The sequence below is a fragment of the Blastococcus aurantiacus genome, assembly GCF_900102425.1.
GTDB lineage: Bacteria > Actinomycetota > Actinomycetes > Mycobacteriales > Geodermatophilaceae > Blastococcus > Blastococcus aurantiacus.
The window spans coordinates 168814-224354 of record NZ_FNBT01000005.1 but is presented as its reverse complement, the minus strand read 5'-3'; the positions used below and the strand labels follow the sequence as shown (position 1 = coordinate 224354).

Annotated in this window: 55 protein-coding genes, 4 tRNA genes and 1 other RNA gene (2 of these 60 only partly in view); 40 read left to right on the top strand and 20 right to left on the bottom strand. The window is 73.7% G+C overall.

Annotation, left to right across the window (positions count from 1 at the left end):
- The 5 genes in view from BLS70_RS12055 to BLS70_RS12035 are tightly spaced (at most 54 nt apart) and all read right to left on the bottom strand, a layout consistent with a single transcriptional unit that may run on beyond the window.
- On the bottom strand, nt 1-1134 hold the 5' portion of the coding sequence (locus tag BLS70_RS12055) for a hypothetical protein (RefSeq protein ID WP_091767901.1). The gene continues 138 nt to the left of window position 1, outside the view; the window shows 1134 of its 1272 coding nt (coding positions 1-1134); the start codon lies at nt 1132-1134; its stop codon lies beyond the left edge, outside the window.
- The gene (locus tag BLS70_RS12050; protein ID WP_091767898.1) at nt 1131-2225 is read right to left on the bottom strand and encodes a glycosyltransferase; all 1095 of its coding nucleotides are present in this window, start codon (nt 2223-2225) and stop codon (nt 1131-1133) included. The genes BLS70_RS12055 and BLS70_RS12050 overlap by 4 nt, the downstream gene beginning before the upstream one ends.
- Nucleotides 2222-2959: a polysaccharide deacetylase family protein gene (locus tag BLS70_RS12045; RefSeq protein WP_091767895.1), complete on the bottom strand. Its 738-nt coding sequence runs from the start codon at nt 2957-2959 to the stop codon at nt 2222-2224. The genes BLS70_RS12050 and BLS70_RS12045 overlap by 4 nt, the downstream gene beginning before the upstream one ends.
- Before the next feature lie 54 nt (nt 2960-3013).
- Nucleotides 3014-3418 carry a VanZ family protein gene (locus BLS70_RS12040; RefSeq protein ID WP_176946372.1) on the bottom strand — a complete coding sequence of 135 codons (405 nt, stop codon included), beginning with the start codon at nt 3416-3418 and terminating at the stop codon, nt 3014-3016.
- Nucleotides 3419-3428: 10 nt separating this feature from the next.
- Entirely contained in the window at nt 3429-4181 is a 753-nt protein-coding gene (locus BLS70_RS12035; protein WP_255362422.1) for a GAF and ANTAR domain-containing protein, read from the bottom strand.
- Between the two features lie 416 nt (nt 4182-4597).
- On the opposite strand from BLS70_RS12035, the gene BLS70_RS12030 reads away from it, so the two are divergent.
- Nucleotides 4598-5317 (top strand): GAF and ANTAR domain-containing protein, encoded by a 720-nt coding sequence (locus tag BLS70_RS12030; protein ID WP_091767892.1) that lies wholly within the window; start codon nt 4598-4600, stop codon nt 5315-5317.
- Nucleotides 5318-5325: 8 nt separating this feature from the next.
- On the opposite strand, the gene BLS70_RS21070 is transcribed toward BLS70_RS12030, so the two are convergent.
- The 7 genes from BLS70_RS21070 to BLS70_RS11990 all read right to left on the bottom strand — a co-directional run bounded on the left by BLS70_RS21070 (nt 5326) and on the right by BLS70_RS11990 (nt 12094).
- Complete coding sequence (locus BLS70_RS21070) at nt 5326-6525, bottom strand: L,D-transpeptidase family protein (protein WP_218122387.1); 1200 nt, start codon at nt 6523-6525, stop codon at nt 5326-5328.
- Nucleotides 6526-6715: 190 nt separating this feature from the next.
- Nucleotides 6716-7753: a PHP domain-containing protein gene (locus BLS70_RS12015; RefSeq protein WP_091767889.1), complete on the bottom strand. Its 1038-nt coding sequence runs from the start codon at nt 7751-7753 to the stop codon at nt 6716-6718.
- A 25-nt stretch (nt 7754-7778) separates the two neighbouring features.
- The gene (locus tag BLS70_RS12010; RefSeq protein WP_091767886.1) at nt 7779-8324 is read right to left on the bottom strand and encodes a DoxX family protein; all 546 of its coding nucleotides are present in this window, start codon (nt 8322-8324) and stop codon (nt 7779-7781) included.
- 135 nt (nt 8325-8459) lie between these two features.
- The gene (locus BLS70_RS12005; RefSeq protein ID WP_255362450.1) at nt 8460-9230 is read right to left on the bottom strand and encodes an endo alpha-1,4 polygalactosaminidase; all 771 of its coding nucleotides are present in this window, start codon (nt 9228-9230) and stop codon (nt 8460-8462) included.
- 59 nt (nt 9231-9289) lie between these two features.
- A complete protein-coding gene (locus BLS70_RS12000) occupies nt 9290-10723 on the bottom strand; it encodes a bifunctional phosphatase PAP2/diacylglycerol kinase family protein (RefSeq protein ID WP_091767880.1) in 1434 nt (477 codons plus the stop codon).
- A 68-nt stretch (nt 10724-10791) separates the two neighbouring features.
- On the bottom strand, nt 10792-11478 hold the full coding sequence (locus BLS70_RS11995; protein ID WP_091767878.1) for an SGNH/GDSL hydrolase family protein: 687 nt from the start codon (nt 11476-11478) through the stop codon (nt 10792-10794).
- Between the two features lie 79 nt (nt 11479-11557).
- Nucleotides 11558-12094 (bottom strand): CGNR zinc finger domain-containing protein, encoded by a 537-nt coding sequence (locus BLS70_RS11990; RefSeq protein ID WP_091767875.1) that lies wholly within the window; start codon nt 12092-12094, stop codon nt 11558-11560.
- A 101-nt stretch (nt 12095-12195) separates the two neighbouring features.
- Here BLS70_RS11990 and BLS70_RS11985 point away from each other — a divergent pair, with 101 nt between their 5' ends.
- The 4 genes from BLS70_RS11985 (at nt 12196) to BLS70_RS11970 (ending at nt 14424) form a co-directional block, all read left to right on the top strand.
- On the top strand, nt 12196-13407 hold the full coding sequence (locus tag BLS70_RS11985; protein WP_091767872.1) for an MFS transporter: 1212 nt from the start codon (nt 12196-12198) through the stop codon (nt 13405-13407).
- 154 nt (nt 13408-13561) lie between these two features.
- Nucleotides 13562-13650, top strand: a tRNA-Ser gene (locus tag BLS70_RS11980).
- 20 nt (nt 13651-13670) lie between these two features.
- Nucleotides 13671-13743: transfer RNA gene (locus BLS70_RS11975), tRNA-Arg, on the top strand.
- A gap of 93 nt (nt 13744-13836) precedes the next feature.
- Entirely contained in the window at nt 13837-14424 is a 588-nt protein-coding gene (locus tag BLS70_RS11970) for a hypothetical protein (protein WP_143030397.1), read from the top strand.
- Between the two features lie 66 nt (nt 14425-14490).
- Here the strand turns inward: BLS70_RS11970 and soxR are convergent, their stop codons facing one another.
- Entirely contained in the window at nt 14491-14937 is a 447-nt protein-coding gene (gene soxR / locus BLS70_RS11965) for a redox-sensitive transcriptional activator SoxR (RefSeq protein ID WP_091767866.1), read from the bottom strand.
- A 283-nt stretch (nt 14938-15220) separates the two neighbouring features.
- Between soxR and BLS70_RS11960 the strand changes: the two genes are divergently transcribed.
- From BLS70_RS11960 to urtE, 12 genes are all read left to right on the top strand, one after another.
- Nucleotides 15221-17467 (top strand): MMPL family transporter, encoded by a 2247-nt coding sequence (locus BLS70_RS11960; RefSeq protein ID WP_255362449.1) that lies wholly within the window; start codon nt 15221-15223, stop codon nt 17465-17467.
- 331 nt (nt 17468-17798) lie between these two features.
- Entirely contained in the window at nt 17799-18533 is a 735-nt protein-coding gene (locus BLS70_RS11955) for an urease subunit beta (RefSeq protein ID WP_091767858.1), read from the top strand.
- Nucleotides 18530-20245, top strand: a complete 1716-nt coding sequence (ureC, locus tag BLS70_RS11950) for an urease subunit alpha (protein WP_091767855.1) — start codon at nt 18530-18532, stop codon at nt 20243-20245. The genes BLS70_RS11955 and ureC overlap by 4 nt, the downstream gene beginning before the upstream one ends.
- Nucleotides 20246-20253: 8 nt before the next feature.
- Complete coding sequence (gene ureG / locus BLS70_RS11945) at nt 20254-20874, top strand: urease accessory protein UreG (protein WP_091767852.1); 621 nt, start codon at nt 20254-20256, stop codon at nt 20872-20874.
- The gene (locus BLS70_RS11940) at nt 20871-21734 is read left to right on the top strand and encodes an urease accessory protein UreD (RefSeq protein WP_091767849.1); all 864 of its coding nucleotides are present in this window, start codon (nt 20871-20873) and stop codon (nt 21732-21734) included. Before ureG ends, BLS70_RS11940 begins: the two co-directional genes overlap by 4 nt.
- 1 nt (nt 21735) lies before the next feature.
- Nucleotides 21736-22248 (top strand): urease accessory protein UreE, encoded by a 513-nt coding sequence (locus BLS70_RS11935; RefSeq protein ID WP_091767846.1) that lies wholly within the window; start codon nt 21736-21738, stop codon nt 22246-22248.
- Nucleotides 22238-22927 (top strand): urease accessory protein UreF, encoded by a 690-nt coding sequence (locus tag BLS70_RS11930; protein ID WP_091767843.1) that lies wholly within the window; start codon nt 22238-22240, stop codon nt 22925-22927. The genes BLS70_RS11935 and BLS70_RS11930 overlap by 11 nt, the downstream gene beginning before the upstream one ends.
- A 66-nt stretch (nt 22928-22993) precedes the next feature.
- A complete protein-coding gene (gene urtA, locus BLS70_RS11925) occupies nt 22994-24247 on the top strand; it encodes an urea ABC transporter substrate-binding protein (protein ID WP_091767839.1) in 1254 nt (417 codons plus the stop codon).
- A gap of 62 nt (nt 24248-24309) precedes the next feature.
- Nucleotides 24310-25194, top strand: coding sequence for an urea ABC transporter permease subunit UrtB (gene urtB, locus BLS70_RS11920; RefSeq protein ID WP_091767836.1), 885 nt, complete (start codon nt 24310-24312; stop codon nt 25192-25194).
- Nucleotides 25191-26348 carry an urea ABC transporter permease subunit UrtC gene (urtC, locus tag BLS70_RS11915; protein ID WP_091767833.1) on the top strand — a complete coding sequence of 386 codons (1158 nt, stop codon included), beginning with the start codon at nt 25191-25193 and terminating at the stop codon, nt 26346-26348. Before urtB ends, urtC begins: the two co-directional genes overlap by 4 nt.
- Entirely contained in the window at nt 26345-27175 is an 831-nt protein-coding gene (urtD, locus tag BLS70_RS11910; RefSeq protein WP_091767830.1) for an urea ABC transporter ATP-binding protein UrtD, read from the top strand. Before urtC ends, urtD begins: the two co-directional genes overlap by 4 nt.
- A gap of 1 nt (nt 27176) precedes the next feature.
- The gene (urtE, locus tag BLS70_RS11905; protein ID WP_091767828.1) at nt 27177-27869 is read left to right on the top strand and encodes an urea ABC transporter ATP-binding subunit UrtE; all 693 of its coding nucleotides are present in this window, start codon (nt 27177-27179) and stop codon (nt 27867-27869) included.
- On the opposite strand, the gene BLS70_RS11900 is transcribed toward urtE, so the two are convergent.
- Nucleotides 27782-29356: a dihydrolipoyl dehydrogenase family protein gene (locus BLS70_RS11900; protein ID WP_091767826.1), complete on the bottom strand. Its 1575-nt coding sequence runs from the start codon at nt 29354-29356 to the stop codon at nt 27782-27784. The genes urtE and BLS70_RS11900 overlap by 88 nt on opposite strands.
- 398 nt (nt 29357-29754) lie before the next feature.
- Between BLS70_RS11900 and BLS70_RS11895 the strand changes: the two genes are divergently transcribed.
- From BLS70_RS11895 to BLS70_RS11825, 15 genes are all read left to right on the top strand, one after another.
- Nucleotides 29755-30735, top strand: a complete 981-nt coding sequence (locus BLS70_RS11895) for a hypothetical protein (RefSeq protein WP_091767823.1) — start codon at nt 29755-29757, stop codon at nt 30733-30735.
- Nucleotides 30736-30791: 56 nt separating this feature from the next.
- The gene (locus BLS70_RS11890; protein WP_091767820.1) at nt 30792-31292 is read left to right on the top strand and encodes a MarR family winged helix-turn-helix transcriptional regulator; all 501 of its coding nucleotides are present in this window, start codon (nt 30792-30794) and stop codon (nt 31290-31292) included.
- A 165-nt stretch (nt 31293-31457) separates the two neighbouring features.
- Nucleotides 31458-32435, top strand: coding sequence for a tripartite tricarboxylate transporter substrate binding protein (locus tag BLS70_RS11885; RefSeq protein ID WP_091768477.1), 978 nt, complete (start codon nt 31458-31460; stop codon nt 32433-32435).
- 50 nt (nt 32436-32485) lie between these two features.
- Complete coding sequence (locus tag BLS70_RS11880) at nt 32486-33487, top strand: Bug family tripartite tricarboxylate transporter substrate binding protein (protein WP_091767817.1); 1002 nt, start codon at nt 32486-32488, stop codon at nt 33485-33487.
- A gap of 67 nt (nt 33488-33554) precedes the next feature.
- Nucleotides 33555-33998 carry a tripartite tricarboxylate transporter TctB family protein gene (locus tag BLS70_RS11875; protein WP_091767814.1) on the top strand — a complete coding sequence of 148 codons (444 nt, stop codon included), beginning with the start codon at nt 33555-33557 and terminating at the stop codon, nt 33996-33998.
- A 10-nt stretch (nt 33999-34008) separates the two neighbouring features.
- Entirely contained in the window at nt 34009-35658 is a 1650-nt protein-coding gene (locus tag BLS70_RS11870; protein WP_091768474.1) for a tripartite tricarboxylate transporter permease, read from the top strand.
- Nucleotides 35659-35737: 79 nt separating this feature from the next.
- Nucleotides 35738-36403 (top strand): 3-oxoacid CoA-transferase subunit A, encoded by a 666-nt coding sequence (locus BLS70_RS11865; protein WP_091767811.1) that lies wholly within the window; start codon nt 35738-35740, stop codon nt 36401-36403.
- On the top strand, nt 36403-37080 hold the full coding sequence (locus BLS70_RS11860) for a 3-oxoacid CoA-transferase subunit B (protein ID WP_091767808.1): 678 nt from the start codon (nt 36403-36405) through the stop codon (nt 37078-37080). Before BLS70_RS11865 ends, BLS70_RS11860 begins: the two co-directional genes overlap by 1 nt.
- An 81-nt stretch (nt 37081-37161) precedes the next feature.
- Complete coding sequence (locus BLS70_RS11855) at nt 37162-38652, top strand: HAD-IIIA family hydrolase (protein WP_091767806.1); 1491 nt, start codon at nt 37162-37164, stop codon at nt 38650-38652.
- Nucleotides 38649-39725: a glycosyltransferase family 9 protein gene (locus tag BLS70_RS11850; protein ID WP_218122385.1), complete on the top strand. Its 1077-nt coding sequence runs from the start codon at nt 38649-38651 to the stop codon at nt 39723-39725. The genes BLS70_RS11855 and BLS70_RS11850 overlap by 4 nt, the downstream gene beginning before the upstream one ends.
- Nucleotides 39722-40702, top strand: a complete 981-nt coding sequence (locus BLS70_RS11845) for a glycosyltransferase (protein WP_091767804.1) — start codon at nt 39722-39724, stop codon at nt 40700-40702. Before BLS70_RS11850 ends, BLS70_RS11845 begins: the two co-directional genes overlap by 4 nt.
- Entirely contained in the window at nt 40699-41901 is a 1203-nt protein-coding gene (locus BLS70_RS11840; protein WP_091767802.1) for a glycosyltransferase, read from the top strand. Before BLS70_RS11845 ends, BLS70_RS11840 begins: the two co-directional genes overlap by 4 nt.
- Nucleotides 41898-42581 (top strand): D-sedoheptulose-7-phosphate isomerase, encoded by a 684-nt coding sequence (locus BLS70_RS11835; protein WP_091767800.1) that lies wholly within the window; start codon nt 41898-41900, stop codon nt 42579-42581. The genes BLS70_RS11840 and BLS70_RS11835 overlap by 4 nt, the downstream gene beginning before the upstream one ends.
- The gene (gene rfaE2 / locus BLS70_RS11830; protein ID WP_091767798.1) at nt 42578-43954 is read left to right on the top strand and encodes a D-glycero-beta-D-manno-heptose 1-phosphate adenylyltransferase; all 1377 of its coding nucleotides are present in this window, start codon (nt 42578-42580) and stop codon (nt 43952-43954) included. The genes BLS70_RS11835 and rfaE2 overlap by 4 nt, the downstream gene beginning before the upstream one ends.
- A gap of 74 nt (nt 43955-44028) precedes the next feature.
- Entirely contained in the window at nt 44029-44964 is a 936-nt protein-coding gene (locus tag BLS70_RS11825; RefSeq protein ID WP_255362420.1) for a glycosyltransferase family 9 protein, read from the top strand.
- Nucleotides 44965-44999: 35 nt separating this feature from the next.
- Here BLS70_RS11825 and BLS70_RS11820 read toward each other — a convergent pair whose 3' ends face one another.
- Both BLS70_RS11820 and BLS70_RS11815 read right to left on the bottom strand, forming a co-directional pair.
- Complete coding sequence (locus BLS70_RS11820; RefSeq protein ID WP_091767794.1) at nt 45000-46646, bottom strand: substrate-binding domain-containing protein; 1647 nt, start codon at nt 46644-46646, stop codon at nt 45000-45002.
- 93 nt (nt 46647-46739) lie between these two features.
- Nucleotides 46740-47726: a UDP-glucuronic acid decarboxylase family protein gene (locus BLS70_RS11815; protein ID WP_091767792.1), complete on the bottom strand. Its 987-nt coding sequence runs from the start codon at nt 47724-47726 to the stop codon at nt 46740-46742.
- 247 nt (nt 47727-47973) lie between these two features.
- Here BLS70_RS11815 and BLS70_RS11810 point away from each other — a divergent pair, with 247 nt between their 5' ends.
- Nucleotides 47974-49191, top strand: coding sequence for a PucR family transcriptional regulator (locus BLS70_RS11810; protein WP_091767790.1), 1218 nt, complete (start codon nt 47974-47976; stop codon nt 49189-49191).
- A gap of 3 nt (nt 49192-49194) precedes the next feature.
- On the opposite strand, the gene BLS70_RS11805 is transcribed toward BLS70_RS11810, so the two are convergent.
- Together BLS70_RS11805 and BLS70_RS11800 are read right to left on the bottom strand one after the other, a co-directional pair.
- Complete coding sequence (locus tag BLS70_RS11805) at nt 49195-49428, bottom strand: DUF2630 family protein (RefSeq protein ID WP_091767788.1); 234 nt, start codon at nt 49426-49428, stop codon at nt 49195-49197.
- 37 nt (nt 49429-49465) lie between these two features.
- Entirely contained in the window at nt 49466-50428 is a 963-nt protein-coding gene (locus BLS70_RS11800; protein ID WP_091767785.1) for a prephenate dehydrogenase/arogenate dehydrogenase family protein, read from the bottom strand.
- A gap of 58 nt (nt 50429-50486) precedes the next feature.
- Between BLS70_RS11800 and BLS70_RS11795 the strand changes: the two genes are divergently transcribed.
- From BLS70_RS11795 to BLS70_RS11780, 4 genes are all read left to right on the top strand, one after another.
- The gene (locus BLS70_RS11795) at nt 50487-50990 is read left to right on the top strand and encodes a tRNA adenosine deaminase-associated protein (RefSeq protein ID WP_255362419.1); all 504 of its coding nucleotides are present in this window, start codon (nt 50487-50489) and stop codon (nt 50988-50990) included.
- Nucleotides 50987-51643: an HAD-IA family hydrolase gene (locus BLS70_RS11790; RefSeq protein WP_091767783.1), complete on the top strand. Its 657-nt coding sequence runs from the start codon at nt 50987-50989 to the stop codon at nt 51641-51643. Before BLS70_RS11795 ends, BLS70_RS11790 begins: the two co-directional genes overlap by 4 nt.
- 82 nt (nt 51644-51725) lie before the next feature.
- Nucleotides 51726-52190, top strand: coding sequence for a tRNA adenosine(34) deaminase TadA (gene tadA / locus BLS70_RS11785; RefSeq protein WP_091767780.1), 465 nt, complete (start codon nt 51726-51728; stop codon nt 52188-52190).
- A gap of 10 nt (nt 52191-52200) precedes the next feature.
- Nucleotides 52201-52289 (top strand) — tRNA-Ser (locus tag BLS70_RS11780).
- 65 nt (nt 52290-52354) lie between these two features.
- Here BLS70_RS11780 and BLS70_RS20775 read toward each other — a convergent pair.
- Both BLS70_RS20775 and BLS70_RS11770 read right to left on the bottom strand, forming a co-directional pair.
- A complete protein-coding gene (locus tag BLS70_RS20775; protein ID WP_091767778.1) occupies nt 52355-54145 on the bottom strand; it encodes a serine/threonine-protein kinase in 1791 nt (596 codons plus the stop codon).
- Nucleotides 54146-54168: 23 nt separating this feature from the next.
- On the bottom strand, nt 54169-54516 hold the full coding sequence (locus tag BLS70_RS11770) for a hypothetical protein (RefSeq protein WP_091767775.1): 348 nt from the start codon (nt 54514-54516) through the stop codon (nt 54169-54171).
- A 215-nt stretch (nt 54517-54731) separates the two neighbouring features.
- Here BLS70_RS11770 and BLS70_RS11765 point away from each other — a divergent pair.
- From BLS70_RS11765 to BLS70_RS11755, 3 genes are all read left to right on the top strand, one after another.
- Nucleotides 54732-54816 (top strand) — tRNA-Ser (locus tag BLS70_RS11765).
- A 92-nt stretch (nt 54817-54908) separates the two neighbouring features.
- Nucleotides 54909-55004: signal recognition particle sRNA small type (gene ffs / locus BLS70_RS11760), an RNA gene on the top strand.
- A gap of 102 nt (nt 55005-55106) precedes the next feature.
- On the top strand, nt 55107-55541 hold the 5' portion of the coding sequence (locus tag BLS70_RS11755) for a YceI family protein (protein ID WP_218122384.1). Its footprint extends 231 nt past the window's final position; the window shows 435 of its 666 coding nt (coding positions 1-435); its start codon is at nt 55107-55109; its stop codon lies off the right edge, out of view.

Sequence of the window (55541 nt, the reverse complement as noted above, 5' to 3'; positions counted from 1 at the left end):
GCCGGCGTCCCAGTAGAGCCGCGACCGGTCGCGCCCGAGGAAGTTCGGCAGCCGGTTGATCGTGGCCCCGGCGAGGAGCGGGCCCCAGAACAGCAGGGTGGCCACGGCCAGCGGCAGGAACCACCCGGCGACCTCGTCCCGCTCGGTCGCGTACGCCGCGAGCGCCAGGCCGGTGACGACGGCCAGCACCGCCACCGCCGTGCTCAGCAGGAGGGCCCGGCGGCGGGCGGCAGCGAACTCCGCAGGCCTCCGCTCGCGCACCGCCTGGCTGAGCCGGGCCTCGAACGGCGGGGCCACGATCGTGTACAGCACCGTGGCGAAGCCGCCGCAGATGCGGCTGACGATGGCCCACGGCTCGGCGGCCGCCCCCAGCCCGGGGATGGCCAGGCCGGGGAGGAAGACCGTCCAGCCCCCGGCCAGGCTGGCGACGGCGGGGCTCGCGCTGCGGGCCAGGTAGGCCCGCCGCAGCCGACGGCGGGTCGACCGCGAGGCCCGGGGGAGCGGCGGCCCCCAGTGCTGACGGCGCACCGCCAGGCCGGCGGCGGCGACGACGTAGGCGAGGCTCGTGCCGAAGGTCAGGGCCAGCGGGCCGAAGGGGCCGATGCTGGTGACGAGCGTGAAGGCCAGCACGGCCACGCCGTAGTACAGGCGGGCCAGCCCGATGCCGGTGGTGTCGTCGGCCCGCACGACCCGCGTCACGCTCATGTCGTAGAGGCCCAGGGTCCCGGTGAGGACGGCGGCGGCCAGGAAGGTGCCCGACGGCAGGTCGAGGACCGGTTCCAGGGGCGTGGCCAGCACGACCGCCGCGGAGACCACGGCCAGCGAGACCAGCGACCAGACGGTGGCCACCCGGGCCATGCGGGGTCCCCGGACCACCGGGTAGAGGAACGGGTAGGCCAGCATCGCCGCGTTGGTCAGCAGCACCGTGATCGCCGAGGCGAACACCAGGATCAGGACCTGGTCCGACCGCCTCAGCAGGATCGGGACGACCATGGCGGCGAAGGTCAGGACCTGTCCCGCGAGGGCCAGCCGGACGAAGGCCAGGCGCCGCGGGAGAGACGGCAGCCGGGCAGCGTCGGCGGCCCCGCTAGCGGTTCCCCCCGCGCTCGTGGCCCGGTCCTCCTCGAGGGTCATCGCCCGCGCCGTCGGCCTCGGGACGGGCTCTCGTAGACGTCGTCGACCCGTGCCGCCACGGTCCGCACGTCCAGCCGGCGCAGCTCCGCCGGCAGCAGGCGCGGTTGCGCCGGCCGGCCGAGGACCTCGTCGACCAGGGGTCGCAGGTCGTCGTCCGTGGCCTGGTGGGCGCCGGGCACCCGCTCGCCGAGCTCGTCGAGTGCGGGGCAGCGGCGGTAGACCACCGGTAGGCCGTTCGCGAGCGCTTCCAGCACGGCCAGTCCGAACGTCTCGTACCGCGACGGCGAGGCGAGGACGTCCATCGCCGAGAGATGGTCCGCGACCGGGCGCTCCCCGGGCAGGTGCACCCACGGGGCGACGCCGCGGTCGCGGGCGAGGGCGGTCAGCGCCTCCCGCTGCTCGCCCTCGCCGACGACCAGCAGGTGCCGGTGCGGCCCGAGCGTGGGGGCGAGCGCGTCCAGCAGGAGGTCGAACCGCTTGCCGGGGTGCAGCCGCCCCACCCCGCCGACCACCTGCGCGTCCGCAGGGATCCCGAGGTCGGCCCGCACCGCGGTGCGGGCCGCGGGGTCGAACGCCAGCGCGTCGACGTCCAGGCCGTTGGGCACGGTGACGACGCGGTCGGCGGCGACGCCCCAGCGGAGCAGGTTGTCCCGGACCGCCGCCGAGACCGCCACCGTCCGCTGCCCCAGCCGCTCGGCCGCCAGGTAGAGCGTCCGCACGGCGCGGGTGGCCGGCCGCCCCTCCAACTGGTCGTCCAGCAGCGAGTGCTCGGTGGCCACGACCACCGGCACCCGGGCCAGCCGTGCGGCGAGCCGGCCGTACAGGCCGGCGCGGAACAGGTGGGTGTGCACGACGTCGTAGCGGCCGCGGCGGACGAGGCGGGCCAGCCGAAGCACCGCGCCGACCTGGGTGTTGCTGCGCATGCCGAGATCGGTGACCCGCACGCCGTCCGCACGCAACTGCTCGGCCACCGAGCCGGCGTTGTACAGCGCCACGACGTCGGCGTCGTGCCGGGTGTGCTGCAGCAGCAGGCGCAGCTGGACCTCCGCGCCGCCGGCCGCCAGCCCGGTGATGACGTGCAGCACCTTCATCGCACGCGGGTGCGGGCAAGCAGGTGACGGCCCAGCTTCGCCGCCAGGCGGGGGCCGTTGTCGCGCTGGCCGACGTAGAAGCGCGGGATGGTGAACCGGTCGGCGACCGAGTAGTCCCGGGTCACGCAGGCGTGGTCGTAGCCGGCGTCCCGGGCGGCCTGCGCCGCCGCCGCGTCGAAGTCGCCGTACGGGTAGCAGAACCCCGGCACCGGCCGGCCCAGCACCTCTTCCAGCGCGAGGCGGCTGCCGGCCACCTCCTCGCGGAGCGCGGCCGGGTCCAGACCGGCGAGATGGGCGTGGCTGGAGGAGTGGCTGCCCACCTCGTGACCGGCGGCCGCCACGGCCCGCACCTCGTCGGCGTCCATCAGGGGCAGGCGCGGCCCTTCGTCCCAGTCGTTCTCGCCGCCCAGCCGGCCGGCGACGACGTAGACGGTGCCGGTCATGCCGTGCCGGTCGAGGACGGGCACGGCGTGCTCGAGGAAGTCGCGGTACCCGTCGTCGAAGGTGAGGGCGACCATCCGGGCGCCCTCACCGCCGTCACGCGCCTCGACCAGCTCGCGCAGGGAGACCCCGCGCAGCCCCATCCTGGCCAGCGCGCGCAGCTGGGCGTCCAGCCGGTCGGGGTGCACCCGCAGCAGGTTCGGGTCGGGGGTCGTCGCCGGGCTGACCGAGTGGTACATCAGCACCGGGGGGACGACGCGCGGCGGTCGGTCCAGCTGCACGTCGTCCCGCATGTCTGCCCTCCGGTCGGTCGGTCAGCCACGGTAGTGGCTGCGGGCCGAGGTGGATCAACGGCGGGCTCGACCGGGTGAACGCGACCGCCGGCGGCCGACCAGGGCGTGCAGCAGCACGCCGATCGCGGCGCCCGCGGAATTGAGGACGACGTCCCGGACGCTGGTCTGCCGACCGGGCAGGACCAGCTGCGCCGCCTCCACCCCTGCCGAGGCCGCGGTGCAGAGCAGCCAGACGAGCACCCCGGACAGCCGCGGGGCCGCGGCGGCGAGGAGCAGCGCGACGGGCACGAACAGCAGCACGTTGGCGGCCATCTCGACGGTCGTGGACGAGAGCTCGTCGAGCCCGGGCACGGACTGGGTGAGGGTGAACAGCAGGTCCGCGGGGGAAGGGCCGAACGTCAACGCGACCACACCGAGGGCGGCGGCCACGAATCCCGCGGTCAGCCAGGGCCGGTGCACCGCAGCAACGCTAGCGGCCCCACGACCCGGGCCGTGCCCCCGGCTCAGGACCCGCCGTCGCCCCCGGCGGGGCGGGCGCACCGCTGACGCCGGCGACGAGCGACGCGGCGATGTCGCGCAGCTTGCGGTTCGACCGCTGTGAGGCCTCCGCCAGGAGGCTGAACGCCTCCGCCGCGTCGCAGCGCCGCTGGCTCATCAGGATGCCCTTGGCCTGCTCGATGACCGCCCGGCTCCGCATCGCCGCGTCCAGGTTGGTCGCCCACTCGCGCGTGGTCTCGTACAGGTGCATGTTCCGGACCGCGACGGCCACGTAGGCGGCGAACTCCCGGCCGGTCGCCTGCGAAGTGGCGTCGAACGCGTGGGCCTGCCGCCCGTACAGGTTCAGCGCTGCCTGGATGTTCTCCCGTACCGGCACCGGTACCGACAGCGAGCTCAGCGAGCCACGCTCGACGCAGACCGGCGTGTACTCGGGCCAGCGCGTCTCCGTGCGCGCGTCGGTGATCTCCCGGATCTCCTGCCCGACCGCGGCCTCCAGGCAGGGGCCGTAGCCGCGGGCGTACTGCGACTCGTCCAGGTCGATCGCGAGCTGCCCGGTGAAGGCCGGCGTGGTCGGCTTGTCGTCGGCGATGAGGCTCACCGAGGCCTCGGCGACCCCCGGGATCACCTGCTTGGACAGCTCGGCCACCCGCTGCAGCAGCTCGTGCATCGAGGTGTCCTCGAAGGAGATCCGCCCGAGCTGGGCGAAGGCATCGCGCGGGTCCACGGAGGGTCGCTGGACGGAGGGGTCGTCGATACTCACTGCGGGCCCTGCCAGTCGGGTCCGGCTACCCAGGGCTCCGCCCTGGTCCGGAGTGCGCCGGATGAAGACGGCGCAGAACTCCCTAGGCCGCTGTATGACCCACAGAAACCGCCGAAGCGGTACAGCCGTCACCGTACCCGCACGTGCAGGCGGGGACGACACCCCCGCGCCGCTCCTGGCTGCGGGTCGTGGCGGCCCCGCCAGCCCGGACTTGGACTGGCGGGACGTGGCCGCTGCGGCTCCCCGGGACCGGCTCACAGGGGGTGCCCGGCAGAGTGCCCCGTGGTCGCCCGGCCAACCGCGACGGGACGGGCTCGCGCCGCCGGTGATCAGCCGCAACGCGCGGCTCTCGAGCAGCCGGTCGGCACTAGGGTCCATCCATGACCGACAACGAGCTGGTCGCGGACCCGAGGCGTCACCTCGGAGATGCCATGAGCCGGGTCGCCCGTCAGCTCCAGGAGGAACACGGCGATGTCGAGGCCACGCTGCAGGCGATCACCGCGGCGGCGGTGGCTACGGTGCCCAACGCCGAAGAGTGCAGCATCAGCTACGTGATCGGCCGCAGGAAGGTCGAGCCGCGGGCAGCGACCAGTGAGCTGCCACGGCAGCTGGACGCGCTGCAGCAGCGGCTCGGGCAGGGCCCCTGCATGGACGCCATCTGGGAGAACGAGGTCGTCCGGGTCGACGACATGCGTACCGAGGACCGCTGGCGTGAATTCGCGGCGGAGGCCGCCGACCAGGGCATCCGCAGCATGATCTGCTTCCAGCTCTTCGTGGTGGGCGATCAGCTCGGTGCCATGAACCTGTTCTCACGGATCCCGGGAGCCTTCGGCGACGAGTGCCAGGAGATCGGGCAGATGTTCGCCGGCCACGCCGCTGTCGCGCTGGCCGGCGCCGAGCACGAGGAGCACCTGCGCGTCGGGATGAGCAACCGCGACCTCATCGGGCAGGCAAAGGGCATCCTCATGGAGCGCTACCGGCTCACAGCCGACCAGGCGTTCGAGGTGCTGTCCCAGGTGTCGCAGGAGAAGAACCGCAAGCTCGTCGACGTCGCCCGCGAGCTCTCCGACACCGGAGCGATGCCCGGCAGCGGTGGATAGGCCGGCCGTCAGCCGACTCCCATGGCGATGACCGGCTTCGCGCCCGGCTTCAGCCAGCGCATCAGCTTCTCGAGCGCCCGGCGCTCGATCGCCACGCAGCCCGCCGTCGCCTTCCCGTTGGCGATGTGCAGGAAGAACGCCGAGCCCGCGCCGCGCCGTCCCTCGCGGTTGTAGTCGATGACCACGGCCTGGTCGTAGACCGCGCCCTGCGCGTAGAGGTTCTCGCCGGCCCGCTCGTCGAACGGGCAGGTGCCCGGCGCGCACTGGGCGTACTGGTTGTAGCGGGGGCTGGTGACGTCGGAGACCCACCAGTCGTCGCCGTCGACGCGGCGGTAGGGGAGCACGGTGCCGGGGTTGCCGGCCCGGCCGAAGGCCTCGGTCAGCCGGAACGTGCCGGCCGGGGTGCGGGTCGACCCCTCGCTGGCCGCACCCACACCGGCCGAGCCGATCCGGGCCGTCACCGGGCCCACCGCGATCCGCCAGGTGCTGCCCACGCGCTCCCAGGCGGTGAGCGTGGCGGTCGTCGACGTGGCCGAGGGCGCGGCGACGGTGACCACCTGGGTGCCGGGCGGCGCGAAGCCGAGGGCCGGCGCTCCGACCACGGTCGTGCCCGTCTTCGGGAACCACCGGATCGAGCCGTACTGGAAGTCCTGCGCCCTGCCGCCCGGGATGGCGAACTCGCCGGTGACGGGGTAGCCCAGTGCACCGGTCTCCCAGCCGAGCGAGGCCCAGCGCTGCTGGATGGCGCCGTAGACCGGGTGCGCCCCGGTGGCGGGCGTCCAGTAGATGGCGCCCTTCTGGAAGAGGGTGAACCGGCCGACGCGGTCAGGGGTGGTCAGCTCGTCGGTGGTGGGGAAGCCGAGCGGGCCGCCCTCCCAGCCCAGTCCGCCCCAGCGCTGCAGGATCTTGCCCCACACCGCGTGCGCCCCGGTGCTCGGCGTCCAGTAGATGGAGCCGCCCTGGAAGGCGTTGAACCGGCCGTGGACCCGCGGCGTGGCCAGCTCGTCGGTCACCGGGTAGCCGAGGCGGCCGGCCGGGCCGCCGTGCGCGCGGTACTTCGTCAGGATCGCGCCGCCCACGTCGTGGCTGCCGGTGGCCGCCGAGGTGAAGGTCTGCGCGTGCGCGGCCGGCGCGCTGAACGCCATGACGGCCGCGACGACGGCGAGGACGGCGGCCGCGCTGCGGCGTGGACGGGCGGTGCGGAACATGCACAGCTCCTGGACGGTCGGCCGTCGGCAGGAGCGATCGGCGCGCGAGCGGCTCGGGTTCGGCCGCGGTCGGCGACACCGTATGCGGAACTCCGCCGGTCTGGTGGAGATCCGGTCACCGTTCGTCCCGGACGGCGCTCGCGCACCACCGGTCCCACCGTTCGACCTCGGCCGGCGGGGAACCTGCCCGTCAGCCCGCGGTCCAGGCCAGCAGGTCGTCCGCGGCCTTGGTGTTGATGACCCGCTCGGGGTCGACGCCGCACTCGATCGCCCGCTCCACACCGTTGTACTGCCAGTCGAGCTGGCCGGGGGCGTGCGCGTCGGTGTCGATGGAGAACTCGCAGCCCAGCTCGTTGGCCAGGGTGAGCAGCCGCCGCGGCGGATCGAGCCGCTCGGGCCGGGAGTTGATCTCGACGGCGGTGCCGAACTCGACGCACGCGCTGAACACCGCCTCGGCGTCGAACGTGCTCTCCGGCCGGGGCTTCTGCTCGCCGTTGCGCTGCCGGCGGCCGATGACCAGCCGGCCGGTGCAGTGCCCGAGGACGTCGGTGTGCGGGTTGGCGACGGCGGTGAGCATGCGCGCGGTCATCGCCGTGGAGTCCGCGCGCAGGTCGGAGTGCACGCTGGCGACGACGACGTCCAGGCGGCCGAGCAGCTCGTCGGTCTGGTCGAGGGAGCCGTCGACGTTGATGTCGCACTCGATGCCGGTGAGGATCCGGAACGGGGCGAGCTCCTCGTTGAGCGCGGCGACCACGTCCAGCTGCTCCTCCAACCGCTGGGGCGACAGGCCGTTGGCCACGGTCAGCCGCGGGGAGTGGTCGGTCAGCGCCATGTACTCGTGGCCCAGCGCGATGGCGGCCTCGGCCATCTCCCGGATCGGGGAACCGCCGTCGGACCAGTCGGAGTGCAGGTGCAGGTCGCCCTTGAGGGCGGCACGGAACTCGGCGACGTCGTCGGCCATCGGGACGAGCTCGGCGAGGTCCTGCTCGAGCTTCGTGAGGTACTCGGGGACCTGCCCCTTGTGCGCCTGCACGATGACGGCGGCGGTCTTGGGGCCCACGCCCTTGAGGTCCTTGAGCGTGTTGGTGCGGATCTTGAGGTCGAGCTGGTCCTCGCCCAGGCCGTCGACCACGGCCGCGGCGGTGCGGAACGCCGACACCCGGTAGCTGGGCTCGCGGGCGCGCTCCAGGAGGAAGGCGATCCTCCGGAGCGCGGCCGCGGGCGCCAGCGGGGTGCTCAGTGCTCGACCCTGCTCAGCGCTGCTTCTTGAGCTGCTTCTCGGCCTTCTTCTGCGCCTTGGCGGCGCGCTTGGAGGCCTGCTCGAAGCTCTTCTCCGTCGAGGCGGCGGCCTTCTTCGCCGCGCGCCGGGTGCGGTAGCCGACCGACGGCTTGCCCTCGGTGTCGACGGCGGCCAGCAGCAGGCCGCCGAGGAGCCCGGTGTTCTTCAGGAAGTTCGAGATCTGGCCGAACTGCTCGGTCGGGTCCTCGTGCTCCCAGAACCGGTGCCCGGCCAGCGTCGTCGGCACGATGGAGGCCGACAGGACCAGCGCGGTCAGCCGCGGGAACTTGCCCAGCGCGAACAGCGAGCCGGCGGCGACCTTGACGGCGGCGTCGGCCTGCACCCACTGCTGGACGTCGCGGGGCACCTGCACCGGGAGCTGGGCGTCGGCTGCCTCTGCGATCTTCTCCACGACCGGGGCGGCCCCGGGGACGCGGTCCTGCGGCTTGCGCAGGGTGCTGATGCCGCCGTAGATGAACGGGGCGGCGAGCAAGGGCCGGGCGATCCGGCGGACCAGCATGGTGACCTCTTTCCCTCTGTACCTCGGTGGACGTCGGGGCGTGCAGTGCCCGGCGCGGAGCGCGGGCAATCCCTGCGACCGACCGTAGTGATCACCGGCGGGGTCCGCCCCTCGACGAGTCGACGGGCGGCTCGATCAGCAGCGGCGCAGGGGCGCGGCCAGGTCCAGCTCCTTGACGATGGTGGAGAGCCCGAGGGAGCCGGCCCGGGCGCACGCGTCCTCGGAGGGCGCGGAGTACTCCACGTTGAGCACCGCCTTGCCGGCGCGGACGAACGGCGCGTAGGCGTCGCACTCGTCGAACGCGAGGCACTCCTCGTTGATCGCGAAGTCGAACGACGGCTCCAGCTCCGCGGCCTGCTCGACGTCGTTCTTCAGCCCGATCGCGAGACCGCGCTCGTGTGCCAGGTCCGCGAGGACGCGGTTGAACACCACCTGGTCCCCGGCCCCGAGCGGGAATCCGGACTCGTTGGCGTACCCGTCGACGTTGTCTCCCTCGACGGCGTCGAAGCCCTTGGCGCGGCAGACGTCGAGGCGCGCGGCGAGCAGGGGCAGCAGGACGTCGGTGCGCCGGATGTCCAGCCACCGCTCCCCGGGCCAGCCGTCCAGGGGAGCCCCCAGGACGTCGGCGGGGTAGCGAGAAGCGTCGCTCCGCCAGTCCTCGTAGGCGCCGGCGTTGACGTAGCAGACCGCGCGGCGCCCCCGGTCGTGCAGCTCCCGCACCGTGTCGGCCGTGGTGTCCGCCCCGTCGACGACGAAGACGGCGGCGTCCGCGGACACGTCCACCCGTCCGCTCAGCTGGTACTGCCACGTGGTGCCCGCGGACGGACGCCACGGTTCCGCCGAACCGTCCCCGGTGGAGGGCGTGGCGGTGTCCGGTGAGGAGCAGCCCGCAGCGACGACGACCACCGCGACCAGGAGTCGAGCTGCTGCCGGTGCGCCGCAGCGCCGACCGGGACCGGAGCCGGTCACCTGTCGCGGCAGCAGTAGACGGTCAGCGGGGCGCGCTTGCCGAAGCGGAACTCCGTGGCCGGCTGGCCCATCTCGCCGTCGTAGGCCACCCGCTGCGGACCGGACCGCGAGACCACGGTCAGCTCCTCCGCCTGGAACTTGCCGTAGCTGCGGCTGTGCTCGCTCACGCCCAGCAGCGTGGCCAGCACCGCGCGGGTGCGGCCGAAGCGCAGGTCGGCCCGCAGGTACTGCACGTCGAGCAGCCCGTCCTCCAGCCGCGGACGCCAGGCCGGCGAGAGCCCGCGCGGGGTGTAGAGGCAGTTGCCGACGAAGAGGATCCAGACCCGCAGCCGCTGCCCGTCGACGTCGAGCTGCACCGGCGTGCCCGTGCGCAGCACCTGGGCTGCCGCGACGGTGAGCGCCAGCCACTTGCCCAGCCTTCCTGCGAGCCGGTCGCGGCGGCGCACCATCTCCGGGTAGGCGCCGATGCTCGAGGTGTTGAGGAACGGCGTCCCGTTGACGTCGGCGACGTCCACGGTCACCGCCTCGCCGGCCAGCACCGCGTCGACGGCGTCCTGCGGGGCGAGCAGGCCGACGTCGCGGGCGAAGTGGTTGAGGGTGCCTGCCGGGATGACCGCCAGTGGCAGCCCGTGCTCGAGCGCCACCGCGGCGGCCGCGGCCACGCTGCCGTCCCCGCCGGCCACCCCGAGCGCCAGGGCGCCGTCGCGCGCCGCCGTCCCCAGGAGCTCTGCAACACCGGCGTCCTCGGACAGCTCGAGCACCTGCGCGCGGGGGAGCAGGCGGCGGATGTCGTCGGCGGGGTCGTAGTCGTCGGGGCCCGAGCGCGGGTTCACCGCCACGGCCAGGCCCTCGCCCTCCGGCAGGGCGGGCGCCTCCGACGACGGCCGCACCCGGGCCGGCTCCTTCGGGCGCACCCGCCACCAGTGCTGGGTCGCGGCGGCCACGCCGGCCCCCACGGCGAACCCGGCGGCGACGTCCCCGGGGTAGTGCACGCCCACGTGCACCCGGGAGTAGCCGACGGCGAGTCCGACCGGAGCCATCGCGGCACCGGCGGGCAGCGACTCCATCGCCAGCCCGGTGACGAACGCCGCGGCGGAGGCGGCGTGCCCGCTCGGGAACGACGACGAGGTGGGCGTGCGGCGCAGCGTCCGCTCGCTGGGCTGCGTGGGCTGCTCGGGCCGGCCACGCCGGAACAGCGTCTTGAGGACGGCGTTGGTGAGCGCGCTGGTGATCGCCATCGAGCCGATCCCGCGCAGCGCGCCGCGGCGCAGCGCACCCCGGCGGAGGGCCAGCAGCCCACCGAGGACGAGCCAGAGCCGGCCGTGGTTGGCCGAGCGGGTCAGCCGGAGCAGCCACCGGTCGGCCGGCGAGCTGGGCAGCCCCCGGACGAACGCGTGCAGGCGGGCGTCCAGGTTCCGGTCGAGGGCCACGGGCGGACGCTAGTTCAGCGCGCGTCGCGCCGCGTCCCCCGTCGGGGGCGGGAGGTCCCGCCGTCGTGTCAGGCGAGGGCCTCGCGGGCGACCTGGGCCATCAGCCGGGCGCCGGTGACCGACGGGTGCACCATGTCGGAGAAGAGCCCGTCGTGGTGCCTGCCGTCGGTGTCGAAGAACGCGGCATGGAAGTCGAGCACCGGCACGTCCACCCGCTCGGCCATCGCGACGATGGCCTCGTTGAGATCCACGGTCGTCTCGATGGCGAGGGGGACCGCCTGCGGCGGGATGGTTCCCAGGTACACGTCGGCGCCTGCCTGCCGGCTGCGTTCGACGATCTCGCGCAGGTGGCCGATCGTCTCGGCCTGCGGGATGCCGCTCAGGACGTCGTTCGTCCCGCCGAGGACGAAGACCGTGTCGGGGTCCCGCGCCAGCACGTCACCGTCCAGGCGCGCGAGCATCTGCTCCGTCGTGTTCCCGTAGATGCCGGCGTTGTGGGCGTACCGGATCGGGGGGTCCTCGGCGCAGGCCAGTTGCTCGAACCACGAGTCCTCGGCGTGCGGCAGGGTGGAGCCGAAGGTGATCGAGTCGCCGAGGGCCACCGCGCCACCGGCGGACAGCGGCTCCTCGCACGGAGCGGCGCTCGTCTCGTTCATCTCCGGGGCGGGAGGCCGCCGGTCGACCAGCAGCAGCGCCACCGCGGCGACCATGAGACAGGCCAGTGCGAGCACGATCCACCGCCCGCGTCCGCGCATGCCGTCACTCTAGGGCGTTTCCCCCATCCGGAGGGTGCGCGCGAGTGCGCCGCGCTGGACGAGCCGCTGCAGGGGCCGGCTACTCCTCCGTCTTCTGGCGGGCGCGGTAGGCGGCGACGGTCGAGCGGCTGGCGCAGGTGTTGGAGCAGTACCGGCGGCTGGCGTTTCGCGAGGTGTCGACGTAGACGTCGTCGCAGTTCTCGGCCGCGCACACGCCGAGGCGCTGCCAGCCGTGCTGCACGACGACCTGCGACAGACCCATGGCCACCGTCGTCGTCAGCTGCTCGAGCGCGGGGGAGTCCTGACGCGCGAAGTGCAGGTGCAGCGAGCCGTCGTGATCGGTGGCGTAGGGCCGCGGCCGGGCCAGGGCCAGCAGTTCGTTGAGCCGGTCGAGGACGTCGGCCTGCGACTCGGCCAGCGCGACGGAGCGCACGAGCTCGGCCGTGGCGGCGGCGCGGTGGGTCTTGCCGGGGGAGAGGTCGAACGACGTGCCGGCGGTGAACCACTCCTCGTGGGAGCCCAGGAAGGCGCGCGCCCACTCCGGGTCGTCGCGCTCGGTGTTGGCCAGCGCGATCGCCAGTTCCACCGCCGTCGACCCGTAGGTGTCGTAATCCATGTGACTCCCTACCGGTTCGTGCTAACGTCGCTTGCGTAGGTGGTCAACGAGATTTGACCCCCTACCGATTCCTCACCTGCAAGTCTGAAACGAGCTCTGTCGTGCGCGCCTACCTCCCTGTCTGGCGGCTTCCCTCCGCCCCCGTCCTGCTCCTCGCCGGGTTCGCCGGCCGGCTGCCCTCGGCCATGGTGCCGCTGGCGCTGCTGCTCATGGTGCAGCAGCAGACGGGCTCCTATGCGGTGGCCGGGCTCGCGGCGGCGACGCTGGGGGTCGCCTCGGCGGTCATGGCCCCGATCCTCGGCCGCCTCGCCGACCGTCGCGGCCCCCGCTCGGTGCTGCTCGCGCAGGCCGGCGCCTATCCGCTGCTGCTCGCGCTGCTGATCGCCGTCGTCCTCGGTGGGGCGCCGAACGCCGCCGTCATCGCCGCGTCCGCCGGTGCCGGTGCGGCCACCCCGCTGGTCTCCGGCACCGTGCGCGCCCTGTGGTCGCGGGTCGACCCGCGCGTCCGGCCCACCGCCTATGCGCTGGACGCCACTGCCACCGAGCTGGTCTTCGTCGTCGGCCCCTCGCTGGTCGCCGCCCTCGCCGTCCTCGCCTCGCCGGCGCTGGCGGTCGGGGTCGCGGGCGTCCTCGCCGTCGGCGGTTCGCTGGGCATCGCGACGTCGGCGGCCACCCGGGCCTACGTGCCGGTGGCCGGCGCGCGCTCGGGCATGTTCTCCACCGTCCGGACGCCGGGCATGCCGCGGCTGCTGCTCAGCGGCGCGGCCCTCATGCTCGGGTTCGGCGCGCTCGAGGTCGCCGTCCCGGCCTTCGCCGACCAGATCGGCGCACCCGGTCTGTCCGGTGTGCTGCTCGCGCTGTGGGCGCTCGGCTCGACCATCGGCGGGCTGTGGTTCGGCGCCCGCGTGCTGAGCATGTCGCTGCCCCGGCAGTACCGGCTGCTGCTGCTCGGCGTGACGATCGGTCTGGCGCCGCTGGCCTGGATCTCCAGCCCGTGGGCGCTGGGTGTGCTGCTCTTCCTGGGTGGAACGGCGATCGCCCCCACCCTGACCGTGCAGAACACCCTCGTCGGCTCGATGGCTCCCGTGCACGCCACGACCGAGGCGTTCACCTGGCTGTCCACCATCACCGTCGGCGCCTCGGCCATCGGTGCGGCCCTGGGTGGTGCCCTCATCGAGGGTCCCTCCGGCGTCAGCGGCAGCCTCGTGCTGGCCACCGTGGGTGCCGCGGCCGCCGTCGCGATCACCCTCGTGCCGGGACGCCGCTCCGGCGTGGGCGCGCGCGACGGCCTCCGCGAGCCCGTCGCCGCCTGACCTCCTGCGGGAGCCGCCGTGCGGTCGCCGCAGCCGTCGTGCACCGCGGCTGCGGCACTGCGCGGCGGCTCCCGCGGGGGACCGGCCCCGTGGAGACCACGTCCGGGGCGCTGGTAGTCTGTCCGTCGGCGGTTACGAGGGAACTCGGACCCCGGGAGGCTTCGCCTAGTCCGGTCTATGGCGCCGCACTGCTAATGCGGTTTGGGTTAATCCCCATCCCGGGTTCAAATCCCGGAGCCTCCGCGCACGACAACTGAACACAGGCACCCGTAGCTCAACGGATAGAGCATCTGACTACGGATCAGAAGGTTAGGGGTTCGAATCCCTTCGGGTGCACGTCTGGTTGAGACACCGAGCGGCCCCGCACTTCGACGGAAGTGCGGGGCCGCTTCGTCGTCCATGCTCAAGAGGGCGCGCGACCGTGTCGACGTGGACCCCATGGGGAAGGTTCGACGCAGGTCAGTCATCGGCGATGCGCTCGCCGTAGCCCTGTTGCTGGTCCTCGCGATCGTCGGGCGTCGACCGGACGCCGTCGGGACCGTGTCCCGGCCCGAGGCCAAGGGTGGTTCCGGCGGTGCTGGGAGCTGGGCGGCTCACCCACTCGTGCATCTGCTGATCTTCGTAGTGCTGGTCCTGAGCAACGCGATCGTCTTGTGGGTCTTCCGCGACGACCCGGAGCTCGACAGCATCTTCATCACGACTTCCTTGGGGGCGGTGACGATCTGGAGTACGTGGGGCCTCTTCATCGGTGGAACACCGACGCCACCGGGGAAGGGCTGGCTGGTCGTCGTAATGCAAGCCGCCGTCCTGGCCACCTGTGCCGCCCTTTCGGCGTTCTACTGGGTCTCCCTGGGTGGCGGTGAGCGGTCGAACAGGACCTCGGTCGCCGTCTTTGCCGTGTGCACGGTCGTGGCCGTGATCCTCGACGTCGTTCAGAGGCGTCGGAACGGAGATTCGGTGGCGCTCCACCGGACCAGGGGACAGCAGGCAGGCCTAGCTGCAGTCCCGGATCGGTGAGCGGCTGCGAAATGCTGCGGCTTCCTCGTCCCAGCTGCTCGTCCCAGCTGCTCGTCCCGGGGCAGGTCAGGGACGACGGCGGGCGGCGCGCACCCACCGCGACCCGGCGCCCTCCGCAGCGGCCGCGTCCCCGGGGTTGACCAGCGCGCAGCGGTCGATCGACAGGCAGCCGCAGCCCACGCAGCCGTCGAGGTCCTCCCGCAGCGCCTGGAGCTCGGCGATCCGTCCGTCGACCACCTGCCGCCACTGCGAGGCGAACGCGCTCCAGTCGGCGCGGGTGGGCGTGCGGTCCCCCGGCAGCGAGGCCAGCGCGGCGCCGATCTCCTCCAGCGACAGCCCGATCCGCTGCGCGGCCGCGACGACGGCGAGGCGGCGCAGCATCGAGCGCTCGAAACGGCGCTGGTTGCCCGCCGTCCGCACCGAGGTGATGAGCCCGCGCGACTCGTAGTAGCGCAGCGTCGGCACCGACACCCCGGCGCGGGCCGCGAGCTCGCCGATCGACAGGTCCGTCACGCGCCCAGCATCGCCGACACCCGCCGGCGACCTCAAGGGCGCTTCAGCTGTTCACCCGGGTGTTGTCCCCGATGCGCCGACCTGCAGGAACGGGGGGCGGCTGGGTGGTTTCCCCGATGTCTCCGCCGGCCGCCCGCCGACAGGCTGCTCGCCGGGTGATCGACCCCCGGTGGTCGGGCTGGCCCGATCCGTACCGGCCAGCCCGCCGGATGGGCCGGGCCGCTCCGGGCCGGGAGGGTCGAACCGCACCTACCAGGGACGACGACAGGAGACGACTGTGGACATGTCCGGCAACATCGCCGGCCGGATCGGGCGCTGGAGCGCCCGGCACCGCAAGACAGCGGTGTTCGGGTGGCTGGCCTTCGTGGTGCTGGCTGTCGTGGTGGGCAGCTTGCTGCCGCGCGGCGACCTGAGCGGCGCCGACACGGAGGTCGGGGCCCCCGCCCAGGCCGAGGAGATCCTCGAGCGCACCGGCTGGGAGGAGCCGGCGTCGGAGATGGTGCTCGTCCAGCGCGACGAGGGCACGCCGCAGGCGGCCGCCGACGCGGCGCTCACCGACCTCGTGGCGACCCTCGAGGACGCCCCCGAGGTCGAGAACGTGGCGAGCCCGCTCGCCGGCGCCCCGCTGGTCTCCGCCGACGGACGCTCGGCGCTGGTGACGTTCGACATCCGTGGGTCGCCGGACACGGCCGAGGACCGCATCGAGCCGATCATGGACGCCGTCGCCGCGGTCGCGGCGCAGCACGGCGACGTGCGGGTCGAGCAGTTCGGTGGCACGAGCGCCGACCTGGCCCTCGGCGAGACGCTCGAGGACGACTTCCAGCGCGCCGAGCTGCTCTCCATCCCCATCACGCTCGCGGTCCTGCTGCTCACCTTCGGCGCGCTCGTCGCCGCACTGCTGCCGCTGGTCTTCGCCATCAGCGCCTTCATCGGTGCGCTCGGCCTGCTCGGGTTCACCAGCCAGATCTGGGGCGTGGACGACAGCGCGCAGATCGTCATGCTGCTCATCGGCCTGGCCGTCGGCGTCGACTACTCGCTCTTCTACCTCAAGCGCGAGCGCGAGGAGCGGGCCCGCGGGGCCGGCCCGGTCGACGCCCTCGACATCGCCGCTGCCACCTCCGGCCGGTCGGTGCTCATCTCCGGCATCACGGTCGTCGTGGCCATGTCCGGGATGTTCCTCACCGGCTTCGCGGTGTTCAGCGGCATCGGCTCGGCCACGATCCTCGTCGTCGCCACCTCGGTGCTCGGCTCGCTCACCGTGCTGCCGGCCCTCATGAGCTGGCTCGGCGACAAGGTCGAGAAGGGCCGGATCCCGATCGTCGGTCGCCGCACCGCGGGCCCGGGCCGCTTCTGGCCGGCCGTGCTCGGCGTCGTCCTCCGCCGGCCGCTGGTCGCCGCGGTCGTCGCCGGTGCCGCGCTGCTGGGCCTGGCCCTGCCCGCGCTGAGCATGGACCTGCGCAACGAGAGCGTCACCGACCTGCCGCAGGACCTGCCGGTCATCCAGACCTACGAGCGGATCTCCGAGGCATTCCCGGGCGGGCCGTCCCCGGCCGAGGTCGTCATCGAGGCCGACGACGTGACCGCTCCGCAGGTCACCGCCGCCATCGCGGACCTGCGCGAGCAGGCGCTCGCCACGGGGCGGATGTTCGAGCCCATCGAGGTCGTCACCGACGACGCCGGCACCGTCGCCGTCGTCTCCGTGCCCCTGGCGGGGGACGGCGAGGACCAGGTGTCCCGCGACGCGCTCGCCGCCCTGGAGGACGACGTGATCCCCGCGACCGTCGGCACGCTGGACGACACCACGGTGGTGGTCGCCGGCGGCACCGCGTCAGGGGTGGCGTTCGAGGAGCTCATGCGCGAGCGCACGCCGCTGGTGTTCGCCTTCGTGCTGGTGCTCGCGTTCGCGCTGCTGCTGGTCTCGTTCCGGTCGGTCGTCATCGCGGCCACGGCCGTCGTGCTGAACCTGCTCAGCGTGGCCGCCGCCTACGGCGTGCTCGTGCTGGTGTTCCAGGAGGGCTGGGGCGCCGACCTGATCGGGTTGAGCAGCACCGGCGGCATCGTGAACTGGATCCCGCTGTTCCTCTTCGTGATCCTGTTCGGGCTGTCGATGGACTACCACGTCTTCATCCTCAGCCGGATCCGCGAGGCCCGGGACCGCGGGCACAGCACCCGGGACGCCGTCAGCTCCGGCATCACGTCGTCGGCCGGGGTGGTCACCAGCGCCGCGGTGATCATGGTGTTCGTCTTCCTGACCTTCGTCACGCTCTCGCTGACCAGCCTCAAGCAGATGGGCGTCGGCCTGGCGCTGGCGGTGCTGCTGGACGCGACGGTGGTCCGCGCGGTGCTGCTGCCGTCGGTCATGCAGCTGCTGGGCGAGCGCAACTGGTACCTGCCGCGCTGGCTGGAGTGGCTGCCCACGCTGCGCCACGACACGGTGCCGACGCCGGTGCCCGCACCCGCGGTCAGGATCCCGGCGCAGGCTGGTGCGCGGCGGGACGACGAGGTGGTCCAGCTGGTCGCCACCGACTGAGCTGCCGAGCCGCCATCTGCGCACCCGCCCACGGGGCGGGTGCGCAGATCGCGTCGTGGAGGGGGCGGTAGCGGTGCCCCCGGTCCAGGGGCCGATCTGGGAGTCGCGGCATCGCCGGCCGCCTCCGAGGTGACCGGGCTCACCTCGATCGCCGCGCGGCGCGGACCATTTCGTGCTAGCAGAGGACCATTTCCAGAGGCTCTGTGTCGGCACCGTTACGAGCCCGTCAACCTTGATCGATCACCTTGCTCCGTCTCCTGCGGTGCAACCATGATTCCTCCTGTTCAACGGCATGCGGGCCTCCCGCAGACGGAACACGAGGAGGATCCGGATGCATCTCACCCCCAAGGAAGAGGATCGGCTCCTCTTGTTCTTGGCCGCGGAATTGGCGCGTCGGCGCCGGGACAAGGGGCTGAAGCTGAATTGTCCCGAGGCCCGCGCGCTCATCGCCGACGAGGTCGTCGAGGCCGCCCGCGCAGGGGTGACCGTCTCCGAGGCGACCCGCATCGGGGCGCACCTGCTGACCGAGGACGACCTGCTGCCGGGTGTGGCCTCCTTGGTCGGAACCGTGCAGGTGGAGGGCTTCTTCGACGACGGCCAGAAGCTCGTCACCATCCACGAACCCATCCGCCCGGGGGTCGCCGTCGGCGCCGAGGAGCTCGGCCCGACGCCGGGGGAGGTGCTCGTCGGCGACGGGGAGATCACCCTCAACGCCGGGCGCCCGTCGCTGACCCTGGTCGTGACCAACACCGGTGACCGGCCCATACAGGTGGGTTCGCACTTCCATTTCTTCGAGGCCAATCGGGCTTTGTCCTTCGATCGACGTTCGGCCTATGGAATGCACCTGGACATTCCTTCGGGAACGGCGGTCCGTTTTGAATCCGGTGAGGAACGCGAGATCCAGCTCACCTCGATAGGTGGCACTCGCGAGGTGTACGGAATGAACGAGATGACCAATTCGGCGCTGGCGACGGAAGCTCCTCCAGGACTTCTCGCGGCCCTCGCGGCCGACGGCTTCCTCGGTGCCGGACCGACCGGCGTCCCGACGACGGAGGGCGCGCTGTGAGCATCCGGATCTCCCGCCAGCACTACGCCGAGCTGTTCGGGCCGACGGTCGGCGACCGGGTCCGCCTGGGCGATACCGAACTGCTCGCCCGGGTCGAGGCCGACGACACCGTGTACGGCGACGAGGCGGTGTTCGGAGGCGGCAAGACCATGCGCGAGGGCATGGGGGTCCACAACTCCGCGACCACCGCCGACGGGGCGCTGGACTTCGTGATCACCAACGCCCTCCTCATCGATCCGGTGCTCGGTATCCGCAAGTGCGACATCGGCGTGAAGGACGGCCGGATCGCGGGCATCGGCAAGGCCGGCAACCCCAGGGTCATGGACGGCGTCCATCCCGACCTGGTCATCGGCGCCGGAACCGACGTGCGGGCCGGCGAGGGAATGATCGTCACGCCCGGCGCCATCGACGTGCACGTCCACTTCGACAGCGTGGGTCTGGTCGAGGAGGCCATGGCCAGCGGGATCACCACCATGATCGGCGGTGGCCTGGGCCCGGTCACCGTGGGCATCACGAGCTCCGGGCCGACCAACCTGGCGCGGATGCTGCGCGCGGTCGAGGCCTTCCCGATGAACTTCGGCTTCCTCGCCAACGGCAGTGCCGCGCACGTCGCGCCGCTGATCGAGCAGGGGATGGCCGGCGCCATCGGTTACAAGATCCACGAGGACTGGGGTGCCACGCCGGCCGCCATCCGTGCCTCGCTGGACGCTGGGGACGACCTGGGCCTGCAGGTGCAGATCCACAGCGACACCCTCAACGAAGCAGGCTTCTTCGAGGACACGATGCGCGCCATCGACGGCCGCACCATCCACGCGTACCACGCCGAGGGCGCCGGAGGCGGCCACGCGCCGGACATCCTCCGGGTGGTGGGTGAACGGCACTGCCTGCCCTCGTCGACGAACCCCACCAACCCGTACACCGTCAACACCTTCGACGAGCACCTCGACATGGTGATGGTCTGCCACCATTTGAATCCGCGGATCCCCGAGGACGTGGCCTTCGCGGAGTCCCGCATCCGCCGCGAGACCATCGCAGCCGAGGACGTGCTGCACGACCTCGGCGCGATCTCCGCCATGGGTTCGGACTCGCAGGGCATGGGCCGCATCGGTGAGACGGTTCCGCGGACGTGGCAGCTGGCCTCTCACATGCGGGCGACGAGGGGTGCTCTGCCCGATGACCTGGGGACCGGTGCGGACAACGCCCGCATCCTGCGCTACCTGGCCAAGATCACCATCAACCCTGCGCGCATGTTCGGCATCGACCACACCGTCGGGTCGCTGGAGCCGGGCAAGCTCGCCGACTTCGTGCTCTGGGAGCCGAAGTTCTTTGGGATCAAGCCAGAGGTGGTCTTCAAGGGCGGCTTCCCTGCCTTCGCGGTGATGGGGGAGGCGAACGCCTCGCTCATGACCTGCGAGCCGCTCCGCTACCGCGCCCAGTGGCCCGCGTACGGCAAGGCGCCCGCCGACGTCTCCGTCACCTTCGCCGCAGCCGCAGCCATCGAGGGCGGCCTCGCCGAGCGGCTGGGCCTCGACACCCCTCTGCTGCCGTGCGTGGGTGCCCGGGACCTCAGCAAGGACGACCTCCTGCACAACAACTACTGCCCCGACATCACCGTCGACCCCGACACCTACCGGGTCGAGGTGGACGGCGAGCTGTGCACCAGCACTCCCATGACCACCGTGCCGCTCGGGCGCAAGTACACGATCAAGTAGGGGTTCCCATGACTGGAGCGATCCGCATCGGCATCGGCGGCCCCGTGGGGTCGGGCAAGACCCGCCTCCTCGAGCGCCTGCTGCCCATGTTCGCCACCGCCGGCATCGACACCGCGGTGATCACCAACGACCTGATGACCGAGGAGGACGCCGAGCGCGTCCGCCGCAGCGGGCTCATCGACCCGGCGCGCGTCATGGCCGTGGAGACCGGGGCGTGCCCGCACACAGCCATCCGAGAGGACCCGTCGGCGAACCTGGCCGCGATCGACGTCCTGGAACGACGGTTCGCCGGGTTGGAGGTCGTCCTCATCGAGTCCGGCGGGGACAACCTGGCGGCCACCTTCACGTCCGATCTCGTCGACTACTGGGTCTTCGTCATCGACACCGCAGCCGGGGACGACATCCCGCGCAAGAAGGGCCTGGGGCTGCTCCAGGCCGACCTGCTGGTGGTCAACAAGATCGACCTGGCGCCGCTGGTGGGCGCCGACCTCGACCTCATGCGCCGCGACGTCGCCGTCGCCCGCCCGGGAAAGCCCACGATCTTCACCGACCTGCGCTCGGGTGTGGGGCTCGACGAGGCGTTCGACCGGATCGTGCGCGACGCCCTGACGCTCGGGGTGCTCACGTGAGCACCGCCACCGCCACCCCCACCGCCATCCCCACCGCCACCGCGAGCCGGCTCGAGCTCGATCTGGTCCGGGGGCGGAGCGGCAGGACGCAACTGGCCCGGGTACTGCAGGAGTTCCCGCAGCGCGTCACCGTCCCGATGTACCTCGACCTCGGTGACCCCGGCATGGCCTTCCTGTGCGTGCAGAACCCGACCGGAGGGCTCTTCCCCGGCGACCACCTCAGCACCGCGGTCGCCGCCGGACCGGGCACCAGCCTGCACCTGACCCACCAGTCGGCCACCCAGGTGTTCGCCGGTGACGGGAGCTCCCGGCAGTCGATGCGCTTCGACCTGACCGGCGACGCGTTCATCGAACATTTCCCGAAGAGCGTCATCCCGCACGCAGCGTCCCGGCACGCGCAGGACACCCACGTCGAGGTCTCCGACGGATCGGCCTACGTGGGTTGGGAAGCCCTCGCGGCCGGCCGCATCGGCCACGGCGAGCGCTTCGCCTACGGCTCGTACCGCGCCACCACGTCGATCCACCACGACGGCGCGCTGTGCGCCCGCGACGTCCTGGACGTCACGCCCGGCCGGGCCGATCCGCGCATCGCGGGTCTCCTCGGCGAGTACGACTACGTGGCGTCGATGGTGGTCGTGGCTCCGGCCGCAGCCGGGTCGGACCTCGCCGCGCACCTGACCGAGGCGCTCCTCGCGCTGCCGGACGTCACCGGCGCCGCCAGCGCCCTGCCCTACGACGTCGGCGCCTCCGTACGTCTGCTGGCTCGGCACGCCCCTGCGCTGCGGCGGGCGCAGCTGGCTCTCCGGGCTGCCGCCCGGAGACGGCTGCAGCGCTGCGACGAACTCAGCGGAAGGCTCTGACGTGGAGGTGACCGCGATCCTGGGCTTCGTCACCGACGACGCCTTCGCCGGGCGGGCAGTGGACCCGGTCGACGTCCCCTGGGGTGACGCCCGCAAGCACCGCCAGGCGCTGCGCACGGCCGGTGGCCGGGACGTCGTCGTCCGGCTGCCGCGCGGCAGTTTCCTGGCCGACGGCGCCGTGCTGGTCGAGGACGGCGCGACCGTCGTCGTGGTCCGGCGCCCGGCCGAGGACGCGATCGTGCTGCCCTTCGCCGACAACACCGGCGCGGACGCCGTGCGCCGTGCCCTGCTCCTGGGCTACCTGCTCGGCAACCAGCATGCGCCGCTCGAGGTGTCGGCCACAGAGCTGCGGACGCCGCTGCTCACGGGTCCCGGGACCGCGCGGAAGCTGCTCGAGGACCTGCACCTGCACGGCCGCGTCGACACGGTTGCGCTGGCCGCCCACGGGTGGACCAACACCTCGGCCGACCACCACGGGCAATCGGCGACGCACGGGCACCACCATGCCCCCTGACCGGTGGGACGCCGAGCTGGCGTGGCTCCAGCTGCACGACAGCGCGTTCCCGTCCGGGCGTTTCGTCCACTCGAACGGCCTGGAAGCCTGGCTGGCAGCGCACCCGGCGGCCGGCGCCGAGGTCATCGCGGCGGTGATCGAGGCCCACCTGCGCCACAACGTCGGCACGCTCGACGCGGTCTGCGTCGCGCACGCGTACCGGGCCGGGTCGACAGCGGACCTCGTGCGGCTGGATCGCCTGGTGCGGGCGCACAAGCTCAGTGCCGCCGCGCGGACCGCCTCGGAGTCCTGCGGCCGCCAGCTCGCCCTGGCCGCCCGGCGGACGCTCGCGCCGCTGGACCACGACGAGTTCCTCGGCCTCGTCGCCGCAGGCGAGACGCCCGGCAACCTGGCCGTGGTCGAGGGCGTCGTCCACCGGGGCCTGTCCATCGGCCTCGCCCGCGCCGTGCTGGGCCACCTGCGCTCGGCCTACTCGGGGATGCTCTCCGCCGGGGTGCGGCTCGGCCGGATCGGTCCGCTGGAGACCCAGCGCCGGCTCTTCGCCGGGGCGCCCCTGCTCGTCGAACTGGCCGGCGCGGCAGTGGAGACGCCGATCGACGGCATCTCGGCGGTGACGCCCGAACTCGACGTGTACGCCATGCGCCACGAGACCACCGCAGCCCGGCTGTTCAGCACCTGATCCTCCGCCGGCGCGCACCTGCGTCGGCGGCCTCCCGTCCCGTTCCCCCCGTAGAGAGGCTCCACCATGCCCAGAGTCCGCCGCCGTGCAGTGCTGCCGGCCACCGCCGCCGTCCTCGGTCTCGTCCTCACCGCCTGCGGCAGCCGCGTGGGTGAGGACGGCGCCGGCGCCGCGCCCGCGGAGTCCTGCGTGGACACGAGCGGCGACAGCATCAAGGTCGGCGCCATCAACTCCCTCTCGGGGGCCACCGCCATCAACGAGACCGTCATCCGTGACGCCATCGAGTTCGCCGTGGACGAGATCAACGCCGACGGAGGCGTGCTGGGCAAGCAGCTCGACCTGATCGCCGAGGACGGTGCCTCCGACCCGACGGTGTTCGCCGAGAAGGCCGAGAAGCTGGTGACGTCGGACTGCGTCGCGGCCGTCTTCGGCGGCTACACCTCGGCCAGCCGCAAGGCCATGCTGCCGGTCTTCGAGGACAACGGCGGCCTCCTCTACTACGGCCAGCAGTACGAGGGCCTGGAGGACTCCTCGAACATCTTCTACAGCGGGGCCACCACGAACCAGCAGATCATCCCGGCCCTGGACTACCTCAAGGAGCAGGGCGTCACGTCCCTGTACCTGGTCGGCAGCGACTACGTGTTCCCGCGCACCTCGAACGCCATCGTCAAGGCCTACGCCGATGCCAACGGCATCGAGATCAAGGGTGAGGACTACCTGCCGCTCGGGGCGACGGAGTTCTCCACGATCGTCAACAAGATCCGCACCGCGGACGCCGACGCGGTCTTCAACGTCGTCGTCGGCGACTCCCTCGTGGCGTTCTTCCGGGAGTTCACCGCCGCCGGCCTCACCGCCGCGGACATGCCGGTGATGTCGATGTGCCTGGGCGAGGAGGAGGTCGCCGCCGTCGGGGTGGAGAACGTGCGGGACCACCTGGCGTCGTGGAACTACTACCAGACCCTCGAGACGCCGGAGAACACCAGCTTCGTGGAGGCCTTCCGGGCGGAGTACGGGGCCGACCGCGTCACCTCCGACCCCATGGAGTCGGCCTACACCGGCGTCCACCTGTGGAAGGCGATGGTCGAGAAGGCCGACTCCTTCGACGTCGCGGACGTCCAGGAGGCAGCTGACGGCGTCTCCTACGACTCACCGGGCGGGACCGTCGTCGTCGACGGCGACAACCACCACATCTCGAAGACCGCGCGGATCGGCCAGATCCGGGCCGACGGCCAGATCGTCTCCGTCTGGGAGTCCGACGGGGCGATCGAGCCCGACCCGTACCTGACCACCTACGACTGGGCCGAGGGCCTGGCCGACTGATTCCGGGACCGTGCGGGGCGTCCCCGACGCCCCGCACGGTCCACCGGCAGAGAGGAGCCCCCATGGACGTGGTGGTCTCACAGATCTTCACCGGGCTCAGCACCGGCTCGATCATGCTGCTCGCAGCCACGGGCCTGGTCCTGACCTTCGGTCAGATGGGCGTCATCAACATGGCGCACGGCGAGTTCATCATGGCCGGCAGCTACACGGCCTACGTCGTCCAGCAGGCGACCGCCTCGGCCGGTGCCTCGCTCCTGATCTCCCTCGTCCTCGGCTTCCTCGTCGGCGGCGCGATGGGTGTGATCATCGAGATCACCCTGCTGCGCCACCTGTACCACCGGCCGCTGGACACCCTGCTGGTCACGTTCGGGGTGGGGCTGGTCCTGCAGCAGGTGGCGCGGGACGTCTTCGGGGCGCCGGCGGTGAACGTGCGGACGCCGTCCTGGCTCTCGGGCTCGGTGGAGGTCCTCGGCGCCGTCGTCCCCCGGACGCGGCTGTTCATCCTGGTGCTGGCGCTGGTCTGCCTGGCCGCGCTCGCCGCCGCCCTGCAGTACACGGCCCTCGGCCGCCGCACCCGCGCGGTCATGCAGAGCCGCGACCTGGCGGAGTCCAGCGGGATCTCCAGCCGCCGGGTCGACCTCACCACCTTCTTCATCGGCTCGGGCCTCGCCGGCGTGGCCGGTGTGGCGCTGACGCTCATCGGCTCCACGAGCTCCACCGTCGGCCAGTCGTACCTGATCAACGCCTTCCTCGTGGTGGTGGCCGGCGGTCTCGGCCAGCTACGTGGAGCGCTCATCGCCGCCTTCGTCCTCGGCCTCCTGCAGTCGTTCCTGGAGTACTCCACCACCGCGTCGGTCGCCCAGGTCCTCGTCTTCGTGGTGATCGTCGTGTTCCTCCAGTTCCGCCCGCAGGGACTGTTCAGCCTCAAGACCCGGAGCCTGGTATGAGCACGACCACCCCCGCCGCACCCGCCCGCCGCTGGCCGGCCGTCCCCGGCCCACTGCGCACGGGCGCCGGCTTCGCGCTCGCCGCCGTCGTGCTGTTCGCCGTCGCCCCGGCGGTGCTCAGCGACTTCCGCCTGGGCCTCCTCGGCAAGTTCCTGTGCTTCGCCATCGTGGCCGCCGGCATCGGCCTGGCGTGGGGCCGCGGCGGCATGCTGACCCTCGGTCAGGGGCTGTTCTTCGGCATGGGCGCCTACGTGATGGCGATGCACCTGAAGCTCGCCGACGCCCAGGTCCGCGGGGACGCCGTCCCGGACTTCATGTCCATCGCCGGGGTGCGGGACGTGCCCGGCTGGTGGCAGCCGTTCGCCTCGCCGGTGGTGACGCTGCTCGTCGTCCTCCTGGCGCCGGGGGCGGTCGCGGTGCTGCTCGGCCTCATGGTGTTCAAGCGCCGGGTCAAGGGCGCCTACTTCGCGATCCTGTCCCAGGCGCTGGCGGCGGCTCTCGCGACCTGGGTCGTCGGCCAGCAGATGCTCGGCGGCAGCAACGGCCTCAACCGGTTCCGCACCTTCTTCGGCTTCGACCTCTCCGACCCGGCGAACCGGCGGCTGCTGTTCTTCATCGCGGCCGGCACGCTGCTCGTGGTCGTGGCCGTCGTGCGGCAGCTCATGCGCAGCCGGTACGGCGAGCTGCTCGTCGCGGTCCGCGACCAGGAGGAGCGCGTGCGCTTCCTCGGGTACGACCCGGCCAACGTGAAGGTGGTCGCCTACACCGTCGCCGCGACGTTCGCCGGCATCGCCGGGGCGCTGTTCGTCCCGCTCGTCGGCATCATCTCGCCGTCGGACGTCGGCATCGTCCCGTCCATCTCCTTCCTCATCGGAGTGGCCATCGGCGGCCGGGACACGCTGCTCGGCCCCGTCCTCGGCGCCATCGGCATCGCCTGGGCCGAGTCGTCGCTGTCGGAGAGCTTCCCCTCGGCGTGGGTCTACGCCCAGGGGGCGCTGTTCATCGTGGTGGTCGGCTTCCTGCCCGGGGGACTGGCATCCCTCGGTGGAGTGCTCCGGCGACGGGGCCGACCGGCGGAACGCGTACCCCACGAGGAACCGGACGAGCCGGCGTCGGTCCGCACGACCGAGCCGGAGAAGGAGCCCGTGGCATGAGCACCCACACCCCGTCCACCCGTACGGAGCGGGACCCGCTGTTCGGCGGCAACGCGGGCATGGGCAGCGAGTACCTCGAGGTCCGCGGCCTGTCGGTCACCTTCGACGGGTTCAAGGCCGTCCAGGACGTCGACCTGACACTGCTCCAGGGCGACCTGCGCTTCCTCATCGGCCCGAACGGGGCGGGGAAGACAACGGTCATCGACGCGATCACCGGCCTCGTTCCGGCCACCGGCAAGGTCAACAAGTCCGGCACCCAGTTGCTCGGCCGCAAGACCCATCAGATCGCGCGGTCCGGCGTCGGGCGGACCTTCCAGACGGCGAGCGTGTTCGAGGAGCTCACCGTCCTGCAGAATCTGGACATCGCCGCCGGCGCCGGGCGATCGCCGTGGACCATGCTCCGGCGACGCCCGGGCGTGGAACCGCGCATCGCCGAGGTGCTCGACACCATCGGGTTGGCGAGCCTGGCCGAGGTGCGCGCCGGGATCCTCGCTCACGGCCAGAAGCAGTGGCTCGAGATCGGCATGCTCCTGGTCGGCAACGCAGACGTGCTGCTGCTGGACGAGCCCGTGGCCGGCATGAGCAAGGAGGAGCGCGAGCAGACCGGCCAGTTGCTCCGCCGTATCGGGGCCGAGCGCACCGTCGTCGTGGTCGAGCACGACATGGACTTCATGCGCCAGTTCGCGACGTCCGTGACCGTTCTGGCCCGCGGCCGGGTCATCGCCGAGGGCTCGGTCGCGGAGGTCCAGGCCGACCCCAGGGTCCAGGAGGTCTACCTGGGCACCACTGCCGCAGCGGAGTACACCGCCGAGATCGGAGGGGCCTGACATGTTGGAGCTGCGCGAGGTGCACACCGGCTACGGCCGCAGCACCGTGGTGCACGGCGCGTCCCTGACCGTCCCCGAGGACGGCATCGTCGTGCTCATGGGCCACAACGGCGCCGGGAAGACCACACTGCTGCGAGCCGTGATGGGTCTGCTCAGGATCACCGCGGGGGCGATCACCTTCGACGGGCAGGACATCTCGGCGCTCCGGCCGCACGCCCGCGTCGCACGCGGCCTGGCCTACGTCCCGCAGGGACAGCACTCGTTCGGACAGCTGACCACCATGGAGAACCTGCAGGTGGTCGCGGATGGCCGGAGCAACGGCCGCCGGCTGGTCGAGGAGGCTCTGGAGAGGTTCCCCGCGCTCCTGGAGGTCCTCGACCGGAGGGCGGGACTGCTCTCCGGAGGCCAGCGGCAGCAGCTCGCCATCGCCCGTGCGCTGATCACCGAGCCGCGGATGCTCATCCTGGACGAGCCCACCGAGGGGATCCAGCCCTCGGTCGTCGCCGAGATCGAGCGGACGATCCTCGACCTCACGCGCCGCGGGGATCTCGGCGTCCTCCTGGTGGAACAGCACATCGGTTTCGCGCTGCGGGCCGCCGACACCTACTACGTGCTCGAGTCCGGCCGCATCAGCTCCAGCGGGTCCGCCGGCTCCGGCGCCGAGGCCGACGTGCTGGCAGCGATGGCGATCTGAGGACGGCCGGAGCCGGCGCCCGTCGGACGCCCGGTCCGCCGGTCGTCGATGGCGAGCCGGGCCCGGCGGGCCAGCCGCAATGCCGTCAGGGCCACGCGCCCGGACCGGCCGGTCAGGCGCCCCCGGAAGTCGGCGATCGCGGCGTTCCACTGCGGGTCGGCGTAGGTGGGATAGGGGTGCATCGCGCCCGTGAGGTGCGAGGTCGTCAGCCCGCGCGACACCGCCAGCGTCAGCTCGGCGAGCGCCTCCCCGGCGCGGGGGCCGACGACGGTCGCTCCCCTCAGCCGGTGCCGGCCGTCCACGACCAGCCGGGTGAACCCGTCGGTCGCCTGCTCGGCGATGGCCCGGTCGGCCCGGCGCAGCGGCTGGGTGTGCACCCGGCGGTCGGGACCCGGGTCCGCGGTGGGCTCCCCGACCGTGGCGACCTCGGGGCGGGTGAAGGTCACGCGCGGCACCGCCGCCAGGTCGATCCGCCGGCGCAGGCCGAGGACGGCGTTCAGGGCGGCGTGGTTGCCGTGGACCCCGGCGACGTGGGTGTACGCGGGGTGGCCGGTGACGTCGCCGGCGGCCCAGATGCGCGGGTTCGTCGTCCGCAGCGCGTCGTCCACGACCACGGAGCCCCGCTCGTCCACGGCGACCCCGGCCGCCGCCAGGCCCAGGCCCCCGGTCCGCGGCGTGCGGCCCACGGCCACGAGCAGCCGGGTGAAGTCGGCGGTGCCGCCGTCGGCCAGGTGCAGCCGGCCACCGGTCGGGTCGCCGGTGACCCGGACCGGCGTGCTGCCGGTGCGCACGTCCACGCCGTCCCGGCGCAGGGCTGCGGTCACGGCCTCGGAGGCCTTCGGGTCCTCGCCGGCGAGCAGCCGGTCGCCGGCCTCCACCAGGGTGACGGAGACGCCGAGCCGGGCGAAGGCCTGCGCCAGCTCGCAGCCGCTGGTCCCGCCACCGAGGACGGCGAGCCGGTCCGGCAGGTCGGGCAGGTCCCACACCGAGTCGGTCGTCAGCGGCTCGACGTCGGCCAGGCCGGCGACCTCGGGGAGGGCCGGGGCCGAGCCGGTGCACACGAGCGCCTGGAGGAAGCGGACGGGCACGCCGTCCACCTCCGCGCCCGTTGCCCCGGTGAACCGCACGGAGCCGGTCGCCGTCTCAGCACCCGAGGCGCGCACGGCCTCCGGTGAGTCGACCGGCGCGATGGTGGTGATCGCCTGCCGCACGGCGGCGAGCACGGCCGGCCCGTCGACCTGCACGTCCCCCACGTGGACGCCGTACTTCGCGGCGTCCCGCGCTCCGGCCGCGGCGTGCGCGGCGGACAGGAGCGCCTTGGACGGCACGCACCCGGTCCACAGGCAGTCGCCGCCGAAGCGGTCACGCTCGACCAGCAGGACCCGGGCGCCGAGCGACGCGGCCACCTGGGCTCCGATCAGGCCGGCCGTCCCGGCGCCGACGACGAGCAGGTCCCAGCGGCGACGGGCGAGTTCGGGGGAGGACATGCCCCACCCTCGCACCGCTCCGGGGGTTCCCGCTCCGGCCCGGCGGTGTGTGTGGGGGCGGGGGGCCGGTCCTGGCGGTCTGGCCGCGTTGGTCGGTCCACCCAGCGATGGGTGGCCATTCGTTGCCGGCTGCCCCCGCCCGGAACCACTGTGACCCAGGCCACACCGGAGCGTCAAGCCGTGTCGAGGACGCGGACGCGACACACCGGCGACACGCCGCTCGGCGGTGAGAGGTCCGGTGACGGGGTGGCGACGAAGCGTGACGTTCGGCACGATGGGGAACCGACACGGATCGAGACCGGGGAGCGGGCATCAGGGCGATCCAGGTGGGCGCCGCCGCGACGGCGCCACGAGCGGTACTGCGGACCCGACGGTCCGCTGGCGCCCTCGCCTGCCTCGTGCTCGCGCTGCTGGGCGTCGCCGTCGGGGCGGCCGGGCCCGCCGCGGCCATCGACGACGCCACCCGTCCCGACGCCCGCGTCACCCACGGGCCGAGCTGCCGCCCCGGCGGTCTGGTGGTCGAGGTCGTCGCCGGCACGCTGCCGTACTCGGTCCGGCTGACCACGACCCGCAGCCCGGAACCGGAGGCCGAGGCGCTGCTCCAACCCGGGCAGGCCGTGGTGCTGCGGACCGGCGACGTCGCCCCGGGCGAGACGATCGACGCCCGCCTCGAGTACGCCGCCCAGGACGGCTCCGGGACGACGTCCGTGGACGAGCTGGCCGACTACACGTTCACCCGCCCCACCGCCGAGGACTGCGACGCGGCGACCGCGCCACCGCCGTCCCCGACGCCGGAACCGACGCCGGAGCCGACGCCCGAGCCGGAGCCCGTCCCCGAGCCGACGACGACGCCGCAGCCCCCGGTCCCGCCGTCCTCCACGCCACCGCGGCCCGCGCCGTCGTCCCCGGTGCCCTCGACGGCGCCGTCGCCCACCACCCGGCCCTCGCCCTCGACGGCGCCCACCACCCCGCCCTCGTCCTCGTCGTCGTCGGTGGCCGAGCCTTCCCCGAGCGGGACGTCGGTGGCTGCCGGCGGGACCGTCCGGATCCGCGTGGAGGGCTACCGGCCGGGCGAGCGGGTCACCATCGCGCTGCGCGGGAGCGGTGAGGTGCTGGGCTCGGCCACGGCCGCCGACGACGGCTCGGTCACCGCCGAGGTGCGCATCCCCGAGCGGACCGCGACCGGTCCGGCGGCGCTCGACGTCGTCGGCGGGAGCCCGGAGTCCGCGGCCGCCGTGCCCCTGCAGGTGGCCGCCGCGGTGTCCGACACCGGCGCGGGCGAGGCGTCGTCGCTCCCGCTGCTGGCGGCCGCGGGCGCGCTCACGGCCACCGGTGCGGCGCTCGTGTCGGCGGCCGCCCGGCGCCGACCCGGCCGCTGACGAGCCGACGCGGCGGCGACGGTTTCAGGGCTCCCCGATGGGGGGATCCCGCTGCCGTGCCACGGTCCGAGGACGCGCTCGCGCGCGGGATCCCGCGGGACCCCGCCGCTCTTCCCGGAGTCGCTCCCCGCCCCGCCGAGACGTGGTTGCGCATCGTCCAGGTGCACGACCGCATCACGCGGCGGGTCGACTCGGCTCTGCACCGCCAGCACGACATCTCCCTCACCGGCTTCGAGGCGCTGCGGCGGATCGCCGAGTCGCCGGGGGAGCGGGCCTCGATGAGCGAGGTCGCCGAGGCGCTGGGGCTGTCCCGTCCCGGGGTGACGAGCACCGTGAGCCGGCTGGTCGCCGACGGCCTCGTCCTGCGCGAGCGCGGGGACGCCGACCGCCGGGTGCTGCACGCCACGCTCACCCCCGCCGGGCGCACCCGGGTGACCGAGGCGGCGCGCACGCACGACGAGCTCGTGGCCCACCTGCTCACCCTGCTCGGGGACGACGCCGCCGTCGTCACCGACGCCCTGGCGCGGGTGTCGTCCGCCGCGCGTTCCCGGCGCTGATCCGGAGCCGGCACGCGACGGTTACCGGCGGGTTCGCATCGTTGCCGCTTCGTTGCTCCCCGGCCCTGTCCGCGCCACCGGCCTGTGCTTGCATGGTGCTCCGGGTCACAGCGGGCCCTGATGGATCAGGGTGAGCCAGGGGGGGGAACAGTGATGGGACGCACCATGCGGACCGCTCCGGCACTCCTCCTGGTGGCGGTCGGGGCGCTCGCCGGTTGCGGCAACGACGGCGGTGGCGGTGGCGGTGGCGACAACGGCGGCGCGAACTACCCGAGCGACGACATCCGGCTGCTCGTCCCCTATGCCGCCGGAGGCCCCACCGACCTGACCACCCGAACCGTCGGTAGCTGCCTCGAGGACGAGCTGGGTGAGACGGTGGTCGTCGAGAACCTGCCCGGCGGCTCGGGCGCGCTGGCCACCAGCGAACTGGTCCAGGCCGAGCCCGACGGGTACACGCTGTCCCTGGTCACCGCCGGGACGATGGTGCTCACGCCGCTGGCCAACGAGGTGGGCTACACCTACGAGGACATCACTCCGATCGGCGTGATGGCCGACGTGCCCTCCGTGCTCGCCGTCGGCAAGGACTCGCCCTACGCGTCGGCGGAGGACCTCGTCGAGGCGGCGGAGGCCGCGCCCGGCACCGTGAACGTCGGGGTCCCCGGCGCCTCGACCCCGCAGGGCATCGAGCTCCAGCGGCTTGCCGACGACCACGATGTCGAGGTCACCGTCGTCCCGTTCGACGGCAACGCCGAGATGACCGCCGCGCTGCTCGGCGGCAACATCGACGCCGTCCTCATCAACGCCTCCCAGGACGTCACGGCGAACATCGACTCCGGCGACTTCGTGCCCCTCGTCGCCTCGTCCGAGGAGCGGCTCGAGTGGCTGCCCGACGTGCCCACCTTCACCGAGCTGGGCTTCGAGGGCCTGACCCTTTCCGGCTCCACCTTCGGCCTCGCCGGCCCGGCCGGCCTCCCCGACGACGTCGTCAGCACCCTCGAGGACACCCTGCGCTCGTGCCTGGAGCAGGACGAGGTCCGGGAGGGCATCGGCGAGGACTACGTGCCGGACGAGTTCGCCGACGCCGGCGAGCTGGCCGACATCCTCGAGCGCACCCACGAGGTCTACGAGCCGATCCTCGGCTGAGACCACCCTCTCGATTTCCCGATCGCACGCCCAGCACCTGGAGGACTCCCATGCGCCCCATCCGACGGACCGCACCCGCCCTGATCGCGGTCTCCGTGCTCATGCTCGCCGCCTGCGGTGGCGACGACGAGGGCGGCGGCGGCGGTGGCGGTGGTGGTGAGGCCGCCACCGACTACCCCACCGACGACATCACCCTCTACGTGCCCTACGCGGCCGGAGGCCCCACCGACCTCGCCGCGCGCACCATCGGCACCTGCCTGGAGGACGAGTTCGGGCAGACCGTGATCGTGGAGAACCGGGAGGGCGCCTCCGGTTCCATCGGCATGCAGGCGATGCTGGCCGAGGACCCCGACGGGTACACCCTCTCGCTCATCGCGGTCCCCGCGTCGGCCACCAACCCCCTGCAGGGCGAGGACGTGGGGTACACCAACGACGACTACGTCCCGATCGCCGCGGTCACCGAGATCCCGTCCGTCCTCGCCGTGGGGGCGGATTCCGAGTACGCCGACGCCGAGGCCTTCTTCGAGGCGGCCGAGGAGAACCCCGGCCAACTGAACGTCGGCGTCCCGGGGACGACCACGTCCCAGGCCATGGAACTGAAGCGCATGGCCGAGGAGTACGACATCGAGCTGACCCTCCTGCCGTTCTCGGGCAACGCCGAGATGACCGCCGCGCTGCTGGGCGGGAACGTGGACGCGGTCTTCATCAACAGCTCGCAGGACGTGCTGTCGAACATCGAGGCCGGCGAGTTCACGCCGCTGGCGGTGAGCACCCCCGAGTCGGTCGACTACATCGATGCGCCGCCGCTGGCCGAGGTGGGCTTCCCCGAGCTGACCAACAGCGTGTCGGTGTTCGGTCTGGCGGCCCCGGCCGAGACGCCGGACGACGTCGTCAGCACGCTCGAGGACGCGGTGAGCACGTGCCTGGAGAAGCCGGAGACGGTCGAGCAGCTCGGCGAGCAGTACGTGCCCGACGAGTTCATCGGCACCGAGGCCTTCCGGAGCCGGATCGACGAGATCGTCGAGGTCTACGGTCCGATCCTCCAGGACTGACCGGTCGCCGCGGGTCCTCCGGGGCCCGCGGCACCCGGCATCCCCCGCTCAGTCGACCAGGAGATCGATGTCCAAGCACCTCTTCCGGATCGCACCGCTCGTGCTGCTGCTGTTCGGCGTCGCCGCCATGCTGCAGGCGCGCGACCTGTCCCTGGGCGAGCTGAGCGCACCCGGCCCCGGACTGTGGCCGTTCATCGTCGCGAGCCTGCTCTCGCTGACCGCGCTGGTGCTGCTGTTCATCGACGACCCGGCGGACTACGAGCCGTGGACGCGGGGAACGGTCGGCATCGCGCTGGGACTGGTCAGCCTCGGCGTGTTCATCGTGCTGTTCGAGCAGATCGGCTTCCTGGTGCCGGCGGTGCTGATGCTGCTGATCTGGCTCCGCCTCTTCGCCCGGGAGCCCTGGCGCTGGGCGGTGCCGCTCGCGGTGATCGGCGCCGTGGTGTTCCACCTGGTCTTCGTCGAGGCACTCGGGGTGCCCTTCCCCGACGACATCGTGCTGGGAGGCTGACGTGGGCATCATGGACGGCCTCGGCGAAGGCTTCTCCGTCGCGCTGGACCCCACCAACATCCTGTACGTCTTCCTCGGCGTGCTCATCGGCACCGTCATCGGCGTCCTGCCGGGGCTGGGGCCGACGGCGACCATCGCGCTGCTGCTGCCGATCACCTACGAGCTGGAGCCGACCTCCTCGGTCATCCTGCTGGCCGGCATCTACTACGGCTCGATGTACGGCGGCACGATCACCTCCGTGCTGCTGCGACTGCCCGGTGAGGCGGCCTCGGTGGTCACCGTGTTCGACGGCCACCAGATGGCCATGCAGGGCCGTGCCGGGCCGGCGCTCGGTATCGCTGCGGTGGGCTCCTTCATCGGCGGCACGTTGTCGGTGGTCGGCCTGATCCTGCTGGCACCTCCACTGGCCGACCTGGCGGTCCAGTTCGGCGACCCCGAGTACGTCGCACTGACCGCGTTCGGCATCCTCCTGGTCACCTACCTCGGCACCAAGCACCCGGTCAAGGCGCTGTGCATGGCGGCGCTCGGCCTGCTGCTGGCCACCATCGGGCGGGACCTGGTCACGGGCACCAGCCGGTTCACCTTCGACCAGGTCGAGCTGTTCGACGGTCTGGACTTCGTGGCGGTGGCCATGGGCCTGTTCGGCGTCGGGGAGATCCTCTACAACCTGGAGAAGACGGAGAAGGCCGAGCAGATCAAGAGCAAGGTCAAGAACATCTGGCCCAGCCGCCGGGACTTCCGGGACTCCTCCGGGGCCATCGCCCGCGGATCGGTGCTCGGGTTCTTCCTCGGCGTGCTGCCCGGGGGTGGCGGCGTCATCTCCTCCCTGGCCAGCTACGGGATGGAGAAGCGCCGCGCCAAGGATCCGAGCCGGTTCGGCAAGGGCGCGATCGAGGGCGTCGCCGGCCCCGAGACGGCGAACAACGCGTCGTCCACCTCGGCGTTCGTCCCGCTGCTCACGCTCGGCATCCCGCCCAACGTGGTGCTGGCGCTGATCTACGGTGCGCTGCTGATCCAGGGCATCACGCCCGGCCCGCAGCTCATCGACAACAACCCGGAGATCTTCTGGGGCGTCATCGCCTCGATGTTCATCGGCAACCTGATGCTCCTGGCGCTGAACATCCCGCTGGTCGGGTTCTTCGTCCAGCTGCTGCGCGTCCGCGCGGGCATCCTCGCCGCGTTCGCGCTGCTGATCACCATGGCCGGCGTCTTCTCGGTCAACAACGACGTCTTCGACATGTGGGTCGTGCTGGTGTTCGGCATCATCGGCTGGCTGATGAAGAAGACCGGCTTCGAGCCCGGTCCGCTGGTGCTCGCGTTCGTGCTGGGCGCCATCCTGGAGGAGTCGTTCCGCCGGTCGATGCTGCTCTCCGGCGGGGAGTTCAGCATCTTCTTCACCCGGCCGATGTCGGGCACGCTGTTCGCGGTGATGGCCCTGGTCGTCCTGTACAGCTCGGTGATGGGCATCCGGCGCCGCCGGCAGCGCAGCCAGCTCCCGGGCGTCGCGGAGGAGGAGCTGAGGGCGACCGGCCTGGAGGCCGAGCCCGAGGGCACCGCCGGGGTGGCGGCCACCAGCGGCCGGACCGACGGCCGAGCCGACGACGACGGCGTGCCCGGTACGGGCGGGGGCAGCACGCGCGCCGGGGGCGACCGGCCCTGAGCCGCGGCCCCGCGCGGGACTGGTGCAGAGTGGGCGCGAGCCGGGCGCGGGTCCCGCACGAGCGGACGGGGAGCGGTAGTTGATCGACAAGAGGGTCGGGTCGCTCGTCGAGGCGGTCGCCGACATCCGCGACGGCGCGACGGTGCTGGTCGGCGGGTTCGGCAACTCCGGCATCCCCGTGGAGCTGGTGCACGCCGTCCTGGACCAGGGCGCCCGCGACCTGACGCTGGTCACCAACAACGCCGGCAGCGGCGACTCCGACGTCGCGGCGCTGCTCCGCGAGCACCGGGTGCGCAAGATCATCTGCTCGTACCCGCGGACCAGCGGCTCGATCTGGTTCGAGGAGCGCTACCGGGCCGGCGAGATCGAGCTGGAGCTGGTGCCACAGGGCACGCTCAGCGAACGCATGCGCGCGGCCGGCGCGGGCCTGGGCGGCTTCTTCACCCCCGCGGGTGCGGACTCGCTGCTCGCCGAGGGAAAGGAGGTGCGGATCATCAACGGCCGCCGGCACGTCTTCGAGGAACCCCTGCACGGGGACGTCGCCCTGATCAAGGCCCGCAAGGCCGACCGCTGGGGCAACCTCGTCTACTCCACCGCGGCGCGGAACTTCGGCCCCACGATGGCCACCGCCGCGACCCTGACCGTCGTCCAGGTGCGCGAGTTCGTCGAGCTCGGCGACCTGGACCCCGAGTGCATCGTGACCCCCGGCATCTTCGTCGACCGGGTCGTGGAGGTGGGCGTGTGATGAGCGGACCCCGGCTCTCGCTGACCGACATGGCCCGCCGCGTGGCCCGCGACATCCCCAGCGGCGCCTACGTCAACCTCGGCATCGGCATGCCCACGCTCGTCGGCGACGTCGTCTCGCCCGAGAAGGAGATCGTCTACCACTCGGAGAACGGCATCCTCGGGATGGGCCCGGCGCCCGCACCGGGGGAGGGCGACCCCGAGCTGATCAACGCCGGCAAGCAGCCGGTGACCCTGGTGCCCGGCGGCTCGTACTTCCACCACACCGACTCGTTCATGATGATGCGCGGCGGCCACATCGACGTGACGGTGCTCGGCGCCTTCCAGATCTCGGCGACGGGGGACCTCGCGAACTGGGCCACCGACGAGGTCGGGCACCCGCCGGCGGTGGGCGGCGCGATGGACCTCGCGGTCGGGGCGAAGCGGGTGCTCGTGCTGATGACGCACACCACCAAGGACGGCCGACCCAAGATCCTTCCCGCGTGCACCTTCCCGCTCACCGCGGCCGGCGTCGTGGACCGGATCTACACCGAGCTCGCCGTCATCGACGTGACGGCCGACGGGCTGGTCGTGCGCGAGGTGGTCGCCGGGCTGGAGCGCGCGGAGCTCCAGGAGCGCACCGGCGCCCGGCTGGCCTTCGCCGACGACGTGGCGGAGCTGGAGCCCGGCGCCGTCTGACCGCCCCCCGGTCAGGTGGACGGGCGAAGAACTTCAAGCCCGTAGTGTTTCTGTCCGATCCGGTCCGGGCAGGACGCGATCATGCTCGCGGAGTGCACGGTCGTCGTGCCCACGATCGGGCGGCCGTCGCTCGACGTGCTCCTCGATGCGCTCGCCGCTGCCCCGGGTCCGCGGCCGGCCGAGCTGATCCTCGTCGACGACCGCCCGACCGGGGAGCCGCTGCGCCCGGAGCGCCCCGGTCTGCCGCCCGTCCGCGTGGTGCGCACCGGCGGCGGCGGCCCGGCCCGCGCCCGCAACCTGGGCTGGCGCAGCGCCCGCACGCCGTGGATCGCCTTCCTCGACGACGACGTCGTCCCCGACGCCGACTGGTACGAGCGGCTGGCGACCGACCTCGCCGACCTCCCCGCCGACGTCGCCGGCAGCCAGGGCCGCGTCCGCGTCCCCCTGCCCGAGGACCGACGGCCCACCGACTGGGAGCGCGGCACCGCCGGCCTGGCCACCTCCAGCTGGATCACCGCCGACCTGGCCTACCGGCGGGCCGCGCTGTCGGCGGTGGGCGGCTTCGACGAGCGCTTCCCGCGCGCCTTCCGCGAGGACAGCGACCTGGCCCTGCGGGTCATGGACACCGGAGCGCGGCTGGTCCGCGGCGAGCGCTGGATCACCCACCCGGTGCGGCCCACCGACCACTGGGTCAGCGTGCGCGTGCAGGCCGGCAACGCCGACGACGTCCTCATGCGACGGCTGCACGGACCCGACTGGCGGAAGCGCGCCGACGCCGCGCTGGGCCGCCGTCCGCAGCACACCGCCGTCACCGCTGCCGCGCTGGCCGCCGTCGGGCTCGCTCTCGCCGGCCGACCGAGGGCCGCAGCGCTGGCCGCCGCCGGCTGGCTCGCGGGGACGGCCGAGTTCGCGTGGGCGCGGATCGCATCCGGACCGCGCACCCGCGACGAGGTGACCACGATGATCGCCACCAGCGCCGCCATCCCGCCGCTGGCGACGTGGCACTGGCTGAAGGGCGTCGTGCAGCACCGCGGCGTGCCCCGCTGGACGGGCCTGCCCGACCTCGTGCTCTTCGACCGCGACGGCACCCTCGTCCGCGACTACCCCTACAACGGCGACCCGGCCCTGGTGAAGCCGGTCGACGGTGCCAAGGAGTCGCTGGACGCGCTGCGCGCCCGCGGGGTCAAGGTCGGGGTGGTCAGCAACCAGTCCGGGGTGGCCCGCGGGATCATCACCCGGGAGCAGGTGGACGCCTGCATGGCGCGCCTCGAGGAGCTGCTGGGCCCCTTCGACACCCTGCAGGTCTGCCCGCACGGCCCCGACGACGGCTGCGACTGCCGCAAGCCGGCGCCCGGCATGGTCAAGGCGGCCTGCGCCGAGCTCGACGTCGACCCCGCCCGCTGCGTGGTCGTCGGTGACATCTCCGCCGACGTCGACGCCGCGGCCGCCGCCGGGGCGACCGGGATCATGGTCCCGACGCCGGTGACGCGGAAGGCGGAGGTGGCCGCCGCGGCGCACGTCGCGCCGACGCTGACCGCCGCGGTCGACGCCGTCCTGGGTGGCCGGTGGTGACCCGCCCGCGCACCGTCCTCGTCGCTCGGCTCGACAACGCCGGCGACGTCCTCCTGCAGGGGCCGATGGTGCGCGCCGTCGCGCACGGCGCCGACCGGGTGGTCTTCCTGGCCGGCCCGGCCGGTGCCGCGGCCGCAGAGCTGCTGCCGGGCGTCGACGAGGTGTGGACCTGGGCCTGCCCGTGGATCCTCGGGGACCCGCCGCCGGTGGACGCCGACGACCTCGCCCTCCTCACCGACCGGGTGCGGACACTCGCCCCCGACGAGGCGATCGTGTCCACGTCGTTCCACCAGTCGCCGCTGCCCCTGGCCCTGCTGCTCCGGAGCGCCGGCGTCCCCCGGATCTCGGCGATCAGCGTCGACTACCCCGGCTCCCTGCTCGACGTCCGCCACCGCGTGGACGACGACCTGCCCGAGCCCGAGCGGGCGCTGTCCCTGGCCCGCGCGGCCGGCTTCGACCTCCCCCTGGGCGACGACGGCCGGCTCGACGTCCGCCGCCCGCTGCCGGACGTCGACCCCGAGCCGGGCTACGTCGTCGTGCACCCCGGCGCGTCGGTGCCGGCGCGCGCCTGGCCGGCCCAGCGGTGCGCCGAGGCGGTCGAGGCGCTGGCCGGCGCCGGGCACCGGGTGCTGGTCACCGGCGGCCCGTCCGAGCGCGAGCTCACCGCCTTCGTCGCCGGCAGCCGCGGCGTCGACCTCGGTGGCGGGACGACGCTCGCCGAGATGGCCGCCCTGCTCGACGGCGCGGCCGCGGTCGTCGTCGGCAACACCGGCCCGGCGCACCTGGCCGCTGCGGTGGGGACGCCGGTCGTCTCGCTGTTCGCCCCCGTCGTCCCCGCGGCCCGGTGGGCGCCCTACGGCGTCCCCACCGTGCTGCTCGGCGACCAGTCCGCACCCTGCCGCGACACCCGGGCGCGCGAGTGCCCCGTGCCCGGCCACCCCTGCCTGACCTCGGTGACGGCGCTCGACGTCGTCGCCGCGGTCGAGAAGCTCGCCACGGTCCAGCAGCCGGCCGTCGCCCCACCTCCCGCCGCGCCCCGAGAGGCGGCGGCGACCTCTCAGGGGGCACCGTGAAGATCCTGGTCTGGCACGTGCACGGCTCCTGGACGACGGCGTTCCTCCAGGGCGGTCACGACTACCTGATCCCCGTCGTCGACGGCAGGGGCCCTGACGGCCTGGGCCGCGCCCGCACCTGGGACTGGCCGGCGAACGCCCGCGAGGTCACGCCCGAGCAGCTGCGTCAGGAGCAGCCCGACGTCGTCGTCCTGCAGCGCACCCGCGACCTGGAGCTGGTCCGCGAGTGGCTCGGCGCCGAACCCGGCCGCGACCTGCCGGCGGTCTTCCTCGAGCACAACGCCCCCGGCCTGGAGCCCGACGACGGCCCGGTGCCGCACACCCGCCACCCGATGGCCGAGCGCACCGACATCCCGATCGCCCACGTCACCCACTTCAACCGGCTCTTCTACGACAACGGCCGGGCGCCCACCACGGTGATCGAGCACGGCATCGTCGACCCCGGCGAGCACTGGACCGGTGAGCTCGCGCGCGCCGCCGTCGTCACCAACGAGCCGGTCCGCCGCGGCCGCACCGTCGGCGCCGACCTGCTGCCCGGCCTGGCCGGGGTCGCGCCGGTCGACGTGTTCGGCATGGGGCTGGCCGGCCTGCACGAGCAGTACGGCCTCGACCCCGAGCGGGTCACGCTGTTCGACGACCCGCCGCAGGCCGCCATGCACACCGAGCTGGCCCGCCGCCGCGTGTACGTGCACCCGGTGCGCTGGACCTCGCTCGGGCTCTCGCTGCTGGAGGCCATGCACCTGGGCATGCCGGTGGTCGCCCTGGCCACCACCGAGGTGGTCGAGGCGGTACCGGCCGAGGCGGGCGTGATCTCCACGCGGCCGGAGCGGCTCTGGGCGGCGGTGCGGGACTTCCTGCACGACGAGGACGCCGCCCGGCTGGCCGGCAAGGCTGCCCGCGCCGCGGCGCTCGAGCGCTACGGGCTGGCCCGTTTCCTGGGCGACTGGGATGCACTCCTGACGGAGGTGACGCGATGAGGATCGACCTGGTCAGCGAGCACGCCAGCCCGCTCGCCGCCATCGGCGGCGTGGACGCCGGCGGGCAGAACGTGCACGTCGCCGCCCTGGCCGCCGGCCTGGCGCAGCGCGGGCACGAGGTCACCGTGCACACCCGCCGGGACGACGAGTCGCTGCCCGAGCGGGTGGTCACGCAGGACGGCTACAACGTCGTCCACGTGCCCGCAGGACCGGCGCACGAGCTGCCCAAGGACGACCTGCTCCGGCACATGCCCGAGTTCGCCGCCAACCTCCGTCGCGCATGGGGCGCGCACGCACCCGATCTCGTGCACGCGCACTTCTGGATGAGCGGGCTGGCCTCCGTGGCCGCCGCCGGCGACATCCCCGTGCTCCAGACGTTCCACGCCCTCGGCTCGGTCAAGCGCCGCCACCAGGGGGACGCCGACACCTCGCCGCCCAACCGGATCGAGCTCGAGCGCTCGCTGTGCCGGAGCGTCGCCCACGTGGTGGCCACCTGCACCGACGAGGTCTTCGAGCTCCGCCGGCTGGGCCTGACCACCGACCGCGTCTCGATCGTGCCCTGCGGCGTCGACACCTCGGTGTTCACCCCGGACGGCCCGATGGCGCCGCGGTCGGAGCGCAAGCGGCTGCTGGTGCTCGGGCGGCTGGTCGAGCGCAAGGGCCAGGACGACGCGGTGCGGGCGCTGCGCGCGGTCCCCGACGCCGAGCTCGTCGTCGTCGGCGGTCCGCCGACCGACCGCATCGACGCCGACCCCGAGGTGCGCCGGCTGCGCGGCATCGCCGCCGAGGCCGGCGTGGCCGACCGGCTGGTCTTCGCCGGTTCCGTGGCCCGCGCCGACGTCCCGGCCTGGGTGCGCTCGGCCGACGTCGTCCTCGCCGTGCCCTGGTACGAGCCGTTCGGCATCACGCCGCTGGAGGCCATGGCCTGCGGCCGGCCGGTGGTCGCCACCGCCGTCGGCGGGCTGCAGGACAGCGTGGCCGACGGCGTGACCGGCGACCTGGTGCCGCCGCGCGACCCCGAGCGCCTCGGCCAGGTGCTCGCCGCCCTGCTCGCCGACGACGCCCGCCGCGCCGCCTACGGCGCTGCCGGGGTGGAGCGGGCCCGCGACCGCTACCGGTGGAGCCGCGTCGTGGCCGACACCGATTCCGTCTACCGGCAGGTCCTCGCCAGCCGCCGTCCCGTGGAGATCGCCCGATGAGCGTCAACCCGCACTCCTTCTTCGAGAACGTCGCCGTGGAGGTCCCCGACCCGGCGACCTGCACGCACCTCACCGGCGCCGACCACGTGGCCTCGCTGAGCGCCGCGCTCGGGTCGCTGAACGGCCAGCTCGACGTCCTCGACGACTGGGGCCGGCTGCTGGCCGGCGTGCTGACCGGGCAGAGCCGGGGTCGGCTGCTCGCGGCCGGCAACGGGGGCAGCGCCGCCCAGGCGCAGCACCTCACGGCCGAGCTCGTCGGCCGCTACCGCGCCGACCGGCCCCCGTTCTCCGCGATCTGCCTGACCGCCGAGACCTCGTCCCTGACCGCGATCGCCAACGACTACCCGGCCGACGAGCTGTTCGCCCGGCAGGTCGAGGCGCACGGCCGCCCCGGTGACGTGCTGATCCTGCTGTCCACGTCGGGCCGTTCCCCGAACGCGGTCGCCGCGGCCCGCCGGGCACGGGAGTGCGGGATCACCACGCTGGCGATGACCGGCCCGGCACCGAACCCGCTGGCCGCGGTCGCCGACGACGCGGTCTGCATCGACTCCCCGTGGACGGCGACGGTCCAGGAGTGCCACCTCGTCGCGCTGCACCTGGTCTGCGCCGCCTTCGACGCCGCCGTGCTGGCCGAGCCCTCGCGCGTGCCGACCGGGCCGACGCTCGGAGCCGCCCGATGACCCGGCGCACTTCCGCCCGGCCGCTGGTGGTCGTCGGCGACGCCCTGCTCGACGTGGACCTGGTGGGCAGCGCCTCCCGGCTGACCCCGGACGCACCGGTGCCGGTGGTCGAGGACGTCGAGCGCCGCGAGCGGCCCGGCGGTGCGGCGCTGGCCGCGGTCATCGCGGCCGCCGCAACCTCCCGCGAGGTCGTCCTCGTGGCGCCCTTGGACTCCGACGACGGCGCGGGCCGACTCCGGGAGCTGCTCGACGGGCGGGTGCGGCTCATCGCCATCCCGGCCGGCGGCGGCACCGCGGTCAAGCAGCGCATCCGGGTCGGCGACCACTCCGTCGCCCGGCTGGACAGCGGCGCGCCCGTGGCCACGCTGGGCGCGCTGCCGGCCGAGGCGGCCGAGGCCATCCGCGACGCCGCGGCCGTGCTCGTCGCCGACTACGGCCGGGGGACGACGGCCGACGCGAGCGTCCGGGAGGCGCTCGCCGCCGCCCGCGGCCCCGTGGTCTGGGACCCGCACCCCCGCGGCGCCGAGCCGGTGCGGGGCATCCGGCTGGTCACGCCCAACGCCGCCGAGGCCGCGCGCGTGGTGACCGACGTGACCGGCGAGGGGCTGGCCGCCGTGGGCGCCCGTGCCGAGGCGCTCATCGAGCGGTGGGGCGTGGGCGCGGTCGCGGTGACCATGGGCGCCCGCGGTGCGCTGCTGTCCTACGGCCCGGGCGCGCCCATGGTCGTTCCCGCGGTGCCGGTGACCGGCGGGGACCCGTGCGGCGCCGGTGACTCGTTCGCGGCCGCCGCGGCGCTGGCGCTGGCCGACGGTGCGGTGACCGGCGAGGCCGTGTCGTCGGCCGTCGCGTTCGCGGGAGCCTTCGTCGCCCGCGGTGGAGCGACCGCGTGGGACGCCGAGATCGAGGCCCCCGACGTGGCCGCCGAGCCCGGTGCCGAGGGCGTGATCGCCCGCGTGCGGGCCGCCGGGGGCACCGTCGTCGCCACGGGTGGGTGCTTCGACCTCCTGCACCCGGGGCACGTGGCCACGCTGCGGGCCGCGCGCGGCCTGGGCGACTGCCTGGTCGTGTGCATCAACTCCGACGACTCCGTCCGCCGGCTCAAGGGCCCGTCGCGCCCGCTCAACAGCGCACCCGACCGGGCCCGCGTGCTCGAGGCGCTGGAGTTCGTCGACGCCGTCGTCGTGTTCGACGAGGACACCCCCTCGGCGGTGCTGGAGCGGCTGCGACCCGACGTGTGGGCCAAGGGCGGCGACTACGCGGGCGCCGACCTGCCCGAGGCCGCGGTCCTGCGCACGTGGGGCGGGCAGGCCGTCGTCCTCCCGTACCTGGACGGCCACTCGACCACCGCCCTGGTCGAGCGCTCCCGCGTATGAAAGGACCCTGCTGCCCCCCGCGCCTCGCAGGCTCGGCGCGGGCCCCTGCAGCAGGGCCGTTCCAGCCCGTCACCGTGGTGCTGCGGCCGTTGGGGCTGGGGGACCTGCTCACCGGCGTGCCCGCCATCCGGGCGGTCCGGGCCGCCGTCCCCGGCAACCGGCTGGTCCTGGCGACGACGACGGCGCTGGCACCGCTGGCCGGGCTGATCGACGCCGTCGGCGAGGTGCTCCCCGCCCGCGAGCTCGAGCCGCTGGACTGGTCCGGTCCGCCGCCCGAGCTCGCCGTCGACCTGCACGGCAAGGGGCCCGCCTCGCACGTGGTCGTGGCCGATCTGCAGCCCGCGCGGCTGCTCACCTTCGACAGCCCCGGCTACCCGGGACCCACCTGGTACGCCGACGAGCACGAGGTGCGGCGCTGGTGCCGGCTGGTCTCCGAGGGGCTGGGCGTCGAGGCCGACCCGGACGCGCTCGACCTCGCCGTCCCGCCGGTCCCGCCTCCGGTGCGCGGCGCCGCCGTGGTCCACCCCGGCGCGGCCTACCCCGGCCGGCGCTGGCCGCCCGAGCGGTTCGCCGCCGTCGCCCGCCACCTCGCCGACCGCGGGCACGACGTGCGGATCACCGGCGGTCCGGCCGAGGTGGAGCTGGCAGGCTCGGTGGCCGACGCCGCCGGGCTCGGCCCGGACGCCGTGCTGGCCGGCCGGACGACGTCGATGGAGCTGGCCGCCGTCGTCGCGGCCGCGGCCCTGGTCGTGTGCGGGGACACCGGCGTCGCCCACCTCGCGACCGCCTACCGCCGTCCCTCGGTGGTGCTGTTCGGCCCGGTGTCACCCGCGCTGTGGGGCCCGCCGGCGCGCACGGCACCGGACGGGAGAGCGCTGCACCGCGTGCTCTGGCACGGGGACGGCACCGGCGACCCGTGGGGCACCGACCTCGACCCCGCGCTGGGGAAGGTCACGATCGACGAGGTCCTCGCCGCCCTCGACGACCTCCCCCCTGCTTTTCCGCGGTAAAGCGGGCTGCTTTTCCGCGGAAAAGCAGGGGGCTTTCAGTCGCGCTGGCGGAGGGCGTCGAAGAGCACCGTCTGCAGGTCGGTCGGGTCGACGGCGGAGTAGGCCGCGCCGCCCGTCGCCTCGGCGATGCGCTCCAGCGCCGACAGGTCCGCGTCCGGGCCCAGCGCCACGCCGATGACCTTGATCGGCCGCGTGGGATCGGCCTCCGCGGTCAGCGTGCTCAGCAGAGCCTCCTCGGCGAGGCCGGCGTCGTCGTCCTCGTTCGTCCCGTCGGTCATCAGGAGGACGCTGTTCACCGCGCTCGGGTCGTAGTTGGCCCGGGCGGCGCGGACCGCGGCCAGCGTCGTGTCGTAGAGGCCGGTGCCGCCGGGGGCCAGCCGTTCCGGGAGGGTGGCGGCCTGGGCGTCCAGGATCGCCCGCTGCGTCTGCCCGTCGACTTCGGTGTCCAGCTTGCGGATGGGCACCAGCTCGGTCCAGTCCTGGTCGCCGGCCAGGTGGTAGGCGAAGAACCACAGCCCGAGGGCGTACTCGCCGGGCACCAGCGACAGGGTGGTCCGCGCCGCGTCCCGGGCCAGCGTGGCGCGCGTGCCGTTGCCGGCCGGGGCCTCCATGGACTTCGAGACGTCCAGGACGGCCAGGATCCGGGACGGCGCGGCGAGGCTGGTCAGCCGGGCGAGCAGGCCACCCACCTCGGCTGGGTCCAGCTCCACCTGCTGCGGGGCCTCCTCGCGGATGCCGCTCTCCTCGCCGGCCGCCGGCGGGGCGTCGCCCTCGGCGCCGCGGAAGCCGGCCTCCATGGCGGCGGTCCGTGCCTCCTCGGACGTCAGCACCGCGACGACGGCGTCCACGGCCTGCTGCTGCTGGCCGTCGCCCGCCGCGACGCGGAACACCGGGTAGTCGAGCACCGGGGAGCCCTCGGAGGGGTAGACCGCGACGAGGGAGGAGTCGCTGTTCGAGGCGTGGGCGGCGTAGACGGTCTGCTCGCTCACGGGCACCAGTGCGGCGTCCTCGGCGCCCTGGCCGCCGGCTTCGAGCGCCTCCTCCGAGCTGCCGGAGCGCGCCGCGGACAGCACCACCTCGACGACGCCGTTGTCGGCGTCCTCTCCGCCGCCCAGCGAGCCGCGGAGAGCGGTGAGCGCGGCGATCCCCTCGGCGCTGCCGGCGAGATCGGGCACGGCGACGTCCTTGTCGGTGGTGAGCGCCTCCGCCCACGTGGGCGGCTCGTCCATCCAGCCCTCGGCGTCGGCGACGGCCCGGCTGGTGGCCAGCACGACGGGGGAGGAGCCGAGGGACCCCTCGTCGGTCAGCTCGGTGTCGCCGGCGCGCAAGGCCCACAGCGACGAGTCAGGCAGCCAGACGTCGGGCAGCGACTCGGGGTCCAACGCGCTCAGGGCGCCGGCGGTCTGCAGCGGCTCCTGGGGGGTGACCTCGGCGGTGACGCACCCGTCGTCCCCGAGGGCGCCCGGCTCGGCGAGGAGCTGCTCGGTCAGCGAGACGAGTTCCGGGGCGACCGTCACCGCGACCGTCGACGTCGTGTCGCACGCCGCGGCGTCGTCGTCGCCGCCGGCCGCGAGCCACCACACGAGGCCGACGGCGAGCAGCACGACGACCACACCGGCGGCGATGAGAGGGGCGGCGGGAAACCGGCGGCGGGTGGCACTGGAATCAGCGTGGCGGCCCATGCTCGCTCTCTGTCATCGCTCGGGGACGGACGGCGGCCCCCCGGTCCGCACCGACAGAGTAGTTGGGTACGCCAGACCCCCGGCCGGAGCGGCTCAGCCGACGCGCGCCTCCCGCGCCGACAACTGACCGGCGAACCAGTCGACCGTCCGGCGCAGGCCCTCCTCGGAGGGCACCTGCGGCCGCCAGTCCAGCAGCTTCTCGGCCAGGGTCGTGTCGGGACGCCGCACCTTCGGGTCGTCCACCGGCAGGTCGATGAACTCGACGGAGGAGTCGGAGTCGGTGAGCTCGACGATCCACTCCGCGAGCCGGAGCATCGACAGCTCGTCGGGGTTGCCGATGTTCACCGGCCCGGCGTGCCCGGAGAACGCCATGGCCAGGATGCCGGTGACGGTGTCGTCGACGTAGCAGATCGAGCGGGTCTGGGAGCCGTCGCCGGCCACCGTCAGCGGCCGGCCGGACAGCGCCTGGCCGACGAAGGCGGGGATGGCCCGGCCGTCGTCGAACCGCATCCGCGGACCGTAGGTGTTGAAGATCCGGACGATGCCGGTGTCGGTGCCCCGGGAGCTGCGGTACGCCGTGGTGAGCGCCTCGCTGAACCGCTTGGCCTCGTCGTAGACCCCGCGCGGGCCGACCGGGTTGACGTTGCCCCAGTACTCCTCGGGCTGCGGGTGCACCAGCGGGTCGCCGTACACCTCCGACGTCGAGGCGAGGACGTAGCGGGCGCCCTTCTCGCGGGCCAGGCCGAGGGTGTGCAGGGTGCCCAGGCTGCCGACCTTGAGCGTCTCGATCGGCATCTTCAGGTAGTCCAGCGGGCTCGCCGGCGAGGCGAAGTGGAGCACCAGGTCGACGGGGCCGGGGACGTGCACGTAGTCGGTGACGTCGCAGCGCACGAGGCGGAAGCCGGGGCGCTCCATCAGGTGCAGGACGTTCTCCGGCGACCCGGTGAGGAAGTTGTCGAGGCAGACGACCTCGACGCCGCGGTCGAGCAGGTGCTCGCAGAGGTGCGAACCGAGGAACCCGGCACCGCCGGTCACGACGGCCCGACGGATGGTCCGTGCTCCTCGCACCGGCTGTGCCATGACTCTCCCTCGTCCACCCCGGGGCACGGCGGGGCGCGTGCACCGCGGGCGTCCTACCCCGCCGGTCACGGCACACACACTTCGGAGTCGAAGTGTTCACGCACTCGTCGGCGACGATTAGGTCACGGAAGCGTCCGCCTCACCCCCTCCGTCGTGCCGAGGGTCACAATGGGCTGACCGCACAGTCCCGGCCACCGCGTGTTGTGCTGTACGTCACGTCCGTCCGGCGTCCGGAGAAGGAGATCGAGTGCAGGCGTTCGACACCGAGGTCACCTCCCACTTGGTCGACCTCGCCCCGCTGCTCCTCGAGCAGCTCGACGCCATGACCGATCGCATGGTGGACGTGCTCTCGCGCACGGAGCCCGCCTACCGCGACCTCATCGCCGGGTCCGAGGAGGAGCTGCGCCGCTCGACGCGCGACAACCTCGAGCACGGGTTGCTGGCCCTGGTCGGCGCCCCGGTGGCCGACCGCCCCGCCCTGCACGGGGCCCGGGAGATCGGTCGCCGCAGGGCCACGCAGGGCATCCCGCTGGAGGCGGTGCTGCGCGCCTACCGGCTGGGCGGCCAGGTCACCTGGGAGGCGCTGCTCAAGGTCTCGGCCCAGGCCGGCGGACGGCACGACACGCTCCTGCTGCAGGTGGCGGGCACGGTCTGGCGCACCAACGACGGCGAGTGCGCGGCGCTGGCCGAGGGCTACCGCGACGAGCAGCGCCGGCTGGCCGGCGTCGACGAGGAGACCCGCCGTCGCGTGCTGGACGGGCTGCTGGACGGCCGCGGGGACGATCCGTCGTTCGTGCGCACCGCCGCGGACATGCTGGCCATGTCGCTCGACGGCCGGCTCATGGCCGTCGTCGCGCTGCCGACCGAGAACGGCGAGCCGGGCCTCGAGGGCGTGGGACCCGAGCTGCTCCGCCACGGCGTGCGCTCGGTGTGGGGCACGCGCTCCGGCGCGCAGGTGGGCCTCATCGCGCTGGGGAACCTCGGCCCTGCCGAGATCCGCGGCCGGCTCGAGGCGCTGACCACGGGCCCGGTGGGGGTCTCCGCGCCGGTCGACGGCGCCGGGGCGGTCAGCTCCGCCTACCGGCTGGCCGAGACCGCCGCCCGGACGCTGCCCCGGACGACCCGCCGGGTGGTGACGATCGACGAGCGGCTGCCCGAGGCGCTGCTGAGCAACTCCCCGGAGATCAGCTCCCGCCTCGTGGGCCAGACGCTGGGCGGGCTGCTGGCACTGCCCGCGGACGAGCGCGAGGTCCTGCTGGACACCCTCGCCGCGTTCCTCGCCTCGGACGGCTCGCCCACCCGCGCGGCCGACGAGCTGTACTGCCACCGGAACACGGTCATGCACCGGCTGCGGCGGATCGAGCAGGTCACCGGCCGCAAGGTCGCCGACCCGCGCGCCCGCCTGCAGTGGCAGCTGGCACTGCTCGGCGCGCAGCACGGGCGGCCGACCCAGCGGTCGGCCTAGCGGCTACTGGAGGTAGCTCTCCACCTGCGGCTCGGGGCGGGGCTGCGCCTCGTCGGGATCCTCGTCGTACTGGCGCTTGGCCCGGCGCTGGCGCAGCAGGTCCCACAGCTGGTCCAGGTCCGCCTCGAGCTTGCTCATGCGGGTGCGCGTCTCGTCGGTGTGCTCGCTGCTGTCGCGGAGCTTGTGCTCCTCCTCGACCAGCGAGTGGATGCGGCTGAGGATGTCGGTCTCGTCCATGCACGGGTGCCTGCCCCCTCGCGGCGACACGAAACGGTCAGTCGCCCGCGTCGGGGACCCAGCCTTCCACGAACGCGGCCAGCCGCCGGGTGACCGCGCCCCCGGCGCGACCCACCGACAGCAGCGCCGCCCGCTCCAGCGGGATGCGCACCGGGCGCCGGCCGGCCGGCCGGGTGACGACGGCGTGCCCCGCGGCCACCAGCTCCGACCGCGGGCGCTGCAGCTGGGCCAGCACCCGGTCCAGCGCCGCGGTCGTGGGCGCGGCGTTGCCCTCGACCATCGCGGTGACGAAGGCGGGGTCGCTGCCGATGACCCGGGTGCCGTCCCGGAAGCTGCCGGCGGCCAGCGCCAGCGCCAGTGGTCCGGCCTCCGCGGCGGCGGCGGCGAGGGCGGCGGCGAGCAGGTGCGGGACGTGGCTGATCGCGGCGACGGCGGCGTCGTGCTCGGCCGCGGTGACCGGCACGACCTCGGCGCCGACGGCCAGCGCCACCTCGGCGACGCGCAGCCACCGGGGGAGCTCGGTGCCGGGCTCCACGCACAGCGCCCACCGCGCTCCGGCGAACAGCCCCGGGTCGACGGCCTCGTGCCCGGACCGCTCCGTGCCGCACATGGGGTGCCCGCCGACGAACCGGCCGCCCAGCTGCCCGCCGAGCGACGCCAGGACCGGTCCCTTCACCGAGCCGAGGTCGGTGACCGTCGCGCCGGGGTCGACGACCAGCCCGTCCAGCACCGTCGCCATGGCTGGCAGCGGGACGGCGAGGACGACGACGCCGGTGAGCTCGCGGGTGATCCGCACCCCGCGTGCGGCTGCCGCGTCGCGGGCCGCCGGGTCGGTGTCCCAGCCGGACACGGGGCGGCCCGCGGCGGCCAGTGCGGCGGCCAGGGAGCCGCCCAGCTGCCCCAGCCCGACCACCGAGACGGGCGGTGCCGGCATGGTCGGAACGGGGAACGAGGGCGCCCGTCCGGCAGCAGTGGTCGCGGCACGCTCGGCATCGGCCATGATCAGAGGCTATGACCCAGTTGCTGCTGCTCGACGGCCCGACCCGGCGGTCCCGGCGGTGAGCGCGGTGGACGGCGCGCCCGCCGGCCCGGCCAGCTACGCGGTGCGGGTGTCGCGAGCGGGCGCGCGCTGGCGGGTGGACCTGCTGGCCGAGGACGCGGGTGACGAGCTGCCGGTGCTCGAGCGTGCGCTGGGCGACGCCGGCGCGTGGCCGCCACCGTTCGTGGTGGTCGTTGACTCCCGGCTCTACTTCGTCGTCCTGCGGCACGGGCCCGGTGGCATGGTCCGGGCGCTGATCTCCGACGCGACGATGCTCGAATGGGTGCTGGCCGCCGAGGTGGTCGAGCGGTACGGGATCGGCGTCGACACCGACGGCGCCTTCGACGACGACGAGAGCGGCTGGCCCGGTGGCGACATGGACGTCTTCGCCGACGACGGGCTGCCCGCCGAGGAGCTGAGGACGATCGTGACTGCTGACGACCTGTGGGCCGACGAGATGGTGCAGCGGATCGCCGCCCGCCTCGGGTTCGACGACGAGCTGGCCGCGGCGGTGAACTCGTGAGCGGCACCGTGTCGGCGGTCGTCTTCGACCTGGGCGGGGTGATCACCGAGAGCCCGATGATCGCGTTCGCCGCCTACGAGCGCGAGGCCGGACTGCCCGACGGGCTGATCCGGCAGCTGAACTCCACCGATCCGGACACCAACGCATGGGCGCGCTTCGAGCGCAACGAGCTGGACGTGGCGGGGTTCTCGGCAGCGTTCGAGGCCGAGGCCGCCGCGCTCGGGCACCGGCTCGACGCGAGCCGGGTGCTGGCCGCTCTCCGTGGCGAGGTCCGGCCGGCCATGGTCGAGGCCATCCGCCGGCTCCGCGCGCACGGGCTGCCGCTGGGGATGGTGTCGAACAACGTCTCCCCGATGGAGCGGGGCGGGCGGATGGACGAGATCCTCGACATGTTCGACGTCATCGTGGAGTCGTCGATCGAGGGCGTGCGCAAGCCCGAGCCCGAGATCTACCAGCGGGCGCTGGTCCGGCTGTCCGAGGCCGTGGGCCGGCGCATCGAGGCCGCCGACTGCGCGTACCTCGACGACCTCGGCATCAACCTCAAGCCGGCGCGGGCGCTGGGTTTCTCGACCATCAAGGTCGTCGACCCGGACGTCGCGATCGCCGAGCTCTCCGGGCTGGTCGGCTTCCCCCTGGTCGGCCCTGCGGCATGACGCGGGCGTGGCACCGTCCTCCGGCACAGTCGGCCTCTGCCCACAGCGGTGGGCAGAGGCCGACTGTCCGCAGGCCGCCGTCATGAGGCTCGACGTCGACGCAGCCATGGGGCGGGCGCTCGAGCTCGCGACCGCGGCGCAGGAGTGGGGCGACACCCCGATCGGCGCCGTCGTCCTGGGTCCGGACGGCGCGGTGCTCGCCGAGGCGGCCAACGAGCGGGAGAAGCGCGGCGACCCCACCGCGCACGCCGAGGTGCTGGCGCTGCGCGCGGCCGCGCAGGTGCACGGCGACGGCTGGCGGCTGACCGGCTGCACCCTGGTGGTCACCCTCGAGCCGTGCACCATGTGCGCCGGCGCGACCGTCCTGTCCCGGGTCGACCGGGTGGTCTACGGGGCCGACGACCCCAAGGCCGGCGCGGCCGGATCGCTGTGGGACGTCGTCCGTGACCGGCGGCTCAACCACCGGCCGGAGGTCACCGCGGGCGTCCGCGCCGAGGAGTCCGCCACGCTGCTACGTGCGTTCTTCCGGGCCCAGCGGGGCCTGTAGTCTCTTCGGCGGTGGCGTGTCCGAGCGGCCGAAGGAGCACGCCTCGAAAGCGTGTGAGGTTCATAGCCTCCGTGGGTTCAAATCCCACCGCCACCGCCAGCGCGACCGGAGCCCCTGCTCTCCCGAACGGGAGGCGGGGGCTCCGTCATTGGTCAGGGTCGCGCTCAGGGGTCGAGCTCGCTGTCGAGGATCAGCTGCCCGTTCTGCTCGATCAGGGTGAACCGGCGGAGCGCGGATCTCGTCTCACCGTTGGTGAAGGTCCAGTCGAGCCGGCCGGTGACCTGGGTCTGCCCGTCGGTCGCCTGCACCTCGCTGACCCTCACGTCGGAGAACTGGCTCCAGTACGCGATGTAGTCCTCGCGGCTGCCGATGTTGGCGCGCAGCGTCGGGCCGGTGCGGTCGTACGCGGATGCCGGGTCCTGGATGACCTGCCGGTGGTAGTCGGCGAGGAAGGCCTGGATGTTGGCCGCGCTCAGCGGGTCGCTCACGGGCTCCGGCCCAGGGGGCGGTTGCGACGTGGGTTGATCGGCAGCGCTGGTCCCGGTGCTCCCGCTGTCCGGTTCCTCGGCGCCGGTCGACCCGCCTGCCGGGCTCTCCCCGGTCTCCTCGTCCTCCGGCGCCGGGCTCGAGGGCGGCGAGGACGTCGGCGAGGACGTCGTGTCGTCGGCCTGCGTCCCGGTGCGGTCGGGGTCATCGGGGCGCAGGGCCACGAAGCCGATCACCGCGGCCAGCGCCGCGACGAGGAGGGCCGCGGCCACCCAGATCGCCCGTCGCCGTCCGGTCCGTCCCGGCGCGGGCTGGACGCGGGGCCGGTCGGCGGCCGGCGGAGCGGCGGGCGGCTGCTCGGCCGGCGGTGCCGAGGCCGGGGGAGGTGACGGTGCAGCGGCCTCCGGGGGTGTGCCCGTCCGCGGTGCCGCTGCCGAGCGCACCGGCGGCGCGGGCAGGGGCGCCTTCGCCGGCGCCTCGTCCGCGGCGGCGGCACCCGCTGCGGCCGCACCTGCCGCGGCACCGGCAGCTGCTGCGCCCGCCGCGGGGAAGACCTCGGTGCGCGGCCGCCCACCGGCCGGGCGCAGGTCGGTCCGCGCCAGCAGGACCGTGGTGGTGTCGCCGCTGCGACCCGCGGCCAGCCGCGCCAGCTCGTCGCGGACCTCGGCCATCGTCGGCCGGGCGGCCGGGTCGCTGGCCAGCATCCGCGTCAGGGGGCCGGTGAGGGAGCCGGCGCGCACCGGCGGCCGGATCGTCCCGCCGGCCACCTTGTGCAGCATGGCCAGCGCGTTGTCCTCCATGCCGAAGGGCGGCTGCCCCTCGAGGCAGGTGTAGAGGGTGGCGCCCAGTGAGTAGACGTCGCTCGCCTCGCCCATCTCGTAGCCCTGGGCGACTTCCGGCGCGAGGAACGCCGGCGTGCCGGTGATCTGGCCGGTCTGGGTGAGTGTGACGTCGCCGTGGGCGTGCGAGATGCCGAAGTCGGTGATCTTGACCAGGCCCTCGAGCCCCGGGCCCTGGCCGATGAGGATGTTGGCCGGCTTCACGTCGCGGTGGACGATGCCGGCCGCGTGCGTGGCGGTCAGCGCGTCGGCCACCTGGGCGCCGATCTGCGCCACCTGGTCCACGCGCAGCACGCCCTCGGCGGCGACCACCTCGGAGAGGCTGCGCGAGGGCAGGTACTCCATGACCAGCCAGGGCGTCTCGCCCTCCTGCGCGACGTCGTAGACCGAGATCGCGTGCGGATGGCTCAGCCGGGCGGCGATCCGGCCCTCCCGCAGGGCCCGTTGCCGCTGCTGATCGGCCAGCGCCTCGTCGGCCTCGGAGACCAGGACCTGCTTGACCGCGACCTGGCGGCCCAGGAGTTCGTCGCGGGCCAGCCAGACCGCGCCCATGCCGCCGCCACCGATCTGCGACTGCAGCCGGTAGCGGCCGGCGACGAGCCGGCCGGGAGCGGTGAGGGAGGGGGACATCGGCGGATCGGTGGCAGACGTCGTCAGACGCCCGAGGGCTCCCCGTACCGGCGCACGTACTCCTCCTTGGCGCCTGCGGGGAGGGCGTCGAACAGCTCGCCGAGCTCGGTGTGCACGGCCGGGTCGAGGTCGTCGAAGATCCGGCCCCAGGTCGGGGGCTCGTCGTAGCTGCGGGTCAGCAGCAGCTCCCAGGCCTGCGACTGGCGGTCGCGCTTGCCGCGCTCGGCGACGAACTCCGACAGGTAGGAGTCCTTGGCGGCCGCCTTCTCGGCCGCGGTGGCCCCCTCCGGCAGCGCCGCCGCGTCGCCGCCCTTGAGGACGCCGACGATCGCCTCGACGACGTCCGGTCGTACCTGCGTGTCCTCGCTCATGTCCGCCTCCTCCTCGGGTCGCCTCCGCGGAGGGTTCCCGGGGGCTGGTCGTTCGTATCCGCACGGGCATGCCCGCAGGTCGGGACACTCAACCACCCCCGGGAGCAGAAGGGGTGTCCGGCGCGGCCCGCCGACCGGACGGGGCTCCGCCGGGCCGGTCTCCGAGAGCCGTGCCGAGGTTCCGGCGGTCGCCCGGTAGCATCGGGCCCGCAGTTGGAGGATTCGCCTAGTGGCCTATGGCGCTCGCTTGGAAAGCGGGTTGGGGGCAACCCCTCGGGAGTTCGAATCTCCCATCCTCCGCCGCACCGGGCCCGCCCCGTCCTCCCGGACGGCGGCGGGCCCATCGCTTGCGGTGGTGCCCGGAAGGTTCCCGGGTGTGCTCTACAGTGGGATCCGACCCCTCGTGTGGCGTCACCCTGTGAACCTCCCCAGGGCCGGAAGGCAGCAAGGATAAGCGGGCTCTGGCGGGTGCGCGGGGGGTCCCTTTCTTTCCGCCCGGAGCCGGTCGCGCCGTGGACGTGCCGCGGTTCACAGCTCCCTGTCAGGTTCGTGCGCTTCGATGCATGAACCGTCAAGCAGGGGAGTGGGCCATGAGTCGTCGCGTCCGGTGGATCCTCGGGGGCGGCCTCGCGCTCCTCGTGCTGGGCCTGATCGGCGGACCGCTGATCTACGCCGCCATGGAGGAGGACGCGCCCCCGGCCCGCACCGTGGAGGCGCAGCCGGAGGGCGTCGCGCTCACCCCGGAGACCGACGGCACGTGGACGGTCGCCGCCGGCTCGAGCGCGGGCTACCGCGTGGACGAGGTGCTCAACGGCGCCGACGTCACCGTGGCCGGGACCACCGACCAGGTCACGGGTCAGGTCGTCGTCGAGGGCGGGGACCTGAGCTCGGCCGAGGTGACCGTCGACATCGCCAGCGTCACCACCGACAGCAGCCGCCGGGACGGCTACTTCCGCGACAACGTCATGGACGTGGGCACCTATCCGACGGCCACCTTCGTGGTCACCGGCCCCGTGGACCTGCCC

What these genes read in the sequence shown, in the direction of transcription:
- BLS70_RS11870 (WP_091768474.1), top strand. Translation starts at nt 34,009, where the DNA reads ATGGACGGCCTCGGCGAAGGCTTCTCCGTCGCGCTGGACCCCACCAAC.
- BLS70_RS11900 (WP_091767826.1), bottom strand. Translation starts at nt 29,356, where the DNA reads ATGTCCTCCCCCGAACTCGCCCGTCGCCGCTGGGACCTGCTCGTCGTC.
- BLS70_RS11885 (WP_091768477.1), top strand. Translation starts at nt 31,458, where the DNA reads ATGCGGACCGCTCCGGCACTCCTCCTGGTGGCGGTCGGGGCGCTCGCC.
- BLS70_RS11815 (WP_091767792.1), bottom strand. Translation starts at nt 47,726, where the DNA reads ATGGCACAGCCGGTGCGAGGAGCACGGACCATCCGTCGGGCCGTCGTG.
- BLS70_RS20775 (WP_091767778.1), bottom strand. Translation starts at nt 54,145, where the DNA reads ATGTCCCCCTCCCTCACCGCTCCCGGCCGGCTCGTCGCCGGCCGCTAC.
- BLS70_RS21070 (WP_218122387.1), bottom strand. Translation starts at nt 6,525, where the DNA reads ATGTTCCGCACCGCCCGTCCACGCCGCAGCGCGGCCGCCGTCCTCGCC.
- BLS70_RS11860 (WP_091767808.1), top strand. Translation starts at nt 36,403, where the DNA reads ATGAGCGGACCCCGGCTCTCGCTGACCGACATGGCCCGCCGCGTGGCC.
- BLS70_RS11990 (WP_091767875.1), bottom strand. Translation starts at nt 12,094, where the DNA reads ATGGATTACGACACCTACGGGTCGACGGCGGTGGAACTGGCGATCGCG.
- BLS70_RS11960 (WP_255362449.1), top strand. Translation starts at nt 15,221, where the DNA reads ATGTCCGGCAACATCGCCGGCCGGATCGGGCGCTGGAGCGCCCGGCAC.
- urtC (WP_091767833.1), top strand. Translation starts at nt 25,191, where the DNA reads ATGAGCACGACCACCCCCGCCGCACCCGCCCGCCGCTGGCCGGCCGTC.
- BLS70_RS11835 (WP_091767800.1), top strand. Translation starts at nt 41,898, where the DNA reads ATGAGCGTCAACCCGCACTCCTTCTTCGAGAACGTCGCCGTGGAGGTC.
- BLS70_RS11875 (WP_091767814.1), top strand. Translation starts at nt 33,555, where the DNA reads ATGTCCAAGCACCTCTTCCGGATCGCACCGCTCGTGCTGCTGCTGTTC.
- BLS70_RS11955 (WP_091767858.1), top strand. Translation starts at nt 17,799, where the DNA reads ATGCATCTCACCCCCAAGGAAGAGGATCGGCTCCTCTTGTTCTTGGCC.
- BLS70_RS11805 (WP_091767788.1), bottom strand. Translation starts at nt 49,428, where the DNA reads ATGGACGAGACCGACATCCTCAGCCGCATCCACTCGCTGGTCGAGGAG.
- urtE (WP_091767828.1), top strand. Translation starts at nt 27,177, where the DNA reads ATGTTGGAGCTGCGCGAGGTGCACACCGGCTACGGCCGCAGCACCGTG.
- BLS70_RS11930 (WP_091767843.1), top strand. Translation starts at nt 22,238, where the DNA reads ATGCCCCCTGACCGGTGGGACGCCGAGCTGGCGTGGCTCCAGCTGCAC.
- BLS70_RS11880 (WP_091767817.1), top strand. Translation starts at nt 32,486, where the DNA reads ATGCGCCCCATCCGACGGACCGCACCCGCCCTGATCGCGGTCTCCGTG.
- BLS70_RS11840 (WP_091767802.1), top strand. Translation starts at nt 40,699, where the DNA reads ATGAGGATCGACCTGGTCAGCGAGCACGCCAGCCCGCTCGCCGCCATC.
- BLS70_RS12030 (WP_091767892.1), top strand. Translation starts at nt 4,598, where the DNA reads ATGACCGACAACGAGCTGGTCGCGGACCCGAGGCGTCACCTCGGAGAT.
- BLS70_RS11855 (WP_091767806.1), top strand. Translation starts at nt 37,162, where the DNA reads ATGCTCGCGGAGTGCACGGTCGTCGTGCCCACGATCGGGCGGCCGTCG.
- BLS70_RS12010 (WP_091767886.1), bottom strand. Translation starts at nt 8,324, where the DNA reads ATGCTGGTCCGCCGGATCGCCCGGCCCTTGCTCGCCGCCCCGTTCATC.
- ureG (WP_091767852.1), top strand. Translation starts at nt 20,254, where the DNA reads ATGACTGGAGCGATCCGCATCGGCATCGGCGGCCCCGTGGGGTCGGGC.
- urtD (WP_091767830.1), top strand. Translation starts at nt 26,345, where the DNA reads ATGAGCACCCACACCCCGTCCACCCGTACGGAGCGGGACCCGCTGTTC.
- BLS70_RS11995 (WP_091767878.1), bottom strand. Translation starts at nt 11,478, where the DNA reads ATGCGCGGACGCGGGCGGTGGATCGTGCTCGCACTGGCCTGTCTCATG.
- urtA (WP_091767839.1), top strand. Translation starts at nt 22,994, where the DNA reads ATGCCCAGAGTCCGCCGCCGTGCAGTGCTGCCGGCCACCGCCGCCGTC.
- BLS70_RS11800 (WP_091767785.1), bottom strand. Translation starts at nt 50,428, where the DNA reads ATGGCCGATGCCGAGCGTGCCGCGACCACTGCTGCCGGACGGGCGCCC.
- BLS70_RS12050 (WP_091767898.1), bottom strand. Translation starts at nt 2,225, where the DNA reads ATGAAGGTGCTGCACGTCATCACCGGGCTGGCGGCCGGCGGCGCGGAG.
- BLS70_RS11770 (WP_091767775.1), bottom strand. Translation starts at nt 54,516, where the DNA reads ATGAGCGAGGACACGCAGGTACGACCGGACGTCGTCGAGGCGATCGTC.
- urtB (WP_091767836.1), top strand. Translation starts at nt 24,310, where the DNA reads ATGGACGTGGTGGTCTCACAGATCTTCACCGGGCTCAGCACCGGCTCG.
- rfaE2 (WP_091767798.1), top strand. Translation starts at nt 42,578, where the DNA reads ATGACCCGGCGCACTTCCGCCCGGCCGCTGGTGGTCGTCGGCGACGCC.
- BLS70_RS12045 (WP_091767895.1), bottom strand. Translation starts at nt 2,959, where the DNA reads ATGCGGGACGACGTGCAGCTGGACCGACCGCCGCGCGTCGTCCCCCCG.
- tadA (WP_091767780.1), top strand. Translation starts at nt 51,726, where the DNA reads ATGAGGCTCGACGTCGACGCAGCCATGGGGCGGGCGCTCGAGCTCGCG.
- BLS70_RS11820 (WP_091767794.1), bottom strand. Translation starts at nt 46,646, where the DNA reads ATGGGCCGCCACGCTGATTCCAGTGCCACCCGCCGCCGGTTTCCCGCC.